Source organism: Streptomyces sp. CA-249302, assembly GCF_050936785.1.
Classification (GTDB): domain Bacteria; phylum Actinomycetota; class Actinomycetes; order Streptomycetales; family Streptomycetaceae; genus Streptomyces.
The window spans coordinates 4,496,886-4,554,556 of record NZ_JBNJMG010000001.1 but is presented as its reverse complement, the minus strand read 5'-3'; the positions used below and the strand labels follow the sequence as shown (position 1 = coordinate 4,554,556).

At 69.9% G+C, this 57,671-nt stretch carries 39 protein-coding genes, 3 pseudogenes and 1 riboswitch (2 of these 43 cut by a window edge); of the genes and pseudogenes, 31 read left to right on the top strand and 11 right to left on the bottom strand.

Features of this window, described 5'->3' with window-relative positions; translation table 11 throughout:
* A protein-coding gene (locus tag ACQEWB_RS20270) for a sensor histidine kinase (RefSeq protein WP_432832933.1) crosses the window boundary here: on the top strand, positions 1-886 show its 3' portion. Its footprint begins 431 nt before the window's first position; only the last 886 of its 1,317 coding nucleotides appear in the window; its start codon lies off the left edge, out of view; it ends in the stop codon at positions 884-886.
* A 60-nt stretch (positions 887-946) separates the two neighbouring features.
* Here the strand turns inward: ACQEWB_RS20270 and ACQEWB_RS20265 are convergent, their stop codons facing one another.
* Complete coding sequence (locus tag ACQEWB_RS20265; protein ID WP_432843905.1) at positions 947-1,480, bottom strand: SUKH-3 domain-containing protein; 534 nt, start codon at positions 1,478-1,480, stop codon at positions 947-949.
* 82 nt (positions 1,481-1,562) lie between these two features.
* A complete protein-coding gene (locus ACQEWB_RS20260) occupies positions 1,563-2,099 on the bottom strand; it encodes a YwqJ-related putative deaminase (protein ID WP_432832931.1) in 537 nt (178 codons plus the stop codon).
* Positions 2,100-2,501: 402 nt separating this feature from the next.
* On the opposite strand from ACQEWB_RS20260, the gene ACQEWB_RS20255 reads away from it, so the two are divergent.
* From ACQEWB_RS20255 to ACQEWB_RS20245, 3 genes are all read left to right on the top strand, one after another.
* Complete coding sequence (locus ACQEWB_RS20255; protein WP_432832929.1) at positions 2,502-3,515, top strand: SMI1/KNR4 family protein; 1,014 nt, start codon at positions 2,502-2,504, stop codon at positions 3,513-3,515.
* 1,273 nt (positions 3,516-4,788) lie between these two features.
* On the top strand, positions 4,789-7,038 hold the full coding sequence (locus tag ACQEWB_RS20250) for an SUKH-4 family immunity protein (protein WP_432832927.1): 2,250 nt from the start codon (positions 4,789-4,791) through the stop codon (positions 7,036-7,038).
* Between the two features lie 280 nt (positions 7,039-7,318).
* Positions 7,319-8,206: a cellulose-binding protein gene (locus ACQEWB_RS20245; RefSeq protein ID WP_432832925.1), complete on the top strand. Its 888-nt coding sequence runs from the start codon at positions 7,319-7,321 to the stop codon at positions 8,204-8,206.
* A 226-nt stretch (positions 8,207-8,432) separates the two neighbouring features.
* On the opposite strand, the gene ACQEWB_RS20240 is transcribed toward ACQEWB_RS20245, so the two are convergent.
* The 3 genes from ACQEWB_RS20240 to ACQEWB_RS20230 form a co-directional block, all read right to left on the bottom strand.
* Entirely contained in the window at positions 8,433-10,046 is a 1,614-nt protein-coding gene (locus ACQEWB_RS20240; protein ID WP_432832923.1) for a cation acetate symporter, read from the bottom strand.
* The gene (locus ACQEWB_RS20235; protein WP_432832920.1) at positions 10,043-10,501 is read right to left on the bottom strand and encodes a DUF485 domain-containing protein; all 459 of its coding nucleotides are present in this window, start codon (positions 10,499-10,501) and stop codon (positions 10,043-10,045) included. Before ACQEWB_RS20235 ends, ACQEWB_RS20240 begins: the two co-directional genes overlap by 4 nt.
* Before the next feature lie 207 nt (positions 10,502-10,708).
* Positions 10,709-12,214: an MFS transporter gene (locus ACQEWB_RS20230; protein ID WP_432832918.1), complete on the bottom strand. Its 1,506-nt coding sequence runs from the start codon at positions 12,212-12,214 to the stop codon at positions 10,709-10,711.
* Between the two features lie 380 nt (positions 12,215-12,594).
* Here ACQEWB_RS20230 and ACQEWB_RS20225 point away from each other — a divergent pair, with 380 nt between their 5' ends.
* From ACQEWB_RS20225 to ACQEWB_RS20210, 4 genes and pseudogenes are all read left to right on the top strand, one after another.
* Positions 12,595-13,383: an ABC transporter ATP-binding protein gene (locus ACQEWB_RS20225; RefSeq protein ID WP_432832916.1), complete on the top strand. Its 789-nt coding sequence runs from the start codon at positions 12,595-12,597 to the stop codon at positions 13,381-13,383.
* Positions 13,380-15,959: an ABC transporter permease gene (locus tag ACQEWB_RS20220; RefSeq protein WP_432832914.1), complete on the top strand. Its 2,580-nt coding sequence runs from the start codon at positions 13,380-13,382 to the stop codon at positions 15,957-15,959. Before ACQEWB_RS20225 ends, ACQEWB_RS20220 begins: the two co-directional genes overlap by 4 nt.
* Positions 15,960-16,204: 245 nt before the next feature.
* Positions 16,205-19,758: pseudogene (gene mfd, locus ACQEWB_RS20215) on the top strand (transcription-repair coupling factor).
* Between the two features lie 64 nt (positions 19,759-19,822).
* Positions 19,823-20,596, top strand: coding sequence for a BPL-N domain-containing protein (locus ACQEWB_RS20210; RefSeq protein ID WP_432832911.1), 774 nt, complete (start codon positions 19,823-19,825; stop codon positions 20,594-20,596).
* Between the two features lie 95 nt (positions 20,597-20,691).
* Here ACQEWB_RS20210 and ACQEWB_RS20205 read toward each other — a convergent pair whose 3' ends face one another.
* The gene (locus tag ACQEWB_RS20205; RefSeq protein WP_242765738.1) at positions 20,692-20,877 is read right to left on the bottom strand and encodes an antitoxin; all 186 of its coding nucleotides are present in this window, start codon (positions 20,875-20,877) and stop codon (positions 20,692-20,694) included.
* 189 nt (positions 20,878-21,066) lie between these two features.
* On the opposite strand from ACQEWB_RS20205, the pseudogene ACQEWB_RS20200 reads away from it, so the two are divergent.
* From ACQEWB_RS20200 to ACQEWB_RS20175, 6 genes and pseudogenes are all read left to right on the top strand, one after another.
* Positions 21,067-21,782, top strand: a pseudogene (locus ACQEWB_RS20200) (HNH endonuclease family protein).
* A 14-nt stretch (positions 21,783-21,796) separates the two neighbouring features.
* Positions 21,797-22,540 carry an N-acetyltransferase family protein gene (locus tag ACQEWB_RS20195; protein WP_432832909.1) on the top strand — a complete coding sequence of 248 codons (744 nt, stop codon included), beginning with the start codon at positions 21,797-21,799 and terminating at the stop codon, positions 22,538-22,540.
* A gap of 244 nt (positions 22,541-22,784) precedes the next feature.
* A complete protein-coding gene (locus ACQEWB_RS20190; protein ID WP_432832907.1) occupies positions 22,785-33,818 on the top strand; it encodes a LamG-like jellyroll fold domain-containing protein in 11,034 nt (3,677 codons plus the stop codon).
* Between the two features lies 1 nt (position 33,819).
* The gene (locus ACQEWB_RS20185; RefSeq protein WP_432832905.1) at positions 33,820-34,449 is read left to right on the top strand and encodes a DUF416 family protein; all 630 of its coding nucleotides are present in this window, start codon (positions 33,820-33,822) and stop codon (positions 34,447-34,449) included.
* A 29-nt stretch (positions 34,450-34,478) separates the two neighbouring features.
* The gene (locus tag ACQEWB_RS20180) at positions 34,479-34,910 is read left to right on the top strand and encodes a hypothetical protein (RefSeq protein ID WP_432832903.1); all 432 of its coding nucleotides are present in this window, start codon (positions 34,479-34,481) and stop codon (positions 34,908-34,910) included.
* A gap of 247 nt (positions 34,911-35,157) precedes the next feature.
* Positions 35,158-36,273, top strand: coding sequence for a hypothetical protein (locus ACQEWB_RS20175; protein WP_432832901.1), 1,116 nt, complete (start codon positions 35,158-35,160; stop codon positions 36,271-36,273).
* A gap of 360 nt (positions 36,274-36,633) precedes the next feature.
* On the opposite strand, the gene ACQEWB_RS20170 is transcribed toward ACQEWB_RS20175, so the two are convergent.
* Positions 36,634-36,834: a DUF397 domain-containing protein gene (locus ACQEWB_RS20170; RefSeq protein WP_432832899.1), complete on the bottom strand. Its 201-nt coding sequence runs from the start codon at positions 36,832-36,834 to the stop codon at positions 36,634-36,636.
* Between the two features lie 8 nt (positions 36,835-36,842).
* Positions 36,843-37,694, bottom strand: coding sequence for a helix-turn-helix domain-containing protein (locus tag ACQEWB_RS20165; RefSeq protein ID WP_432832897.1), 852 nt, complete (start codon positions 37,692-37,694; stop codon positions 36,843-36,845).
* 232 nt (positions 37,695-37,926) lie between these two features.
* On the opposite strand from ACQEWB_RS20165, the gene ACQEWB_RS20160 reads away from it, so the two are divergent.
* Positions 37,927-38,367 carry an ATP-binding protein gene (locus ACQEWB_RS20160; RefSeq protein WP_432832895.1) on the top strand — a complete coding sequence of 147 codons (441 nt, stop codon included), beginning with the start codon at positions 37,927-37,929 and terminating at the stop codon, positions 38,365-38,367.
* 49 nt (positions 38,368-38,416) lie between these two features.
* On the opposite strand, the gene ACQEWB_RS20155 is transcribed toward ACQEWB_RS20160, so the two are convergent.
* Positions 38,417-38,845 carry a hypothetical protein gene (locus tag ACQEWB_RS20155; RefSeq protein WP_432832893.1) on the bottom strand — a complete coding sequence of 143 codons (429 nt, stop codon included), beginning with the start codon at positions 38,843-38,845 and terminating at the stop codon, positions 38,417-38,419.
* Between the two features lie 598 nt (positions 38,846-39,443).
* Between ACQEWB_RS20155 and ACQEWB_RS20150 the strand changes: the two genes are divergently transcribed.
* The gene (locus ACQEWB_RS20150) at positions 39,444-39,623 is read left to right on the top strand and encodes a hypothetical protein (RefSeq protein ID WP_432832891.1); all 180 of its coding nucleotides are present in this window, start codon (positions 39,444-39,446) and stop codon (positions 39,621-39,623) included.
* Between the two features lies 1 nt (position 39,624).
* On the opposite strand, the gene ACQEWB_RS20145 is transcribed toward ACQEWB_RS20150, so the two are convergent.
* The gene (locus ACQEWB_RS20145; RefSeq protein WP_432832889.1) at positions 39,625-39,993 is read right to left on the bottom strand and encodes a hypothetical protein; all 369 of its coding nucleotides are present in this window, start codon (positions 39,991-39,993) and stop codon (positions 39,625-39,627) included.
* A 386-nt stretch (positions 39,994-40,379) separates the two neighbouring features.
* Between ACQEWB_RS20145 and ACQEWB_RS20140 the strand changes: the two genes are divergently transcribed.
* The 15 genes and pseudogenes from ACQEWB_RS20140 (at position 40,380) to ACQEWB_RS20070 (ending at position 57,245) form a co-directional block, all read left to right on the top strand.
* Positions 40,380-41,204: a glycoside hydrolase domain-containing protein gene (locus ACQEWB_RS20140; protein WP_432832887.1), complete on the top strand. Its 825-nt coding sequence runs from the start codon at positions 40,380-40,382 to the stop codon at positions 41,202-41,204.
* Positions 41,205-41,281: 77 nt separating this feature from the next.
* Positions 41,282-41,770, top strand: coding sequence for a hypothetical protein (locus ACQEWB_RS20135; protein WP_432832885.1), 489 nt, complete (start codon positions 41,282-41,284; stop codon positions 41,768-41,770).
* A 6-nt stretch (positions 41,771-41,776) separates the two neighbouring features.
* Entirely contained in the window at positions 41,777-42,406 is a 630-nt protein-coding gene (locus ACQEWB_RS20130; protein WP_432832883.1) for a hypothetical protein, read from the top strand.
* Between the two features lie 157 nt (positions 42,407-42,563).
* A pseudogene (locus tag ACQEWB_RS20125) lies at positions 42,564-43,207 on the top strand (SurA N-terminal domain-containing protein).
* Between the two features lie 106 nt (positions 43,208-43,313).
* Positions 43,314-44,321 (top strand): nucleoside triphosphate pyrophosphohydrolase, encoded by a 1,008-nt coding sequence (locus ACQEWB_RS20120; RefSeq protein ID WP_432832881.1) that lies wholly within the window; start codon positions 43,314-43,316, stop codon positions 44,319-44,321.
* 42 nt (positions 44,322-44,363) lie between these two features.
* Entirely contained in the window at positions 44,364-46,652 is a 2,289-nt protein-coding gene (locus ACQEWB_RS20115; protein ID WP_432832879.1) for a tetratricopeptide repeat protein, read from the top strand.
* Entirely contained in the window at positions 46,649-47,944 is a 1,296-nt protein-coding gene (locus tag ACQEWB_RS20110) for a cytochrome P450 family protein (protein ID WP_432832877.1), read from the top strand. The genes ACQEWB_RS20115 and ACQEWB_RS20110 overlap by 4 nt, the downstream gene beginning before the upstream one ends.
* A 153-nt stretch (positions 47,945-48,097) precedes the next feature.
* Positions 48,098-49,045 carry a transglycosylase family protein gene (locus tag ACQEWB_RS20105; RefSeq protein WP_432832875.1) on the top strand — a complete coding sequence of 316 codons (948 nt, stop codon included), beginning with the start codon at positions 48,098-48,100 and terminating at the stop codon, positions 49,043-49,045.
* A 218-nt stretch (positions 49,046-49,263) separates the two neighbouring features.
* Positions 49,264-49,429: riboswitch (cyclic di-AMP (ydaO/yuaA leader) on the top strand.
* Positions 49,430-49,432: 3 nt separating this feature from the next.
* The gene (locus ACQEWB_RS20100; protein WP_432832873.1) at positions 49,433-50,116 is read left to right on the top strand and encodes a transglycosylase family protein; all 684 of its coding nucleotides are present in this window, start codon (positions 49,433-49,435) and stop codon (positions 50,114-50,116) included.
* Positions 50,117-50,408: 292 nt separating this feature from the next.
* On the top strand, positions 50,409-51,695 hold the full coding sequence (gene eno, locus ACQEWB_RS20095; protein WP_432832871.1) for a phosphopyruvate hydratase: 1,287 nt from the start codon (positions 50,409-50,411) through the stop codon (positions 51,693-51,695).
* Between the two features lie 99 nt (positions 51,696-51,794).
* Positions 51,795-52,271: an FtsB family cell division protein gene (locus tag ACQEWB_RS20090; protein ID WP_432832869.1), complete on the top strand. Its 477-nt coding sequence runs from the start codon at positions 51,795-51,797 to the stop codon at positions 52,269-52,271.
* A 29-nt stretch (positions 52,272-52,300) separates the two neighbouring features.
* Entirely contained in the window at positions 52,301-52,828 is a 528-nt protein-coding gene (locus ACQEWB_RS20085) for a DUF501 domain-containing protein (RefSeq protein ID WP_432832867.1), read from the top strand.
* Between the two features lie 142 nt (positions 52,829-52,970).
* Positions 52,971-53,912 (top strand): exopolyphosphatase, encoded by a 942-nt coding sequence (locus ACQEWB_RS20080; protein WP_432832865.1) that lies wholly within the window; start codon positions 52,971-52,973, stop codon positions 53,910-53,912.
* A 443-nt stretch (positions 53,913-54,355) separates the two neighbouring features.
* The gene (locus tag ACQEWB_RS20075; protein WP_432832863.1) at positions 54,356-55,735 is read left to right on the top strand and encodes an NAD(P)/FAD-dependent oxidoreductase; all 1,380 of its coding nucleotides are present in this window, start codon (positions 54,356-54,358) and stop codon (positions 55,733-55,735) included.
* 205 nt (positions 55,736-55,940) lie between these two features.
* The gene (locus tag ACQEWB_RS20070) at positions 55,941-57,245 is read left to right on the top strand and encodes a class I SAM-dependent methyltransferase (protein ID WP_432832861.1); all 1,305 of its coding nucleotides are present in this window, start codon (positions 55,941-55,943) and stop codon (positions 57,243-57,245) included.
* A 63-nt stretch (positions 57,246-57,308) separates the two neighbouring features.
* Here ACQEWB_RS20070 and ACQEWB_RS20065 read toward each other — a convergent pair whose 3' ends face one another.
* Positions 57,309-57,671: the final stretch of an ABC transporter permease gene (locus tag ACQEWB_RS20065; protein ID WP_432832859.1), read on the bottom strand. The gene runs 2,166 nt beyond the window's last position; the window shows 363 of its 2,529 coding nt (coding positions 2,167-2,529); its start codon lies beyond the right edge, outside the window; its stop codon occupies positions 57,309-57,311.

Sequence of the window (57,671 nt, the reverse complement as noted above, 5' to 3'; positions counted from 1 at the left end):
GTTCGTGCCGTTCGCCGCGATCACGATCGCCATCGGGATGACGGCGCCGCCGCTGCTCCTGGGCCTGTACGTGGGCGCCCGGCGGCGGCTGATGGAGAGTCTGCGGGAGCGGGCGGACAGCCTCGAGCGGGAGTTGCAGCTGCTCGCCGAGCGCGCGGAGGAGCGCGCGGAGTGGGCGCGGGGTGAGGAACGGACACGGATCGCCCGGGAGATGCACGACGTCGTGGCGCATCGGGTGAGTCTGATGGTCGTGCATGCGGCTGCCTTGCAGGCGGTGGCTCGGAAGGATCCCGAGAAGGCCGTGAAGAACGCCGCGCTCGTGGGCGACATGGGGCGGCAGGCGCTGACCGAGCTGCGGGAGATGCTCGGGGTGCTGCGGAGTGGGGACGGCGGTGTACGGCGGCCGTCGGAGCAGGCCGCCGCTGTTCCGTTGGCGGCGGTCGGGGTCGCCGCGGCCGTGGCCGCCTCCAGGGCCGTCGACGAGGGCGAGGGCCCCTGCCTCTCCGAACTGGAGGAGCTGGTCGGGCAGTCGGCGGCGGCCGGGATGGTCGTGGATCTGTCCGTGGAGGGGGAGACGCGGCTGTATGCGGCGGAGATCGAGCAGACCGCGTATCGCGTCGTCCAGGAGGCGTTGACGAACGTCCACAAGCATGCGGCGGGCGCGAAGACGTATGTGCGGGTGGCGCACCGGGTGTCGGAGATCGCGATGCAGGTGGAGAACGAGCCGCCGCCGGAGGTCGCCTCGGCCTCGTCCGCGCGGTTGCCGTCGGGGGGCAACGGGCTGGTCGGGATGAAGGAGCGGGTCACCGGCCTGGGCGGAGTGTTCGTGTCGGGGCCGACGGACGCGGGGGGTTTCCGGGTGTCCGCGGTGATTCCGGCGGCGTAGGGGGCGTGACTCCGGGCGGGCTCACGGCCGTAACCCTGGGGCCTGTGGAGCCGTATCGGCTCAGCCCGCCGTCAGCCGTACCGGTTCGATGCCCGTGACGAGGCCGGAGAGGGCCTGGTCGATGTCGGGGCCGAGGTACCAGTCGCCGGTGTGGTCGAGGGCGTAGACGCGGCCCTCGGCGTCGATGGCGAGGAGGGACTGGGTGTCGGTCTCGGTGCCGAGGGGGCTGACCTCGGTGTCGAGGGCGCGACCGAGGTCGGCGAGGGTGCGGGCCAGGTGGAGGCCGTGCAGCGGGTCGAGGTGGACGGCGGTGGGGGCGACCTGGCGGCCGGGTCCGGTGGGGGTGACGTGGAGGCCGCCGAACTCGGCCCATGCCTCGACGGCGGCGGGGAAGACGGCGTGCCGGTGGCCGGCCGGTGAGGCGTGGTCGCGCAGGGCGTCGGCCCAGTACTCGGCCTGTTTTATGTCCCAGCGTCCGGGCTGCCAGCCGGCGGCGCGCAGCGCGGCGTCGACGGGCGCGGGGAAGCGGGACGGGGGTCCGCCCTGCCCGAGTGGCGCCGGGGGATGGGTGGAGGCGGTGCGGTCGGGGTGCATCTGCCCTTCGATCGTCGAGGTCATGGTCGGGCGCGGGGCCGTCCTGCCGGTCTGCCTTGGTGCTGTGGGGGTGGAGGCGGGGTCAGTCGTCCGCCGCGGGATCGACGACGCGTACGCCGAAGTGGGCGCTGAGCGCGCTGCACGCGCGGCAGGGGGCGGCGAAGCTGCCGTGCAGGGGGTCGCCGTCCTCGCGGATGCGGCGGGCGGTGAGCTTGGCCGTCTTGAGGGCCTTGCGGGCCTCGCCGTTGGTCATGGGCTTGCGGGCGGCGCGCCTGCTGCGGGCGTCGTCCGCGGCGGCTATCTGGCGGGAGATGAGGATCGTCTCGGCGCAGCGGCCGGTGAAGCGGTCGCGCTGGGCGCTGGTGAGGGTGTCCAGGAAGTCCTGGACGAGCGGGTGCAGCGGCGGGGGCTGGTCGCCGCGGGCGGCGGTGCCGGTGAGGGTGGCGCCGCGGACGGAGAGGGCGGCGGCGACGGTCGGGAGTATGCCGTCGCGGCGGTGGAGCAGGGCGGGCGCGTGCGGTCCCTCGGTGCTGCTCCAGCCGATGCGCGGGTCGCCGGACATACCGGTGTTGCGGGCGTCCGTGTGCGGTCCCGTCTGCGTCGCGTTCATGATCGTCATCCCCTCCCGAGCATCCCCCGGACGACACAGAGTGCCAAATCCCGTGGCGGGTGCGGAAGCTGGGGCGGTGCGACACGCCCGGGTTTGGGCGGGCTGTCACGAGGGGGTGACGGCTGGTCACGGAAGCGGAAGGGGTCATGACCGGCGCCGGTGACCGGTGTCGTCGTACCGCATAGGCTGTCGTTGCCGCGATTCGCGCGGGCGACGCACTGTCGTGCGCGCGAAGGCGCGTGGTGACACGCGCGGGCGTGCGTGGTGACACGCGCTGGTGCGCGTGGTGAACACGCGTGGGTGACGGTCGAGACGGAAGTCGAGACGGACTAGACAGTCGATACGGTGCGTAGCGGGCGGTGGGAGCCGGTCGTTGCGGGTCGTACCAGAGTGCCGCAGGGGGCAACCGCCATGACGACAGGTCGGCTCGGGCAGAAGGCCGCGCCGCCGAACGCGGCCTATGCCGGGCAGGTCGTGCACTTCCCGGATCCGGTGCGGGCGGCGCGTCACCCGAGAGGGGTACGTGTGGACGAGCACGGTTACCCCGACTTCTCGCCCTACGCGCGTGCGGCCGCGGAGATCGCGGAGCCGCCGGAGGGTTTCGGCGTCGACGAGTTGCGGCTGACGGACTACGTCTCGGCGAACGCGGCGCTGTCGGCGACCGGTCACGACCTGTGGGACACGGTGCCTTCGGTGGCGACGCCGCACGGCTGGACCTGGCACCACGTGGTGGGCTCGCGCCGGCTCGAACTGATCCCGGTCGACGTGAAGGCGCTGCTGCGGCACCACGGCGGGATCGCGACGGCGGGCGTCGACCAGAACAAGCGGGGCACGCGGCCGTTGCAGGAGACGCGGCCGGCGCACTTCGGGCTGCCGAAGTCGGGGGTCGCGGTGACGGAGGGCCAGGTGCAGGGGGTCGAGGAGGACCTCGGCTACCGGCTGCCGGGCGCCTACCGGACCTTCTTGAAGGCCGCGGGTGGAAGTGCGCCCGTGGGTACGGCGCTCGACGCCGAACTGGGCCTCCTCGTCGACCAGCCCTTCTTCACGGTCCGGGACGAGGCGGCGGTCAACGACCTCGTCTACGTCAACAAGTGCCTGCGCGACCATCTGACCAAGGACTACCTCGGTGTCGGTTTCGTCCAGGGCGGTCTGCTCGCGGTGAAGGTGAAGGGCGAGCGGCTCGGTTCGGTGTGGTTCTGCGCTTACGACGACGCGCGGGACGTGGACCCTTCGTGGGCGCCTGCGGAGCGGGTGGAACGGCTCCTGGTGCCGTGCGGTGAGGACTTCGACGCGTTTCTGTCCCGACTCGCGGGTTCTCCGCCGGAGTTGGAGACCGTGGCGAACCTGATGGTGGACGGCGGTTTCGCACACGCGGTTCCGGTGTCCTCGGCTTCGGCTTCTTCGGCGTCGTCGGTGGGGGAGTGAGCTGGACGATGGTGACTTTCGCGCAGGCGCAGGAGCGCGCCGAAGAGTGGATCAACGGTGAGGTGCCCTCTTACCAGCACCGCGAGGTGCGGGTACGGGAGTTCGAGCTCGGGTTCGTGGTGTGGGCGGAGGACCGCTCGGACGGGCCGCGTTCGGACGGCGGCGCGCAGCGGCTGGTGATCGCCCGGGACAGCGGCGAGGCCACGCTGTGGCCCTCGCTGCCGGTGGGCGAGGTGATCCGCCGCTACGAGGAGGAGTACGGCCGCCCGGACACCGACCCCGACCCGGCACCGGCGTCCGCGGCTCCGGTCCGGGTGGACCTGAACCAGACGTCCTTCCTGCTGACTCCTCCGGAGTGGTTGCAGGAGGCGGCGGACAAGTTGGGGATTACGGATCGGCGGGGTGGGGACGGGGGTGGCGGGGCCGGGGCTGGAGCTGGATCTGGAGCTGAGGGTGCCTCGGGTGTCGGATCCGCGTCTGGTGCCGGGGTCGGTGCTGGAGCGGGTGCGGGCGTTGGTGCCGGGGCTTGGTCCGGTGCTTCGGGGGGTGAGCTTCCTGAGACGCAGGCCGGGGTGCCGAGTGGGGGTGGTGCGGGTTCCGGTTCCTCGAACTCGGCCGCCGGGTCCGGTGGTTCGGCTGCTTCGATGCCGGGCGTGCCTGAAGGGGCGACGCCTTGGGCCGGGACCGACACCAACGCCGATGCCGGCGAGGACCGTTCCGTGCCGCTGCCGGCGACGGTGTTCGCGCCGCCGCTGAACGAGTCGGAGGACACGCCGCCGGACGCGCAGACCGAGTTGATGTCCGGGGGGAGCCAACTTCCGCGTACGGCGGTGGAGTCGGCGCTGGACGAGCCGGGGGCGCCGGGGGCACGTGGCGTGCCCGGGGCGCAGGGTGTCGGCGGGGCGCCGGGTGTGAGTGGTGTGGCGGGTGTGAGTGGTGCGCCGGGGGCGCAGGGTGCGGGTGGCGCGGTGGGTGGTGTGCTGGGGGCGCCTGTGGGATCAGGTGCGCCGGGTGGTGCGCCGCTGCCGCCTCCGCCGGGGCCTGGTGGGTCGGCGTACGGGTATCCGCAGGGCGTGGATGGTGTGCCGGGGGCGCCTGTCGGTGGCAGTGCGCCGCCGCCTCCGCCGGGGCCCGGTGGGTCGGCCTATGGGTATCCGCAGGGTGCGGGTGGTGCTGTGGGCCGGGTACGCCCCCTCCGGGCGGGGCCACGCCTCCGCCGCCTCCCCCTCCTCCGTACGCGCGTCAGCAGGAGCCGGGTGTCTCCGGGCCGGGTATGCCTCCGCCGCCTGTGCCGCCTGCGCCCTCATATGGGTATCCGCAGGGGCCGGGCGGGGTGCCGGGTGCGCCGCAGCCGCCGGCCGCTCCGGGGGCGCCGAGCGTGCCCGGTGCGCCGAACGCCGGTGACATCGCCGACGCCGCGACCAGCAAGGCCGGGCCTCCGCCGCGCCGGGGTGGGACGACGCCGCCTCCGCCGGGTGCGCCTGGGGCTCCGGGTGCGCGGGCCGGGGGTACGCCTCCGTCCGCGCCGCCTGCCGGGCCGGGGGCGGGCGGGTACGTTCCGACGCAGCTGGTGTCGGCGCTCGGTCCCGAGGGGCCGGAGGGCACCGGCGGGCTGCACGCCCCGGGCGCACCGCAGCCGCCCGGCGCGCCGAACCCCCCGGGCGCCCCCAACCCGCCCGGTGCGCCGAACGCCCCCGGCGGTACACCTCCCGACGTCCATCACGCCGCCACGATGTTCGCCGACCCCGGTCGGATGGGCCCGGGCGGGGGCGCACCTCAGCCTCCGGGCGCCCCTGGTATTCCGGGCGCGCCCGGCGCGCAGGGTGCCTCGGGCGCCCCTGGTGCGCAGAACGCGCCCGGCGCCCCCGGCATCCCGAGCGCCCCTGGCATGCCTGGCGCCCCGGGCGCATCCATGCCTCCGGGTCCCCCTGGCGTACCTGGCGCCCCCGGCGCACCGGGTATTCCGAGCGCCCCGGGTATGCCGGGGGCGCCCGGCGCGTCCCAACCTCCGGGCGCCCCGGGCGGATTGGGTGCGCCTGGCGGATTCCAGCCTCCAGGCGCTCCTGGCATGCCGGGTGCCCCCGGCACACCGCAGCCGCCTGGCGCCCCGGGTGCACTGGGCGCGCCTGGCGCCCCTCTTCCTCCAGGTGCCCCTGGCGCCCTCCAGCCTCCGGGTGCCCCCGGCATGCCAGGAGCCCCCGGTGCCCCCGGCGCACCCGGCGCTCCTGGCGCTCCTGGCGCCCCCCAAGGCGCCGTTCACCACGCCGAGACCGTGCTGGCCGCACCCCCGGTAGGACCCCCGGTCGGCGCCCCTGGCGCACCCCCGATGGGTCCCCCCGGCATGCCCTCGCCTCCACCGGCCCCCGGCGCACTCGGCACCCCGGGCGCCCTTGGCGTGACGCCGGGCGCCCCCCAGCCGCCGATGCCCCCGGCTCCCGGCGGGATGGCTCAGGCTCCCGGTGCCATGCCCCCACCCGTCGGCGCGATGCCGCCGTCCCCCGGCCCCACGCAGCAGCCGGCTTACGGTTACCCGCCGCCCCCGCAGGGGCAGCCCACCGTGGGGCCCGGTTATCAGGCCGTGCTGCGGTATCGGGCGCAGGACGGGTCCGAGCAGCAGCTGATCCGGCGTTCGGCGCCGGGGACGCCGCATCCGGAGTGGCAGATCTTCCATGAGCTGCGGGGCATGAACGTGCCGCCGGACCAGGTGCTGGAGCTGCACACCGAGTTGGAGTCGTGCGAGCTACCGGGTGCGTACTGTGCGCGGATGATCCGGGAGCAGTGGCCGCAGGCGCGGATCACGAGCATCGCGCCGTACGGTACGGATCACGCGAGCCGGCAGCAGGGGATGCAGCAACTGCTGGTGCACCAGGGCGAGTTGCACCAGGTCGCGGACGGGCCCGCGCGCCCGGCGCCGGTGCGGGCGCCGTTGCCGCCGGTGCAGGCCGCGCCGCCGATTCCGCCGGAGGCGATCGCGCAGGAGATGGCGGGCGCGTTCGGCCCGGGCGTCTTCCGGTTCGAGCAGGCGGCCGTGTCCCGGCAGGGCGTGCCGCCGGTCGTGGCGCAGTCGCTGGTGGTCGCGGGGCTGCCGCTGGACATGGGCCCGTTCTTCTGGGCGCAGTCCCAGCCGGGGCGGCCGGTGCCGACCCTTGCCGAACTGGCGCAGGAACGTGGCGTTCAGCCGTCCTCGGACGCGGGCTCCTATCTCGTCATGGGCAGCGACTTCGGCCGGGCGATCTGCGTGCAGTACGGCACGGCGAACATCGTCGCCGTGCCGGTGGAGGCCGGGCCCGGCGGGGCGTCGGTTCCGCCGCAGTTCGTGAACACGGGACTGCCCGAGTTCCAGCGCTGCCTCGCGCTGCTCGGCCGGATGTGGCGGCTCCGCTTCGGCCTGAACCAGGAACAGGCGGGCCGCTGGACCGTCGACTTCCAGGCCCAGCTGGCCTCCCTCGACCCGGCGGCGCTCGGCTCGCCGGAGAGCTGGTGGTCGGTGCTGCTGGAGCAGATGTGGGACGGGTTGCTGTGACGCCGTCCCGTTGACACCCCACCTAGTTACCTCGGGCCGGGCCCGGTCACTGCGACCGGGCCCGGCCTTGTTTCGTTTGGCCACGGCCACGGCCACGGCCACGGCAGTGAGCCGGAAGCCGCCCGGACCATCCCCGCGATCACGTTCCCAAGTCGTTCCGCCGTCAACGCCGACCGTGACCCCTGCGCGGAGTGTCGCGTTATGAACACTTACGCCTCATACGTCAACATGTGGCGCGAAATCATCATTTCGTGTTCGTTCGGCGGAGAGGGGTTCCAGGATGAGCGGCACAGCGGTCTCGCCCCACGGCTTCGGGGCCGTACGGGGGCGCGGTTACCGGCCCGAACAGGTCGACGTCTTCGCCGCCGGGCTCTCCCGTGACCGGGACGCGGCGTGGGAGCGGGCCGCGCGGCTCACCGTGCTCGCCCGGGAGATGGAGGAGGAGGCCGCGCGGTTGCGCGAGACGGTCGCGGGGCTCGCGCCGCAGTCGTACGAGACCCTCGGGGGGCGTGCGCGCCATCTCTTCGCGCTGGTTCAGGAGGAGGCGGCGGCCGTGCGGGAGGGCGCGCGGGAGGAGGCGCAGCGACTCGTGGAGGCGGCGCAGGCGCGGGCGGACGGCGTGCGCGGTGCCGCACAGGCGCACGCCGACACCGTGCGCGCCGAAGCCGACGAACGCGCCCGCCAGCGGCTGCTCGCCGCGAGTGCCGAGGCCGACGAGATGCGTATCGGGGCCCGGCGGGACGTGAAGGAGGGGCGCGGGGAGGCGCTCTCCGCGCTGCGGGAGGTACGGCAGCGGACCTCCGGGATGCTCGCCGAGCAGGCCAAGGAGTTTGCCGAGCGGTGGGCCGAGGCGGAGCGGGCGGACGCCGAGCGGGTGGCTCTGGTGGATGCGCGGGAGGCTGAGCGGGTGGCTCGGGCCGAGGCGGCGTTGTCCGAGGCCAAGCGGGCGTTCGGGGAGTCGGAGGAGTCCGCTCGGCGGTGTCAGGAGGAGGCGCGGGGGCGGGCCGAGGAGATTGTTGTCGGCGCGCGGGCGCGGGCGGAGGGGATCGCCCGGGAGACGGAGCGGGTGCTTCGGGAGCATGGGGAGCGGTGGGACGACGTACAGGCTCAGATGGATTACGTACGGAGCAGCCTTACGGCGTTGACGGGGTCGGCGTCCGGGGAGTGACGCGGGGAGTGCGGCGGGGCTGGGGGCGCCCGGCGCCGACTGCGCGCCCCTGACTGCGGCCGGGCGCGGGCGGGCGCGGGCGGGCGCGGGCGGGCGGGCGACTGCCACATGCCCGGTCACCCACGCCCCCGGTCACCCACGCCCCCGGTCACCCACGCCCCCGGTCACCCACCCACCCGGTCGTCCACACCCCGTCACCCACCCACCCGGTCACCCACACACCCCGTCACCCGCCCCTCCGCACCGCCCCCGCCAGAATCCACCCCTCCACCGCCTCGTACTGATGCCGCTGTTCCTCCGACACCCGCCGTCCCGAAACCACCGTCCCCAGCCACCCGAACAGGAAGCCCAGCGGGATCGACACCAGGCCTGTCGTCGTGAACGGGAACCAGTTGAAGTCGGCTTCGGGGAAGGCCGCGGTCGGGGAGCCGGAGATCAGGTTCGTTCCCGGCATCAGGAGGAGGACCGTTACGGTGCCGCCGATCAGGGTGCAGAGCAGGCCCGTTCGGGTGTAGCGGCGCCAGAAGAGGCTGTAGATGAGGGCGGGGGCTATGGCTGACGCGCCCAGGCAGAAGGACAGGGTCACCAGGGGTTGCAGGCTGCGGTGTTGGACCAGCGTGGCCAGGAGGATCGCGGGGGCTCCCACCGCCAGGGCCGAGACCCGGGCCAGCGTCATCTCCCGCCGCGCCGACATCTCCCGTGCGCGCGCCGCGAACACGTCGTGGGCCAGGGAGTTGGCGCAGGCGAGGATCATGCCCGCGACCGAGGCGAGCAGGGTGAGGAAGATCGCCGTGGTCACCGTGGTGAAGAGGAAGGTTTCTCCGGCCGAGATGTCGGGGCCGAACGCAGCCCGCGAGCCCAGCAGGTACGCCGTGTTGCCCTGCGGGTCCGCCTGGGCGATCACCGCGCGGCCGATCAGGGCCGTCGCGCCGAAGCCGACGACCGTCATGATGACGACGAAGACGCCGACCGAGGACACCGCCCAGGACATCGACCGGCGGACCTGGCGGGCGCTGGACGCGGTGTACATGCGCATGGTGACGTGCGGGAGGCAGGCGCCGCCGATGACGACCGTCAGTTCCGAAGCGATCATGTCCAGGCGGGGGTTGGGGCTGCCCGCGAACTCCACGCCCGAGTGGAGGAAGGCGGAGCCGACCCCGCTCTGCGCGGCGGCCGCGTGGAAGAGCGCGCCCGGGTCCCAGTCGAAGCGACGCAGGATCAGTGCGGCGACCACCGCGCCCGACCCGAGCAGCATCACCATCTTCAGGATCTGGATGAGGGCCGTGCCCTTCATGCCGCCGATCGCCGCGTAACTGATCATCAGCGCGCCGAGGCCGATGATGCAGCCGGTTTTGAGGGAGTCGCCGGAGAAGCCCAGGATGAACGCCAACAGCTGTCCCGTACCGGCCAGTTGGACCAGCATCAGCGGCAGCAGCGCGGCGATGGTGACCGCGCACGCCGTCATCCGCACCCCGCGCCCCGGCATCCGCCGCGCGAGCGCGTCGCCCATGGTGAACCGGCCCGCGTTCCGCAGGGGTTCGGCCAGCAGGAACATCAGCAGCATCAGGGAGAGGGTCGTGCTCAGGGCGAGCACGATCCCGTCGTAACCGCAGAGCGCGATGATGCCGCCCGTGCCCAGCACGCTCGCCGCCGAGATGTAGTCGCCGGCGATCGCGAGGCCGTTGCGCATCGCGGAGAGGGAGCCGTAGCCCGTGTAGAACTCGTCGAGGTCGTCGCGGTCCGGGCCGGTCATCACGCACAGCAGCAGCGTGATCGTGGCGATCGCGGAGAAGGCGACGAGGGACATGGCCTGCGCGTTGCCGCTGAAGCCGTTCGTCATCGGGTCGCCTCCCGCTTGGCGTCGAGCTCGGACTCGCGGCGGATGCGGTCGGCGATCGGGTCGACGTAACGGCGCGCGGTGTGCTCGTACAGGACGATCGCCAGCCAGGTCACCGGGATCTGGAGGACGGCGAGCAGCAGGCCGATGGGCAGGCCGTCGGCGACCGTGCTCGTCATGAACCCCGGCGCGAAGGCCGACAGGAGGAGGAAGAGGGTGAAGTAGCCGAGCGCGGTGAGTGATGCGGTGCGCCGCTGCCAGCGGTAGGCGCCGCGCAGGATCCGCAGGTCGCTGTGGTGGCCGAGCGGTGGGCGCGGTGGCCGGCGGCGGGGGGCCGGTTCGGGCGGGTCGAGGGGAGGCTGCCACGGGTACGTCATGTCGTACGCGGGCGCCGGGGTCTGCTGCGGGTACTGCTGTGGAGATCGGTACGGGTACGACGGGGACGAGTCGTAGGACATCCCGGTACTCCTTGCGTGGCTCGGGTCCTGGCGGGGACCGCAGGGAGGTGGGGGGCGTGCGGAGCCACGCACGTTACTCGTCGGTCACCAGGTGCGCGAGCTTTTCACCAAACTGGTCGGTCGGTATGCGCTTACTTCGCTGACCTGGGGTGTTACCCCCGTTAACTCAGACTTTTGACCGCCTACTTGAGGCGTGGGAAGCGCCCGTCACTCCTCCGTGAGCACCGGGAACCTGCGCGGCGCCAGTACCAGCAGCACCAGGAACGCCAGCGCCGCCGCGCACGCCGCGCCCAGGTACACCGCGTGTACCGCGTCCGCGATCGCCCGCCGCGTCGCCTCCGGGACGGCCCCCGTGTCCAGCCCCCGCGTCACCGAGTCCAGGTCGCTCGCGCCGCCCAGACGGGAGGCCAGCACCCCGTTGGCGACCGCGCCGAAGACCGACGCCCCGATCGTCTGGCCGGCCTGGCGGCAGAACAGCACCGACGCCGTCGTCGTGCCGCGCTCCGCCCAGCCCACCGACGACTGCACCCCGATGAGCAGCGGGAGTTGGAACAGTCCCAGCACCGCGCCCAGCGCCAGCATCAGCAGCATCGGCTGCCACCAGGATCCGGGATACGGCAGGAACGGGAACGCCAGCAGGACCAGCGCGCCCGCCCCGATGCCGATCAGCGCGGTGTCGCGGAAGCCGATGCGCCGGTACACGTGCTGGCTGAGCGCCGCCGAGGACGACCAGGTCAGCGTCCACACGCACAGCACCAGACCGGCGGCCGCGGGGCCGAGCCCGAGCACCGACTGCGCGTACGTCGGCAGGAACACCGACGGCGCCACCATCAGCAGCCCCAGCGCGCCGAGCGCCAGGTTGACGGCCGCGATCGTCCGGCGGCGCCACACCCAGCCCGGGATGATCGGATCGGCCGCCCGGCGCTCCATCCACACCACGAGCGCCACCAGCGCGAGCCCGTTGGTGAACAGCGCGCACGACGGCGCGGACAACCACGGCCACGCCACCCCGCCCTGCACGAGCGCCGTCAGCAGCACGCCCCCGCACGCGAAGATCGCCAGCGCGCCCGCCCAGTCCACGCGCGAGGGCGTGCGCGGCGCGCGCTCCGGCTCGTGCAGATGACGCACTATCAGCCAGAGCGCCGCCGCGCCGATCGGCAGGTTGACGAGGAAGATCCACCGCCAGTCGGCATACCCGGCCAGCACCCCGCCGAGCCCCGGCCCGGCCACCGCCGACACCGCCCACACCGTGGACAACTTGGCCTGGATCTTGGGCCGTTCCTTGAGCGGATAGAGGTCGGCGGCCAGCGTCTGCACCGTCCCCTGCAGCGCCCCGCCGCCCAGACCCTGCACGATCCGGAACGCGATCAGCGCCCCCATGTTCCATGCGGCGGCGCACAGCAGCGAGCCCGCCAGGAAGACGACGGCGCCCGCGACGAGCACCGGCTTGCGACCGAAGGTGTCGGACAGCTTGCCGTACACCGGGAGCGTCACGGTCACCGCGAGCAGGTAGCCGGAGAACAGCCAGGAGAAGACGGAGAAGCCGCCGAGGTCGCCGACGATCTGCGGTACGGCGGTGGAGACGATGGTGGCGTCCAGCGCGGCCAGCGCCATCGCGAGCATGAGGGCGGCGACGACGGCACCGCGCCTGCGGGTGCCCTGCGTGCGCCCGTCGGCGACCGACGCCTGTATCTCCGTATCCCCCTGGTCCACAGGATTCCTTCCCCTTGCATCTATCTGCCGCCGAACACTCTCCCACTTGACCCTCACGTCGCGGCAGGGTGAAAGCTGACTGGACCGATGGGTGGACAGAACCCCTAGATCGGCTCCACCCGGCGGTGGAGGGCCCCTAGGGGTTCCTCCGTACCAAGGCCCGGGGCGGGTTCGTACCGCCGGAGGAGGAGACGGGCAGGGGGCCGTCCTTAACCTGGCTTTACGCCGCCGGGGGGTGGTTCACCGAACCGGCGGGGGTGGGGTTTTCCCCCGTAGAAGAGGGTGCCGAGCACCAGCGCGCCGGACCCCTTCGCGGCACCAGACTCAATCGACGTACCAATTCGAGCGACTCACTTATTGACCGACATAGGAGAAATGCCATGACATCGGCCGTGACCATTCCCAGGCACGGGGGCACTGGAGGGCGTACGGCCGTTGCCGCGCGGGCGCGGCAGGTCGTCAAGGCGTACGGGTCCGGTGAAACCCGCGTCGTCGCCCTCGACCACGTCGACGTGGACATCGCCCGCGGACAGTTCACCGCGATCATGGGCCCCTCGGGGTCCGGCAAGTCCACCCTGATGCACTGCCTCGCCGGCCTCGACAACGTGAGCAGCGGGCAGATCTACCTGGACGAGACCGAGATCACCGGCCTGAAGGACAAGAAGCTCACGCAACTGCGCCGGGACCGGATCGGGTTCATCTTCCAGGCCTTCAACCTGCTGCCGACGCTGAACGCGATAGAGAACATCACGCTGCCCATGGACATCGCCGGCCGTAAGCCGGACAAGCAGTGGCTGGCGCGGGTCGTCGACACCGTCGGACTGAGCGACCGGCTCAAGCACCGGCCGACCCAGCTCTCCGGCGGCCAGCAGCAGCGCGTCGCGGTGGCCCGCGCCCTGGCCGCCCGCCCCGAGATCATCTTCGGCGACGAGCCGACCGGAAACCTCGACTCCCGTGCGGGAGCAGAGGTGTTGGGCTTCTTGCGCAGGTCGGTCGACGAGCTCGGCCAGACCATCGTCATGGTCACCCACGACCCGGTCGCCGCCTCGTACGCGGACCGCGTCCTGTACCTCGCGGACGGCCGGATCGTCGACGAGATGCACAAGCCGACCGCGGACGCCGTCCTGGACCGCATGAAGGACTTCGACGCCCGGGGGCGTACGTCATGACCGTCCTGAAGACCTCGATGCGCAACTTCTTCGCGCACAAGGGGCGCATGGCGCTCTCGGCGATAGCCGTGCTCCTGTCGGTGGCGTTCGTCTGCGGGACGCTCGTCTTCACCGACACCATGAACACCACCTTCGACAAGCTGTTCGCGGCCACCTCCTCGGATGTCACGGTCAGCGCCAAGAGCGCCACGGACACCGGCGAGACCACCTCCGACAACGGCAAGCCGCCGGTCATGCCGGCCTCCGTGGTCGCCAAGGTCCGCGCGGCCCAGGGCGTGAAGTCGGCGGAGGGGACCGTCTTCTCGACCTCCGTGACCGTCGTCGACGCCAAGAAGGACAGCCTCTCCCCGTCCAGCGGCGCCCCGACCATCGTCGGCAGCTGGAACGGCAACGACGCCCGCACCATGAAGATCACCTCCGGTACGGCGCCCAGGGGTCCCGACCAGGTGATGGTGGACGCCGACACCGTCGACAAGCACCACCTCAAGCTCGGTGACGAGCTCGCGGTGATCAGCGCGGTCGGCACGCACAAGGCACGGATCTCCGGCATCGCCGACTTCCAGGTCACCAACCCCGGCGCGGCGATCTTCTACCTCGACACGAAGACGGCCCAGCAGACGCTGGTCGGCGAGACCGGCGTGTTCACCAACGTCAACGTCACGGCCGCCTCCGGCGTGACCGACCCCCAGCTGAAGAAGAACGTCATCGCCTCCACCGGCGGCGCCTACAAGGTGCAGACGGCCAAGGAGACCGCCGACGCCAACCAGAAGGACGTCGAGTCCTTCATGAGCGTCATGAAGTACGCGATGCTCGGCTTCGCCGGGATCGCCTTCCTGGTCGGCATCTTCCTGATCATCAACACCTTCTCGATGCTGGTCGCCCAGCGGACGAGGGAGATCGGGCTCATGCGGGCCATCGGTTCCTCCCGCAAGCAGGTCAACCGGTCGGTGCTGGTCGAGGCGCTGCTGCTCGGTGTCTTCGGCTCGGTGCTCGGTGTGGGTGCCGGGGTCGGCCTCGCGGTCGGCCTGATGAAGCTCATGAGCTCCATGGGCATGCACCTCTCCACCGCCGACCTGACCGTCGCCTGGACCACCCCGGTCGTCGGGCTCCTCCTCGGTGTCGTCGTCACCGTCCTCGCCGCCTACCTGCCCGCCCGCCGGGCCGGCAAGGTCTCCCCGATGGCCGCGCTGTCGGCCGTCGGCGCCCCGGCCGACGCGAAGGCGGGCCGCATCCGGGCCCTGATCGGCGTGGTGCTGACCGGCGCCGGCGGCTACTGCCTCTACCTGGCCGCGAACGTCAGCAAGGCCGCCGACGGTTCGCTCTGGCTGGGCCTGGGCGTCGTCCTCTCCCTCATCGGGTTCGTCGTCATCGGCCCGCTGCTCGCGGCCGGTGTGGTGCGCGTCCTGGGCGCCGTACTGCTGCGGATGTTCGGCCCGGTCGGCCGCATGGCCGAGCGCAACGCACTGCGCAACCCGCGCCGCACCGGCGCCACGGGCGCCGCCCTGATGATCGGCCTCGCGCTGGTCGCCTGCCTCTCGGTGGTCGGCTCCTCCATGGTCGCCTCGGCGACGGACCAGCTCGACAAGACCGTCGGCACGGACTTCATCATCCAGTCCGACGGCGGGCAGATGATCACCCCGCAGGCCGTGCAGGCCGTGAAGTCGACGCCGGGCATGTCCCGGGTCACCGAGTACAAGACGACCGAGGCCGACTACACGACCCCTGACGGCAGGACGCTCAAGGACACCGACATCACGGCGGCCGACCCGACGTACGCGAAGGACCTCCGCGTCAAGACCGTCGCCGGTGACCTCAAGGACGCCTACCTGCCCGACTCGATGTCGGTGCACGAGAAGTTCGCCAAGGCGCACGACGTCCACCTGGGCTCGAAGATCAGGATCGCGTTCAAGGACGGCGCCACCGCGAACCTCACGGTCCGGGCCATCACCAGCAACGACGGCCTGATCGACGCCGGCTCGAAGTACATCTCCATCGCCACGCTCGCGAAGTACGTGCCGGCCGACAGGATGCCCCTCGACCAGCTGGTCTTCGCCACGGCGAAGGACGGGCAGCAGGCGGCCGCGTACAAGTCGCTCAAGTCCGCGCTGCACGACTACCCGCAGTACAAGGTGCGCGACCAGACCGACTACAAGCAGGCGTTGAAGGACCAGATCGGCCAACTGCTGAACATGATCTACGGCCTGCTGGGACTGGCGATCGTGGTCGCGATCCTGGGTGTGGTCAACACCCTGGCCCTCTCGGTGGTCGAGCGGACCCGCGAGATCGGCCTGATGCGGGCCATCGGCCTCTCCCGCCGCCAGCTGCGCCGCATGATCCGCATGGAGTCGGTCGTCATCGCCCTCTTCGGCGCCCTGCTGGGCCTCGGCCTGGGCATGGGCTGGGGCGCGACCGCCCAGAAGCTGCTCGCCCTGGAGGGCCTGAAGGTCCTGGAGATCCCGTGGGGCACGATCACCGCGGTGTTCGTCGGGTCGGCGTTCGTGGGGTTGTTCGCGGCACTGATCCCGGCGTTCCGGGCGGGGCGGATGAACGTGCTGAACGCGATCGCCACCGAGTAGGGACGGGGGACACGGGGGGTAAGGCCACCGCACACGGGGGTTGCGGGGGAGGCCCGGCGCCGGGGAGTCTTGGGGGACTCGTCGGCGCCGGGCCGTTTTCGGCCGTTCGGCGTTTCACCCCGTGACCGGCGTTGTCCACAGCCCCCGGCACCCGCGCGAGCGTCGTCGTACGCTGGAGGTACCCCCGGTCCGCTGCGCGCACCGGGCGCTTCGTGTTGCCCCGCCCCCGACGAAAGCCGCCCAGAATGAGCCTGCACGGTCTGCTCGACGCCGTCGTCAAGGACACCGCCCTCGCGGAAGCCGTCACGGCGGCCACGGACGGCCACCGTATGCACGTCGACCTGGTCGGCCCACCCGCGGCCCGCCCCTTCGCGGTCGCCGCGCTGGCCCGGGAGTCCGCCCGCACGGTCCTGGCGGTGACGGCGACGGGACGCGAGGCCGAGGACCTGGCCGCGGCCCTCAGGTCGCTGCTCCCGCCGGACGGCGTCGTCGAGTACCCCTCCTGGGAGACGCTCCCGCACGAGCGCCTCAGCCCCCGCAGCGACACCGTGGGCCGCCGCCTCGCCGTCCTGCGCCGCCTGGCCCACCCCACCCCCGACGACCCCGAGACCGGCCCGGTCTCCGTCGTCGTAGCCCCCGTGCGCTCCGTCCTGCAACCCCAGGTCAAGGGCCTCGGCGACCTGGAGCCGGTCGCACTCAGGACCGGCCGGACCGCCGACCTGAACAAGATCGTCGACGCGCTCGCTGCGGCGGCGTACGCGCGCGTGGAGCTCGTCGAGAAGCGCGGCGAGTTCGCCGTACGAGGTGGCATCCTCGACGTCTTCCCGCCCACCGAGGAACACCCCCTGCGGGTCGAGTTCTGGGGTGACGACGTGGAGGAGATCCGCTACTTCAAGGTCGCCGACCAGCGCTCCCTCGAAGTCGCCGAGCACGGCCTGTGGGCGCCCCCCTGCCGTGAACTCCTGTTGACGGAAGACGTCCGCACGCGTGCGCGTGCCCTCGCCGAACAGCACCCCGAGCTCGGCGAGCTGCTCGGCAAGATCGCCGAGGGGATCGCCGTGGAGGGCATGGAGTCCCTCGCCCCGGTGCTCGTCGACGACATGGAGCTGCTGCTCGACGTACTGCCGAAGGGCGCCATGGCCGTCGTATGCGATCCGGAGCGGGTACGCACGCGTGCCGCGGATCTCGTGGCGACCTCGCAGGAGTTCCTCCAGGCCTCCTGGGCGGCCACGGCGGGCGGCGGCGAGGCCCCGATCGACGTCGGCGCGGCCTCCCTGTGGTCCATCGCGGACGTCCGGGACCGGGCCCGCGAGCTGGACATGATGTGGTGGTCCGTGTCCCCCTTCGCCGCCGACGAGACGTTTGCATTTGCCGCTGACGCGGCGGGGGACGCGGACACCCTCAAGTTCGGCATGCACGCCCCCGAGACCTACCGCGGCGACACCGCCAAGGCCCTCGCCGACACCAAGGGCTGGCTCGCCGACGGCTGGCGCACGGTGTTCGTCACCGAGGGCCACGGCCCCGCCGCCCGCACGGTCGAGGTACTCGGCGGCGAGGGCATCGCGGCCCGCCTGGACGCGGAACTCGGCGAGATCTCCCCGTCCGTCGTGCACGTGGCGTGCGGCTCGATCGACTACGGCTTCGTCGATACGACGCTGAAGCTGGCCGTGCTCACCGAGACCGACCTCTCCGGGCAGAAGGCGGCCGGCAAGGACGGCGCCCGGATGCCGGCCCGGCGCCGCAAGACCATCGACCCGCTCACCCTGGAGACGGGCGACTACATCGTCCACGAGCAGCACGGCGTGGGCCGGTACATCGAGATGGTCCAGCGGACCGTGCAGGGCGCGACGCGCGAGTACCTGGTCGTCGAGTACGCCCCCGCCAAGCGCGGCCAGCCCGGCGACCGCCTCTACATCCCCACCGACCAGCTGGAGCAGATCACCAAGTACGTCGGCGGCGAGGCCCCGACGCTCCACCGCCTCGGCGGCGCGGACTGGACGAAGACCAAGGCGCGCGCCAAGAAGGCCGTCAAGGAGATCGCGGCCGACCTGATCAAGCTGTACAGCGCGCGGATGGCGGCCCCGGGGCACGCGTTCGGCTCGGACACGCCCTGGCAGCGCGAGCTGGAGGACGCCTTCCCGTACGCCGAGACCCCCGACCAGCTGACCACCATCGCCGAGGTCAAGGAGGACATGGAGAAGACCGTCCCCATGGACCGCCTGGTCTGCGGCGACGTCGGCTACGGCAAGACGGAGATCGCGGTCCGCGCCGCCTTCAAGGCGGTCCAGGACGGCAAGCAGGTCGCCGTCCTCGTCCCGACGACCCTGCTGGTGCAGCAGCACTTCGGTACCTTCTCCGAGCGCTACTCCCAATTCCCGGTCAACGTAAGGGCGTTGTCCCGCTTCCAGACCGACACCGAGGCGAAGGCGGTCCTGGAGGGCCTGCGCGAGGGCTCGGTGGACGTCGTCATCGGCACCCACCGCCTCTTCTCCTCCGAGACCAAGTTCAAGGACCTGGGCCTGGTCATCGTCGACGAGGAGCAGCGCTTCGGCGTCGAGCACAAGGAACAGCTGAAGAAGCTGCGCGCGAATGTGGACGTGTTGACCATGTCCGCGACCCCGATCCCCAGGACGCTGGAGATGGCGGTGACGGGCATCCGCGAGATGTCGACCATCACCACGCCCCCGAGGAACGCCACCCGGTGCTGACCTTCGTCGGCCCGTACGAGGAGAAGCAGATCGGCGCGGCCATCCGCCGTGAACTCCTGCGCGAGGGCCAGGTCTTCTACATCCACAACCGCGTCGAGTCCATCGACCGCGCCGCCTCCCGCCTGCGCGAGATCGTCCCCGAGGCACGCATCGCGACCGCCCACGGCCAGATGTCGGAGTCGACCCTCGAACAGGTCGTCGTCGACTTCTGGGAGAAGAAGTACGACGTCCTCGTCTCGACCACGATCGTCGAGTCCGGCATCGACATCTCCAACGCCAACACCCTGATCGTGGAGCGCGGCGACAACTTCGGCCTCTCCCAGCTCCACCAGCTGCGCGGCCGCGTCGGCCGTGGCCGCGAGCGCGGTTACGCCTACTTCCTCTACCCGCCCGAGAAACCGCTGACCGAGACAGCCCACGAGCGCCTCGCCACCATCGCCCAGCACACCGAGATGGGCGCGGGCATGTACGTCGCGATGAAGGACCTGGAGATCCGCGGCGCGGGCAACCTGCTCGGCGGCGAACAGTCCGGGCACATCGCGGGCGTCGGCTTCGACCTGTACGTCCGCATGGTCGGCGAGGCGGTCGCCGACTACCGCGCCTCCCTGGAGGGCGGTGTCGAGGAGGAGCCGCCCCTGGAGGTCAAGATCGAGCTCCCGGTCGACGCGCACGTCCCGCACGACTACGCCCCCGGCGAGCGCCTGCGCCTCCAGGCCTACCGGGCCATCGCCTCCGCCAACACGGAGGAGGACGTCAAGGCCGTACGCGAGGAACTCGTCGACCGCTACGGCAAGTTGCCCGAACCGGTCGAGAACCTGCTCCTCGTGGCGGGCCTGCGGATGCTCGCCCGCGCCTGCGGCGTCGGCGAGATCGTCCTCCAGGGCAACAACATCCGCTTCGCACCGGTGGAGTTGAGGGAGTCCCAGGAACTCCGGCTCAAGCGCCTGTACCCGGGTACGGTCATCAAGCCGGCGGTCCACCAGATCCTGGTACCGCGCCCGAAGACCGCGAAGGTCGGCGGCAAGCCGCTGGTCGGCCGTGAACTGCTGGGCTGGGTCGGGGAGTTCCTGGCGTCGATCCTGGGGTCGTAGCCGGTCGTAGCCGCGGCGGCGCTCGTGTCACCTGCCCGAGCATCAGGAAGGAACGGGTCTGCACATGGACCGGCGGCGACTGATCAGCCGGGCGATTCCCGCCGCGGCCGCGACCCTGCTGGCCGCCGGCTGCTCGCGGGCGGCCGGCGCCCGGGACGCCGACGAGCCGCTGTCGGCCTTGGTCTACCGGGGCCCGGAGTCCTGCGACGGATGCGCCGAGACCGCGGCCGCCCTCCTGAAGCGGGCCCCGCGCCGGTTCACGGTGCGGTACGTGGGCCCCGACGAGGACGTACCCCTGACCGCCGACGGCCTGGCAGCCGCCGACCTGTACGTCCAGCCCGGCGGGAACGACGACCTGGACGAGGCCTGGGCAGGGCTGAAGGGTGCCGCGGGCCCGATCCGCGACTGGACCCGGGACGGCGGCCGTTACCTGGGGATCTGCATGGGCGGCTATCTGGCCGGGAGGAACCCGGGCTTCGACCTGCTGCCCGGCGACACCGACCAGTACATCACCTCTCCCGGCGCGTCGGTCCACGACCAGCGGGACACGGTCGTGGCGGTGACCTGGCGGGCCGAACGGCGGCACATGTACTTCCAGGACGGGCCGGTCTTCCGGCTGAACCACGGCGCCGAGGCAGCCGTTCTCGCCAGGTACGACAACGGTGCCCCGGCCGCGGTGGTCGCGCCGTTCGGCAGGGGCCGGGTCGGAGTGGTCGGCCCCCACCCCGAGGCCGACGCGTCCTGGTACTCGTACAACGGGCTGAGGAATCCCGACGGCATACGTTTCGATCTCGGCCACGACCTGCTGGAGCAGACCGTCGGCGGTCGTCGGACATGAAGCCGTCAGTGGTCTTCGGACATGAAGCCGTCCGCGGGAGACGGAATCCCGCGGACGGCTGCAAGCTTTCGACGTGATTGAGGGCGTCCCGGGTTCTAGGGCTGTTCGGGCCGGTCGCGGTCCATGCCGAGCTGGTCCTCGATCTTCTGCTGAGCCTGGTCGACCTGTCCCTCGTACTTGTTGCCCGTCCTCTCGTTGACCTTCTTCTCCGCCATGTCGGACATGTCCTTGGCCTTGTCCTGCATCTGGCGGTTGCTCTTGAACCTGTCGAAGATGCCCATCCAGAGCTCCTTCCGGAGTGACTCAGCAACGACGATACGACCGATATGGGTGGAATGCCCACCTGAGTCGATCGGTGGCCCGGACCTCGTGAGTGCCCCCGTGCGCCCTGCGGCTACGGTGTGCGCGGCGTCGTACAGGGAAGACGCACCCTGCGGGGGCGGACCGGGAAGCATGGGGAGGGACGCATCGTGGTGCGTCTGAGGGGCGGGGCCGCGGCTGCCGTCGTGTTGGTGTTCGCCGTGGCCGGGTGCAAGGCGGAGACGAAGACCGGGTCCGGTGGGCCGGAGGAGACCGGGGGCGGAGGGGCGGCGCTCACGGCCGCCGAGGCGCTCACCGTGAAGGGGCGGGCGCCGAAGACGGGGTACGCGCGGGACCGGTTCGGCACCGCATGGGCCGACACCGACTCCAACTCCTGCGACACCCGTGACGACATACTGAAACGGGACCTGGAGGACGTGAAGTTCACCGGCGGCACGTGCAAGGTGTCGTACGGCGTGCTCGAGTCGGACCCCTACTCCGGCAAGCAGGTCACGTACAAGCGCGGGCGCAGTCTGGTCGACATCGACCATGTCGTCGCGCTCTCCGACGCCTGGCAGAAGGGCGCCAAGTACTGGGACGCGAGCAAGCGGATAGCGCTGGCCAACGATCCGCTCAATCTCATAGCGGTCGACGCGAGCACGAACCGTTCCAAGGGCGACGGCGACACCGCCACCTGGGTGCCGCCGAACAAGGCCTTCCGCTGCACGTACGTCGCCCACCAGGTCGCCGTGAAGAAGAAGTACCAACTGTGGGTGACGGCCGCCGAGAAGACGGCCATGGAGAAGGTGCTCAGGACCTGCCCGGGGAGAAGCTGCCCAGCGGCGGGAACCCGACGTCCGCACCGGCCCGGTTCCACGCCGACTGACTACCGTGGCTCCCATGGAGCTGAAGGTCTCGAGTCTCGCCGCCCGCCCGGAGATGCTCGGGGCGGTGCTCGACATGCCCGACACCTGGGCGACGTTCACCACCGAGGATCCCGTCGGCGACTCCCACTACGGGCGCATCCCCACCGAGCTCCCGGAGTACGTCCTCTTCGCCGAGAACGAGCACGGCGAGATCCTCGCCCACGCCTACAGCGTGCCCTTCCGGCTGCACACCGAAGGGCGCGGCGAACTGCCGGACCGCGGCTGGGACCAGGTCCTCGTCTGGGCCTTCGCCGACCTGCGCCGCGGTGTGCGCCCCGACACCGTCAGCGCGATCTCGATCGTGGTCCACCCGGACGCCCAGGGCCTCGGCCTCTCCGGCCGCATGCTGGCGGCGATGCGGGACAACGCCCGCGCCCACGGCTTCACCGAGGTCGTCGCCCCGGTCCGCCCGAGCGCCAAGCACCTCGAACCGCACACCCCGATCGAGGAGTACGCCCATCGGGTACGGGAGGACGGCCTCCCGTACGACCCGTGGCTGCGCGTCCACGCCCGCGCCGGCGCCACCGTCGTACGCGTCGCCCCGGCCTCCATGACCGTCGCCGCCTCCCTGGCGGAGTGGCGCGGCTGGACCGGGCTGCCCTTCGACGCACAGGGCGACATCGAGGTGCCGGGCGCACTGGTGCCGGTACGGTGCGAACCGGAACGGGGTTACGCCGTCTACGTCGAGCCCAATGTGTGGATGCGGCACCGCCTCTGACCCTTTGATGCGCTCCCGTCAAGGAAATCGCAAAGATTCCCGAAAGGAGCAAAGGGGCTCCCGAAGCGAATCGGGCAGGTTCAGCAAGGAATGGTCAAGCTCGACTCAAGATCGCTCCTTTGCTCTATTCACTCTTTGTTTACAACGGGCAAGATCTCTCCGTTTTCTGTGGCCACTCTGTCAGTACGCCAACTGACGCTGTGGCCTGCCCTGTTGTGCCCATCCGAGTGTTGGAGTCCCCGCCGTGCGCATTCGGCCCCTCAGCCGTGTCCGCTCCATCCGCCGCCCACGGCGCGCCCGCCGCGGTGTCGCGGTGCTCGTGCTGACCGCGCTCGCCTTCATGTGGACGACGCAGACTGCGGCGGCCACCGGCGCCGAACTGCACGCCGTGGACGTCTCGTTGCCGAGCCTGTCCTCGCTCACGGCCTGGTTGCAGGACCCGCACTGGGGCCGGCTGCCCGGGGAGAAGTCGGGCACCGCCGCCGGGAAGCGGCACCACGTCTCCGCCGCGGCCACCGAGGCGCACCGGGGCGCGGGCCGTAAGCCGGGCAAGGGCAAGGGCGAACTCGCCACGTACAAGGCGCACCGGGCGACCGTGAAGCGCGGAAAGAGCGCCGGTGGCGGCGTCTTCAACGCCAAGACCAGCAAGCGGGACGCGGCCAAGTCCTCCCGCACCGACACCGTGTACGACAACGCCGACGGGTCGACCACCAGACGGGTCTACCCGACGACCGTCAACTACCAGGTCGGCAAGGGCAGATGGGCGCCCATCGACGTGGACGTGCGGGCCGGTCCTGACGGGCGCTGGTACGAGAAGGCGAACTCCGTCGGCGTCGACTTCGCCGCGCAGGCCGACGACTCCGACCTCGTCTCCCTGGCCCCCGACGAAAAGCACTCCGTCGCCTACGGGTTGAAGGGCGCCGAGTCCGTCAAGGGCACCGCCGACGGCTCGCGCGTCACCTACCCGGGCGTCCTCACCGACACCGACCTCCAGGTGGCCCCGACCGCCACCGGCGTCAAGGAAGCCGTCGTCCTGCACTCCGCGGGCGCCGCGAACTCCTGGACCTTCCCGCTCCACCTCAAGGGCCTCACCCCCGTCCAGCACAAGGACGGCTCGATCGTCCTGCGTGACGCCGCCGGCAAGACCGTCGAGCGCGTCCCTTCGTCGTACGCCTACGACTCGAAGGTCGACCCGCGCTCCGGTGACCCGGCCACCACCCACGACGTGACCACCACCCTCGTGCGGCAGGGGAGCGGTTACGCGCTGAAGATCACCCTCGACGAGACCTGGTTGCAGGACGCGCACCGCGTCTTCCCGGTCACCGTCGACCCGACCGTCACGGACGGCTGGACGACCACCTACGCCGAGTCCGGCGCGGCCGGCGACCACTCCTACGAGCAGACGATCAAGGTCGGTTCGTACGACTCGGGCACGCACTCCGCCGCGGGCTACATCAACCACTGGGACACCGCCTGGGACGCGAGCGGCGCGACCGTCACCTCGGCCACCCTGCACCTGTTCGACACCTGGGCCTCCACCTGCACCGCCGAGCGCTTCGACGTCGCCCTGGTGACGAAGGCCTGGACGCCGGAGGGCGTCACCTCCTACCCCGGCCCGACCTACGGCTCCTCCATCGGCAACGCGACCCCGACGGTGTCGACCGCCTGCGCGAACACCGCCGCGGACCGGACCGTCGGCGACTGGGTGAGCGTGACGCTGTCGACGTCGGCGATCCAGGGCTGGTTCAGCGGGACGACCGCCGACTACGGCCTCGCGGTGTACGCGTCGACGACCGACGCCCTGCACTGGAAGCAGTTCGGCTCCTTCAACGACCCCTCGCTCGGCCCGTACATCACGGTCACCTACACCGGGAACACCGCCCCGCAGCTCTACGAGCAGTTCCCGGCGGACAACGCGGTCGTCGGCACCACCACCCCCGAGCTCACCGCCTGGGCGGGCGGCGCCAACTCGACCAGCGGCAGCAGCAACCAGTACCAGTTCAAGGTCTACGACGCGAACAGCACGCTGGTCGCCGACTCGGGCCTGGTCTCCACCGGCGACTGGACCGTGCCGTCCGGGAAGCTCGCCTGGGGCAAGAACTACACCTGGCAAGTACAGGCGTACGACTCCACGACCGGGCTCTACTCACCGGCGGATCCGTATGAGTTGTCCGTCCAGGTGCCCCAACCCGTCATCACCTCGGGGCTCTCACAGAACAGCAGCGACCACGGTTTCGACGCGTCCATAGGCAACTACACGACCTCCGACACGGACGCCTCGATCTCGACCGTCGGCCCGTCCCTGGACGTCGAGCGGGACTACAACTCCCGTGACCCGCGCTGGACCGGGGCCTTCGGCGCCGGCTGGTCGTCCATCCTCGACTCGCGCGCTACCGAGCAGTACAACAGCGCCGGGACGGTCACCGGTGTCAACGTCACCTATCCGGACGGCTCCCAGGTCGGCTACGGCAAGAACAGCGACGGCACCTTCGCGCCGGGCACCGGCCGCTGGGCCACGTTCACCACGGTCACCGGCGGCTACAGCCTGACCGACAAGGACGACACGGTCTACGCCTTCACCACCTCGCTGGGCTCGGGCGGCTACGGCCTGACGACCGTCACGGACGCCAACGGACGCTCCATCAACCTCACCTGGACCAGCGGTCACGTCACCAAGATGAAGTCCGCCGTCTCCGGGCGCTCCCTGAACTTCGCCTGGTCCACCCCGAGCGGCGCCCTCGCCGCGCACGTCGCCACCGTCACCACGGACGCGGTGACCAACGGCGACACGACGACCGTACTGACCTGGAACTACGGTTACACGGGCGACCAGTTGACGACCGTGTGCGCGCCGCTGTCGACGACGAAGTGCACGACGTACGGCTACACGACCGGCTCGCAGTACCAGAACGCCTCCCTCGACCTCGACCCGAGCGCCGCCTGGCCGCTCACCGAGAGCTCCGGCACCACCGCCAAGGACGCGGTGCTCGCCAACGAGGGCACCAAGAACGCCACGTACGAGAACGTGACGCTCGGCGCGGCCGGCCCGCTCACCGGGTCCTCCTCCACCGCGGCCTCCTTCAACGGCACCACCTCGGACGTCGCCCTGCCGAAGAACACCGGCAACGACACCGACTCGGGCGCCCTGTCCCTGTGGTTCAAGACCTCGGCCGGGCCGGGCGTGCTCTACTCCTACGCCTCCCAGCCGATCGGCTCCGGACAGGCGGCCGGCTTCTACACGCCGTCGATCTACGTCGGCACCGACGGCAAGCTGAACGCCGAGTTCTGGTACAGCGGCGGCGTCAACCCGATCGTGTCCTCGGCGTCCGTCGCCGACGGCAAGTGGCACCACGTGGTGCTCAGCGCCGCGGGCAACTCGCAGACGCTGTTCCTCGACAACACCAAGGTCGGCTCGCGCTCCGGCACCGTCTCCATCAAGAGCGCGGTGGCCTTCGGCAAGAACCAGGTCTTCAACTACCTCGGCACCGGCTTCCTCGGCGGCAGCTGGCCCGACGAGCCGCACAGCAGCTCCAGCGACGCGACCGGGTACGCGACGTACTTCACCGGCTCGATCGCCGATGTCGCCTGGTACGGGCGGCCGTTGGTCGCCGCCGACGTCAACTCCCTCTACCAGTACGGCACCCACTCGGCGAGCCTGCTCACCTCGGTCAAGCGGCCGTCCGGCAAGACCTTCGCCGCGATGACGTACGACGCCGCGTCCACGACGCTGACCCAGCTCACCGACGAGAACGGCGGCGTCTGGAAGCTGGCCGCGCCCACGGTCGCCGGTTCCAGCCAGACCTACCGGGGCGCGGTGCTCGGCGGCGGTCCCGCCGGCTACTACCGGCTCGGCGAGGCCTCGGGCGCGACCACGGCCGTCAACGAGGTGCACGGCGGCGACGGCACCTACAGCGGGGTGACGCTCGGGTCGACGGGCCCGTTCAGCGACGCCAAGGCCGCGACCTTCGACGGCAGCGCCTCCTACGTCGAGCTGCCGAAGTCGGTGCAGTTCGGCACCAGTGACCGCAGCCTCGAACTCTGGTTCAAGACCGCCTCCCAGGGCGTCATCGTCGGCGCCCAGTCGGCGACGATATCCGGCGCGAGCGCCGCGTCCGGCACCTGGGCGCCGCTGCTGTACGTCGGCAGCGACAACAAGCTGCACGGCCACTTCTACTCGGGCAGCGGCTCGGGCTCCACGGCGTTCGGCTCGACCGGCACGGTCACCGACAGCGCCTGGCACCACGTGGCCATCACGGCCTCCGGCGCCACCCAGACCATGTACCTGGACGGCGTCCAGCAGTCCAGCTACTCCGGCACCCCGGCCGACCAGACCTACAACCACCTCTACCTGTGCGCCGGTTTCGCCAAGAGCTGGCTCGACTCCCCGGGCGACGTAAGCCACTTCACCGGCTCCATCGCCGACGCGGCCTTCTACCACACGGCGTTGACCGCCGCCGACGTCGCCGCGCACGTCGAGGCCGGCAAGAACTCCACGGGGCTGCTCCCGGTCGAGACGGTCAAGGTGACCTCGCCGACCACGTCCACGCTGACGTACACCTACGACGTCGACAACGGCAACCGGGCCCTGACCGAGACCGACGGCCTCGGCAACAAGACCAGCTTCGGCTACGACACGGCCGGCTTCGAGCACACGGTCACCGACCCCAACGGCGCGGTCACCACCACCGGCCACGACGTCCGCGGCAACATCGTCTCGTCGACGAACTGCCAGGACCAGGTCGCCAACAAGTGCAACACCGAGTACTACTCGTACTACCCGGACGACACCACCGCGCAGTTGACGACGGCCGACCCGCGCAACGACCAGCTGCTGACCGAGCGCGACGGCCGCTCGGCGTCCGCGACCGACAGCACCTACCTGACGTCGTACACCTACGACTCGGCGGGCAACCAGACCGTCGTCACCGGCCCGGCCGTCCCCGGCTTCCCCTCCGGCCGCGCCACGACCACCGTCTACAGCGACGGCACCAGCACCTACCCGTCGGCCGACGGCGGGGTCGTCCCCAAGGGCCTGCCGGTGAAGACGGTCAGCCCCGGCGGCGCGGTCAACACGGTCTCCTATTTCGCCAACGGCGACGTCGCGTCCACCACCGACGCCATCGGCCTCGTCACGTCGTACACCTACGACGGTGTGGGCCAGGTCCTGACCCAGAAGGTCGTCTCCGACACCTACCCGAACGGGCTCACGACCACCTACGCGTACGACAAGAACGGCCAGGTCACCAGCGAGAGCGACCCGCAGATCACCGACCGGGTGCAGGGCGCCACGCACGCGGCCGTCTCCAGCACGGTCTACGACGACGACGGTGACGTCCTCTCCCAGACCGTCTCCGACGCGAGCGGCGGCGACACCTCGCGCACCGAGACGCAGACCTACGACTCCTACGACCGGCTGCTGACCGAGTCCGACGCCAACGTCGCGGCGGGCACCTCGTACGGCAACACGACGACGTACACCTACGACACCTCCGGCAACAAGACCAAGGAGGTGACGAGCGCCGGCAACGAGACCGACTACACCTACGACGACAACGGCAACCTGCTCACGCAGGGCCTGATGTACACGGGCGACCCGGTCAACCCGCAGACCGCGGCCTCGCTCGTGGAGTCCTCCCGCGCCTACGACCCGGCCGGGCGGCTGGCGTCGATCACCGACGCGATGGGCAACAAGACGGCGTACACCTACACCGACGACGGTCTCACCGCGACGGTGAAGCGGACCAGTTCGGACGGTTCCAGCACCTACACCCTGGAGTCGGACACCTACGACGCCGCCGGCAACCTGCTGTCCCAGACGACCGACAACGGCGAGAACGTCACCAACTACACGGTCGACGCCTCCGACCGGACGACCTCGACGACCGTCGACCCGACGGGTGTCGACCGCGTGTCGACGGTTTCGTACACCCCGGACGACCAGGTCGCCTCCGAGAACGACCATGACGCGACCGGTTACGACCGCACCACCACCGACACGTACGACGACATGGGCAACCTGCTCAGCGAGACGCTGTACGGCGACGCCTCGGGTCACCCGGCCGGCTGGTGGAAGCTGAACCAGACCAGCGGCCGCAGTGTCACCGACGCCTCCGGCACCGGCAACACGGCCACCGCGGGGTCCGGGGTCACCTGGTCGGACGACGCCGCCCAGTTCAGCGGCGACACGTCCGGCAAGGGCGACATCATCGCCACCAACAGCCCGGTCCTGGACACCAGCGCCTCCTACACCGTCTCGGCGTGGGTGAAGCTGTCCGACACCTCCACCTTCCGGACCTTCGTCTCGCAGGGCGGCACCAACCGCTCCTCCTTCTACCTCCAGTACGCCTCCAGCCAGGGCGTCTTCCGCCTCATCTCACCGAGCGAGGACTCCTCCGGCACCCCGACGGCGTACTACAACGCCTACGCCTCCAGCGCCCCCGCGCTGAACACCTGGACCCATCTGGTCGGTGTCTTCGACCAGTCGACGGGCACCATGAGCCTGTACGTCAACGGCTCCCTCGCGGACACCGCGAGCAACACCACGCCGTGGACCGGCTCCGGCCCGCTGTCCATCGGCGGCGCGCAGACCGCCTCCGGCACCGTCAGCAACGCCGTCAACGGCGCGGTCAGCAACGTCCAGACCTACCAGCGGGCGCTGTCGTCGAGCGAGGTCAACTCCCTGTACGGCAAGGGACGTTCGGGCGGCACGGTCGGCTCCTCCGACCAGCAGACCACCAAGTACACGTACGACAAGCGGGGTCTGCCCACCTCCGAGACGGACCCGGAGCAGCACACCACCAACTACGACTACGACGAGGCCGGCAACCTCGCCGCCACCACCGCGCCCGCGGTCCAGGCGGAGGCCGACGGCATCGCGGCGAACGCGCAGACCGTCCGCCCGGTCACCTACAGCGGCTTCAACACCTTCGGCGAGGCGGTCGCCGAGAAGGACCCGAACGGCCTGGTCACCACCACGGCCTACGACGCCGACGGCAACAAGGTCAGCGAGACCCTGCCGTCGTACACCCCGTCGGGCGCCTCGAACCCCAACGCGGGCACGGCCGTCTGGACGTACGACAGCGAGGGCAACCAGACCGGCGAGACCACGCCGGGCGGCAAGACCACCTCCTATCTCTACGACCAGATGGGCGACCTGGCCCAGACGACCGCCCCCGACGGCACGAAGATCCACGCCACCTACGACGCCAACGGCGAACAGCGCACGGCGACGGACGGCACGGGCGCGCAGACCCAGGCCACGTACGACTACCTGGGCCGCCAGGTCACTTCGACCACGCTGGAGCGCTACCCGTCGACGCGCACGCTGACGACGAACTACTCGTACGGCGTGACGACCGGCAACCCGTACGGCGCGCACGTGGCGTCGGTGACCAGCCCCGGCGGCGTGACGTCGTCGTACGCCTACAACCGGGCGGGTGACGTCACCTCGGTGACCGACGGCGCGGGCAACTCCACCGCCTACGCCTACGACTTCGAGGACAACAACACCAAGACGACGCTGGCGGACGGCAGTTACACGGCCACCGACTACAACGTCAACGACGACCCGACGGCGACCCGCAGCTACGACTCCAGCGGCACGCTGCTGTACGGCACTTCGCAGCAGTACGACGGCAACGGCAACCTGGTCGCCGCCACCGACGCCAACCAGCACACCACCCGCTGGACGTACGACGCGGCGGGCACCATCACCCAGCAGGTCGAGCCGGTGGACGCGACGACCTCGATCACCACGTCCTTCGGCTACGACCAGGCGGGCAACCGCACCCGCTTCACGGACGGCCGAGGCAACAACTGGCGCTACAGCTACACCCCGTGGGGCCAGCAGGAGAAGGTGATCGAGCCGACGACGTCCCAGTACACCTCGGCCGCCGACTCCACGACGACCTTCGCCTACGACGCGGACGGCAACGTCACCTCGGCCACCGCGCCCGGCGGGGTCACGACGTCGATGACGTACGACGACAACGACCAGCTGAAGACGATGTCGGGTTCGGGTGCGGAGGCCGCGACGGCCAAGCACACGTTCTCCTACGACGCCGACGGCCGGGTCACCTCGGCGGCCACGGACACGGCGGGCACGTCGGGTGCGATCGACTACCAGGCGTCGACGAGCGACTCGTTCACGTACGACGACCGCGGCGACGTCCTGTCGGCCTCCGGTTCGGCGGGCTCGTCGAGCTTCACCTACAACGACGACGGCTCGATGCTTTCGCGGACCGACGCGGCGGGCACGCAGTCGTACGGCTACGACACGGCGGGCCGGCTGTCCTCCTTGGACGACGCGGCGAGCGGCACCCATCTGACGTACACCTACGACCAGTTGAACAACGTCAAGACCATCAAGTACGGCAGCACCGGCCAGACCCGCACCTTCGGCTACAACAGCGCGCACGAGCTGAGCAGCGACGTCCTGGTGCAGGGCGCGTCGACACTGGCGAGCTTCAGCTACGGCTACGACAACAACGGCAACCTGACGTCGAAGACGACGGCGGGCGTGACGGGCGCGTCCGCGAACACGTACACCTACGACTGGTCGGACCGCCTCACCTCCTGGAACAACGGCACGGCCACGACGGCGTACCAGTACGACGCCTCGGGCAACCGGGTGCGGGTCGGCTCGGACGTGTACACGTACGACGCACGGGACCAGCTGACCTCGGACGGCACCAACTCGTACACGTACTCGGCGCGCGGCACGATGACGCAGGAGTCGTCGACGGCGGGTGGCACGGCGGCCTTCAAGACGGACGCGTTCGGCGACCAGATCGTGGCCGGCACGCAGTCGTACGTACTGGACGCGCTGGGCCGGAACATCACGGACACGGACACGAGCGGGTCCACGACCCGGACCTTCGCCTACTCGGGCGCGGACAACACGATCGCGACGGACGGCGACGCGTCGTACACGTACGACCCGTCGGGCGGCCTGGTCGGGGTGAAGGGTTCGGGTTCGTCGACCGGAGCCCTGGCTCTGACGGACCTGCACGACGACGTGGTCGGCACCTTCACTTCCGGAGCGACCTCGCTGTCCGGCTCGGCGACGTACGACCCACTCGGCAAGGTGACGGCTGTCGCGTCACTGATCGGCCATCTCGGCTTCCAGTCCGGCTGGACGGAGCCAGGCACGGGCGACGTGGGCACGGCGTCACGCTGGTACAACCCGAACACGGGCGAGTTCCTGAACAAGGACAGCGTCTCGCCGAACCCGATGCCGGACTCGGCGGCGGCGAACCCGTTCGCCTACGTCGACGACAACCCGCTGGTGGGCACGGACGAGTCGGGTCACTGCTCCTGGTGGACCGGTTCGTGCGAGGTCAAGGCCGCCAAGCACGTGGCGAAGAAGGTCAAGCACGTCGCGAAGGCCGTCTACCACGCGGCCAAGCACGTGGCCCGCAAGGTCGTCCACGCGGTCAAGCACGCGGCCCACAAGGTCGTGCACCAGGTGCGGGACGTGTACCGGGCGACGGTGCGGGTGACGCGGCGGGTGTACCACTACACGGTCCGGCATGTGAAACGCGTGTATCACGCGGCGGTTCATGCGGTTCATACGGCGTATCACAAGGTGTCGAAGGCCGTGCACCGCGTGGTCCACGCGGTGAAGAAGGCGGCGCACAAGGTCGCCCACGCCGTGAAGAAGGCGGCGAAGGCGGTCGCCCATGCGACCCGCACCGCGTACCACGCCACGGTGAAGGCGGTGAAGAGCACCGCGAAGTTCGTGAAGAACCACGCGGCGGCGATCACGTCGATCGTGGTCTCGACGGCGGTCTTCGCGGGCTGCGAGGCGGCGACGTGGGGTGTCGGCACGATCGGCTGCGCGGCGCTTGCGGGTGCGGCGGGGTCGTTGGTGGAGCAGGGCTTCAAGTGCGCCCAGAACGGCGGCGGTGACTGCAGCGTCGGAGCCTTCGCGGGCTCGGCGGTCGAGGGCGCGGTCACCGGTGCGGTGGGCGGCGCTCTTGGCTCCCTGGGCGGCAAGCTCCTTGCGAAGGCGGCGCCGAAGGCCATGGAGGTCGTCGGCGGGCTGTTCGGGAAGGCGGCGGAGGCCGGGGAGGCCGGGGCTGCGGATGCCACGGACGAGGCGGCGGCTACGGCGGAGTCGGAGGCGGCGGGGTCGAGGTCGCAGTCCCATTCGTCGGAGGACGAGGGCGGGAGTTGCCCGATCCCGCACAGCTTCACCGGCGCGACTAGGGTTCTGCTGGCCGACGGTTCGACGAAGGCGATCGACCAGGTGAAGGTGGGCGACACGATCGCCAACTCGGTGCCGGGCGTGGCAGGTACGCAGGCGCACAAGGTCACCGCGGTGATCGTGACGCACACGGACCACGACTTCGTGGACCTGACGATCAAGGCGACAGCCGACTCCGCCGCGAAACAGGGTGTGAAGGCGGGAGCGAGGTCCCTCGCCAAGAAGGTCGCCCGCAAAACGGCGTTCGGCCTGGCCGCGTCGGCGGCGGTGCTGGGGGCGCTGGCAGCGAGTCATGGCCACGGCACTGCTCAGGAGCCGGCGACCAGGACGGTCGCGGCGGTCTCGTCGGCGACGTCCGGGAAGAGTGCCACGGCGGCTGCCGGGACCACGTCCGTGTCCGATGCGCGGGGCGCGCACCTGACGACGACCTTCCACCACCCGTTCTACGACGAGACCCAGGCGGCGTTCGTCGACGCGAAGGACCTGAAGGCCGGCGACGTCCTCCAGACCCCGACGGGAACGGCCGAGGTCACCGGTGTCCGGCTGTACCACGCGAACACCACGACGTACGACCTGACCATCGGGAGCCTGCACACCTACTATGTGGAGGCCGGGGACACACTGGTCCTCGTCCACAACACTGACCTCCGAGAGTGCAAGCTCCCGCTCTCTCAGGTCGGAGGGATCAATCAAGAGGGCGTAAGCGACCTGCCGAGGCTGGCGGACCGCACTCGGGTAATCCACTCGTTGCTGCACCCTCGAGCCCAGGGCGGTCAGACCACAGCGGTGATGGGCACGGAGGAAGGCACCGACGTTGTGGCTGGTGGTGTACGTGACATTAGGCCCAGCCAACGAGCGGCCATTGACCCCGAAAAGGACCTGGAAGCCCGGATGACGAACCAGCATGCCGAGGTTACTGCTGTGACCCGGGCACGGCAGAGTGGCCTGACACCTCAGTCGTTGACGACGAGTTGGGACATTTGTCCCGCCTGCGCGAACTACCTTGAGGAAGAGGGATTCGCACTCGTCGGGCCCAGAGCTGCTGTGGCACGCGCGTTTGAAGGAGGGTGACATGCTGCCCGAGTTGGCATTCGACGAGGCGGCGTTGGTGGCGGCTCTTGAGGGGCTGACCGAGCAGCAGGCTGTGCTCTTCGCGGCCACTTGCATGGAGTACCTGCTGCCAGGTGCGACTCGCTACGCGAGGGAAATCGACCCTGAGTTTCAGGCTGAGATTGTGGATCTGGCCGACCAGGTTTGGCGATGTGTGTCCACTCCTGGTCTTCTAAATCCCGAGTTCGGCCACCTCGCTCAGAAGGCGGCTGAAATCGAGTCGCGAGCGCAAGAGGACTGGAACCCGTGGTCGGATATCGCAGAGAACTTCGCAACGTCCTGCGCCGTGATCCTTGATCATCTACAGTCCCCTGAAGACTGGGCGCAGTTGACGCAAGTAGCAATGCAGAGCTACGAAGCAGTGGATTCAGTGGTCTCGGTTTTGATGGATCTACAGGTTGTGGACAGTTCGGCGCGGCATGCGATTTTGACGTCGGGGATCGTGCAGACGGAACTGGCCCGGCAGCGGTATGTCCTGGAGGTCCTTCGAACCTCGCCTCGGACGATCGACGACCTGGCGCTGTGGCTCAGGTCGACCGCGCTGCGTATTGATTATGTAGTAAACCTCGATTCCCTCGAGGAGCACGGCTAATAGTTCGGTTGTAGATATGGTGGCGAGATATGATTCCTCCGATTGGTGAAGAAGTCGTCATCTCTTGTGAGTCGGCAAGCGCTCGAGTGGTCGAGGCGGATTCACGGCAGGTCACTCTCGAATGGCCGTGGGGGGTGATCGACAACTCCTCGAATTTTCGATGGGATGGAAAATTCTCCTTGCCGTACGGCGATTCGAATCCTGAATGGGTCCCGTATCAGCTTGAGCCGGATTTTTCTGAACTCCACCCGGGGGACATCTGTACAGTTTCCATCCCGCCAACGCGGCTTTATGTAGGGCATTACGAAAAGTATGACCCTCCGCGCAACCTCGGCTGGGCTCCCGCGCCCACTGCGGGAATCTACGTGGTCCCACCAGAGAACATGGATGTGGAGGATGCGGGATGCATGCTCTATCTGGGCGGTGCCGAACCCATTAGCGTGGAGCCGGTCGAAGACTGAGGCTGGTTTTTTACGGGCGGTCTCCGAAGGTTGCCCCCGGTTGTATGACGTTCGGGTCCCAGTCCGGAGACGTCGATCGTCAGTGACCTCTTCGGAAAGTAATGAGATGACTTTGGCGCTCATTTCATTCCCAGTAGACTGATTGGTGAGGCCGGATTTAAGATCTCGGTTGTGGTTTCTGTAAATTTCGGCGACTAGCTTGCGTAGATGAGCAAAGCGATTGCCAACCATGCTAAGAGTTATGTCTGTGGAGGCGCACAAGGTCACCGCGGTGATCGTGACGCACACGGACCACGACTTTGTGGACCTGGCCATCAAGGCGATGGCCGACTCTAGTGCGAAGGTGTACGAGGTAAGGATGACTCGAACAACGCCTTCGCGACCCGTTGACATCGAGGCAGTCTTCCCGGAGCTTCGACTGCACGTTGCCAAGGCGACGCGACTTCACCCCCGTCCCGGCAGCCCTGCCCCGACTGACAGTTCGGTGGGCGGTCCGCTGCTGTGGCCGGCGGACGAACCTTGGCTGGTCTGCGCGGCAAGTCATCGCAAGTCGCGCGGTGAATTGCTGGAGAATGTCAGGCAACGTCGGCGCGTCCTTGAAGCGGCCTGGACGCGACTCGGTTCCGATGGCCGACCGATCGGCCCCACCGACGAAGAGCGTGATGAGTTGAACGCGCTCAACAAGAGAGGGAACTACGCCCCCGAACTGGGCGACGATGAACAAATTCCCATGCTTCCGGTGCTCCAGATTTTTCAGCGAGACATCCCTGGTCTGAATTTTCCAGACGGGAGTGACCTGTTGCAGATTCTCTGGTGCCCATTCGATGCTCACGGGGCTGAGAAAGAGATTGATGTCCGCCTGGTCTGGCGGAATTCTGCAAGCATTCATGAGCCACTCCCGGTGGCGCCGCAGCTCAAGGTTGTGGGGCGTGCGGGATATGTTCCTGAACCTTGCCTCGTGGATCCAGAGGAAATCCTTGAGTACCAGGCCTTCGAACTCCTTCCGGAAGATCTTCAGGAGTCGCTGGAAGAATGGGAGGACTGGGAAGATGAGGATGCGCCGCACTATCAGTACGATCTGTCGGTTGCGCCCGGTTGGAAGGCCGGTGGGTTCGCTTCCTGGCACTTGACGGGTCCTCGGGAAATGCTGTGCGACTGTGGCGCCCCCATGCGCCTGTTGGTCACCGTCGACAGCAAGGAATGGGACAACGGCTCCTTGAGCTGGAGGCCGGTCGAAGATGCCGGGAACTCGGCTTACGGTTTGAGTAAACCGACACAGGTAGTCGTTGGAAGGGCAGGGTCATTGCGTTTTTTCGTATGCACCTTGGATGCCTCGCATCCCCACAAGACCAGCGAACAGTGAGCCCTCGACGTACCACGGACCATTTGTCTGCCGTAGCGCTCGGCATACGCCGTGCTCCTCGTCGGTTGCGCGAATCGTCATGCCAAATGACTCCGTGTATCCATCGAGGGCTTCGTCGACATCGGCGAACCTATCAATCCGAATGTAACGTCCCGTATCTCTGCCGGAGGTGATGCGTCCAGCGATGCCGTAGTAGCGCGTGGCGCCTGCATGTTCTGCGATGATTTGCGAGCGGTCTTGCTTCGCGGTGGCCCGCAGTTCACTTGGGGAGTTCGCGAAAGATAGTTCAACCGGTACCTGGCGGCCGAATAGCTCAATCACGCCCTTGGTCTTTGCCGTGGAGTGCTGATCTCCGTGAGTTCAGTGCAGGTGCCCTGTGTCCACCTTGACCGTTTCGACGAACGTGGCGAAGGCCCCCGAGGGGAAGATGAGGGTCCCGTAGTCGGGGTCCTTGGAGTCGCGTATCGCTACGAGGGTGTGGTTGTTCGCGATTTCCACGCACGCGTTGCCGTCGCCGCTGCCGGAGTAGGAGGACTTCCGCCAGTTGTCGAAGGTGTTCACCGGATGCCTCACAGTTCCTTGGTCAGTCCCTGGATGAGGTCACGCGACCGTGCGGGGTCGAGCGACGCTCCCTCAACTCTATGGAAGAGCGTTCGAAAGACGCCGAGCTGGGCTTCGGAGTCGATGAAGAGGGAGCCGTGCGGGCCGTCGCGTACCACGGTGTCCAGCCGGGGGACCGGACCGCCGGCGTAGACCATGGCGGCGGTGACGTCGGCGAAGTCGTCCAAGTCGAAGGGGATTACCCGTACGGTGACGTGGTCCGCTTCGGACAGTTCCAGGATGCGGGCCAGCTGGGCTCGTGAAGCGGCTCGGCCGCCGACCCTGATCCGCAGTGCCGCCTCATGCACCAGCACCTCGTACGGGACCGGTTCCGGCCGCTCCAGGATGGCGCGCCGGCGCATGCGGTGGCGTACGCGCAACTCAAGTTCTTCCTGGGGGAGTTCGGGGACGCGACGAGAGAAGAGGGCCCGTGCGTAGTCCTCGGTCTGGAGGAGACCCGGCACGTGCAGGAAGTCCACGTCCCAGCGATAGGCCGCGTGGTGCTCCAGCTCGGAGAGGTCCAGGAACGCGGTGGGCAGTAGTCCCCGGTACTCCTCCCACCAGCCGCGTGTCCGATCGGCGGCCATCGCGGCCAGGGCATCCACGAACTCGCCGTCCGTGCAGGCGTAGTGGGCGGCGAGACGCCGTAGTCGCTGATCGCTCACGCCCGCGATGCCGGACTCGATCTGGCTGATGACGGGAGCGGTGACCCCGAGCAGCCCTGCCGCCTGTCGGGCGGAGAGGCCGGCCGCTTCGCGGAGCCTGCGCAGCTCGACCGCCAGCCGCAGCTGACGTGCCGTCGGCTCGCTCCTCAAGGCCATCTGCCGCCCCTCCCAACATGCCCACGCAAGTGGCTCGTTCGGGCGTCACATTACGCGATCGGCTTGCGCTGTTTAAACAATTAGCCCTACCGTCGGTGATGCGACGCACACCCTGCGGCACTCCGGGACCCCGGAAGCGCACCGCTCCGCCCTGCCAGGGCGGCCGCGGCACTGCCACCGCCCGCCGACACCCGCCGCCCTCCGAGCCCCCACCCCGAACCGGAGCCGACGCATGCCCGAAACCCAGCATCAAGCCGACACCGACACCGTCATTCAGGAGCCCTGGGAGTACACCCTCTACATCCCGAACGACCCCCGCGCCGTCACCGTCTGCCGCCGCACCCTCCGCCTGATCCTCACCATGCACGGCCTGATCACCCTCGTCGACGTCGCCGAACTCCCCGCCACCGAGCTGGTCTCCAACGCCGTACGCCATACGAAGGGACCCGTCGCCCTGCGCGTGCACTGGTCACCCGGTGTGCTGCGGATCGGCGCCTGGGATCCCGATCCGCAGCCACCTGAGCCACCGAAGACCTGGGACCAGGTCGCCGAGTCGGAACACGGCCGAGGCCTGGCCCTGGTGAAGGCCTGCGCCGATCAGTGGGGTTGGCAGCCGTTGGCCCGGCATGGCCGTCGCGGCAAGTACGTGTGGTGCGAGTTCGCCGCTGCCTGAAGTGGACGACCTGACTCGGCCGACGCCTCAGCGCCTCAACGCGTCACCCTCAACCCCGCCACAAACCGCGGCCCGTCCCCCGATGCTGCACCGGAAACGTCACCTTCAGCGCCTGCTCCTGCCCCTCCACCGCCAGCCGCGTGACGAACTGCAGCCCCAGGAACGCCTTCCTCGAACCGCCCGCCGAGACATACGGACGCGGCAGGTTCAGCAGCAACTTGCCCGGTCTGCCACCCTGGTTGCCGTCGAAGAACAGGACTCTCTGGTCGGTCAGGACTATGTACATGGGCCGAGGAGTGACCGTGGCCATCACCGTGCCCGCGCTCAGTACGCCCACGACGGCCGCCGTCAGGGCCTGTTTGCGGACGGAGACCGAGCCGACCCCGGCCAGCGAGGTGAATTCGATCTGCTCGCCCTGGAGTAGCAATGGGGCCGCTGCTTCGAGGAGTTGGCGGCTGCGGCGGGCGTTCAGGGACATGGAGAGTTCTCCCGGAGAGAAGTACGGAAAGAGGCGGACCGTATAGCGATCCAGTGAACGGGAGTTGGACGGAAAGTCCGTCGACGGTCAAGCCCGGCTATCCCGCATCCCATCTCTGACCTGTGCTTTCCCCGCCGAGCTCACTGTCACAGCCCTCGCTTGGTATCCGCCGCATGCCACCACCCCACGCCGGGCCCGGGCCTTACCCCGACCCCGACCCCGATTTCGAACTCGCCTCCGCCTACCTGGAGGTCACCTGGCTGCGGCAGCAGGTGAGCATCGCCCTGTACGACGTGTTCGCGCTCACCCTGCTCGGTGCGCGGCTGGTCCAGGTCGGCTGGGAGATACGGACCTCGGCGCGGGCCAAGGACGTGAGCAGGGAGCAGGGAGCAGTTCAAGGCGTTCCACACGCACCTGAAGGACGCGGAGCAACTACTCATCCGAGCCACGATGCGGCCGTACCGCCGCACGCGCGCGTGCAGTTGCCGCCGCGGCAGCGGGTACCGCGCGCGGAGGCCCCTGTTGCGGCGGGGAACCCCGAGGCCACGGCCCCGCGCAGGCCGCACGGCGCACCGGCGGGCAGACCGCCGGGCTGGTCGTGCTCGGTGTCTTCGGCGGGCTGTTCGCCTTCCTCGCGCTCGCGGTCACGATCTTCGGCGGTGGCGATCCCGGGACCGGCACCGGCGAATGGATCGCCCTCGCGGGCTTCCTCTGGGCCGTCACCGGGCTGCTGGCCTGGCCCGCCGTACGGATTGTGCGGCGCACCCGGAGGATGTGACCTACCGCAGATACGGATTCCCCTGCGGCGCCGGCGGCACCGGCGCGACCCCGTATCCGGCCTGCTTCGGAGTCGGGTTGTCGAAATACCCGAACAGCAGCAAGCCTGCCGTCAGCAGCATGGTCAGTACGATCACCAGGCCGAGGAACGGGTCGCCGGCCCCGTCGCCGCGCACTGCCGCCCACGGCAGGGTCACGCACTCGTAGAACACGAGGGTGGCGAAGGCGCCCCAGTCCGAACCCCGGCCGCGGCGGATCGCCGCGTACAGGAAGGGCACCCAGATCAGCAGGCCGCACGAACCCAAGGCGAGGACCGCCCAGCCGATCCGCTGCCACCAACCGGCTTCCAGCCGTTTCGGAAGTCTTTCCATGCCGAACAACCCCCCAAGGTCGAGGCAAGGCTAGGGCAATGACCGTCGCCCGGGGGTTAGTGAGGAAAGGTCCGTTACTTCTTCAGCGCGGTGACGATCCGGGTCCGCGTTCCCCGGTGCGGAAGTCTTTGCCGTGCCCTGAGGGAATCTTGTGATGATCCATAGAACCCGTTTCCCGAGCCCAAGGACTCCATCGGTTACGTTGCGATCCGCTCATGGTGTCCGACTTCCGTGTGCGCAGGGACAGTTCCACGCAGGAGTCGTACGGCCGCCGCCGTACCGCCTCACCGTGCCGGACTCGCGCCGCTCCAGGACACCCGCAGAAACTTTTCGTCGGACGTGTACGCGTCGTCGTACAGGTCCGCTTGTCATGAACAGGGGTGGGGATGGCCGACCATCGGCAGTCGAAGAAGCGCAGGTACATCTCGTGGGGCGTGGCCGGTGCCGTCGTCGTCGCGGGTGGCGGGATCGCCGCGACGACCTCGATGGCGGCCACCACCTGGCCCGCGCAGAAGACCTACACGGGCCGCGCCTTCGACACCTGCGCCGCGCCCTCCCTCGCCGCGATGAAGGCCTGGCACACCGGTTTCTACGGCGCCGCCGCCGTCTACATCGGCGGTAAGAACCGCGGCTGCAGCCAGCCCAACCTCACCGCGTCCTGGGTCAAGTCCGTCAGCACGGTCGGCTGGAAGCTCATCCCGCTCTACGTCGGTTCCCAGCCGTCCTGCGGCTCCGGCGGCTCGGTGAAGATCAGCGCCTCCACCGCCGCCTCCGTCGGCAAGAGCGAGGCGGACGACGCGGTGGCCAAGGCCTCGGCGCTCGGCATGAAGGCCGGCAGCCCGATCTTCCTCGACATGGAGGCGTACGACACCACGAACACCTCCTGCAACAACGCCGTGCTGACCTACGTCCGCGCCTTCGACAAGGAACTGCACGCCAAGACGTACCGCACCGGCTACTACGGCTTCACCAGCTCCAGCGCCAAGGCGATCGCCACCGCGACCAACAAGACGGACCTGCCGGGCAACCTCTGGTACGCGCTGTGGGATAAGACCAACACGACCACCTCGGACTGGCCGTGGGGCAGCACCCAGTTCACCGACCACAGCCGTGGCCACCAGTACATGGTCAACAGCAAGGAGTCCCGCGGCGGTTACACGATCACCGTGGACCGCGACGCGTGGGACGGACCGGTCGCGATCACCGGCTGAGGACCACCGGCTGAGGACCACCGGTTGAAGACGATCCGAAGGCCTACGACTGAAGGGCGAGGGCGAGGGCTATGAGGATGCCGAGGCTGCTTGAGCGGGTGCTGAAGCTGCCCGCCGCGCCGGCGCTGCGACTGCCCGCCGTGCGCGCGGGGTTCGCCGCGCTGCCGGTGGTCAGCCTCGGCCTGCTCTGCCCCGTACCGTCCCTCGTCCTCGCCCTGCGGCGCCGCACCCGCGCCGACTGGCTGGCCTTCGGCGGCTTCAGCGCGGTCCTGGTGGCCTGGCTCACCGAACTCGCGCTCACGCCGGACGACACGCACGGCGCGCTGTTCGCGGTGGACCTGCTGCTGATCACGCTGTCGATGGCGGGCGCCGCGGCGCACGCGTGGACGGTGTGGCCCCGGCGCGCGGACGGGAGTGCGGACGGGAGCGCGCGCCGGTGGATCGGCAAGCGCGCCGGCGCACCGGCGCTCGCGGGGGCGCGGGAGCGGACGGGATACACGGGATACGTGGGACACGCGGATGTCGACCAGGTGGTCGACCCGGTGGCCGAGCGCGTGGAGGAGTAGCACTACATGGTCAAGCAGGTCCGTCAGGTCACGCGGACACGGCCGGTCCGGGCCGAAGGGACGTCGCGGCTCGCCGCCGTGGGGCGCGCGGCGGTGGCCGGGCTGCGTTCGCTCGGCGGGCGCACCCTCGCCATGATCGGTACGGCGGTCGGTGTCGCCCTCGCGGTGATCGTGACCGGGTTCCTCCTCTACAACCACGGCAGCAGCCGCCCACCTATCCCCGCGACCCGGGCCCGCCACTACACCGAGACCGACGCGTGCCTGCTCACCGACCGCAACGGCATCAACGCCAAGGCCGCCGCGGCCGTCTGGCAGGGCATGCAGGACGCCTCCCTCACGACGCACGCGCGCGTGAGCTACTCCTCGGTGACCGGAGAACAGAGCACCGCCAACGCCCGCCCCTTCCTCAACGCCATGCTCCAGGGCTCCTGCGAGGTCGTCCTCGCGGTGGGCGGCCCCGAGGTGAAGGCGGCGCAGGAGGCGACCCGACGGTACGCGAAGCTGGGGTTCGTGCTCGTGGGCAGCGGAAGCAAAGGCAAGACCGACGCCGGCAATGTGGCCTGGGTTCCCGTGGACGACGGACTGCGCTCCGGTGTCGCCACCGCGGTGAAGCAGGCCGTCGGCGCGCGGGGCTGAGGGCCTCCGTCCTCGGGCCGGACCACGCGGGGGCGTGGCGGTGCCCGAAGCCCCGATGAATCGTTGGTCGAATGGGTTGGCCCCAGCCGTCCCACTGCCTACCATCGATCACCGCAAGACTTTGTGCACCGTCGCACAATCTCCTCGGGAGGCTTCCTTGCACCGCCGCCGTCGCACCGCGCTCCTGCTCACCGCCGCGATCGCCGCGGCCCCCTTCTCACCGCCTGTGGAAGCGACGCGCATCCCGGCGCGGCCGCCGTCGTCGGCGGCCAGCGGATCAGCGTGGCGCAGCTGGAGAACCGGGTGAACGAGGTGCGCACGGCACAGCGTGCGGCCGTGGCGAACGAGGCGCAGTACAAGCAGGCCGTCGCCCAGACCGGCAGCCTCACCCGCGACACGCTGCACGGCATGGTCCTGGACCGGGTGCTGCACCGGGCCGCCCAGGACGCGGGCGTCGCCGTCACCACCAAGGAGATCCAGCAGATGCGCACCGGCCTGGAACAGCAGGTCGGCGGCTCCAAGGCGCTGGAAACCGCCTGGCTCCAGCAGTACGGCGTCGCCCCGCAGCGCCTGGACGACAACCTCCGCCTCCAGCTGGAGGCCCAGAAACTCGCCCAGACCCTCGGCACCGACACCAGCAAGCCGGCCTTCTGGAGCGCCCTCTCCGCGGCCTCCAAGGAACTGAAGGTCGACCTCAACCCGCGCTACGGCGCCTGGGACGTCCAGAAGAGCAGCCGCGTGGACGCGAGGACGCCGTGGGTACGTGAGGTGACGGCGCAGGCTTCGCAGGGGACGGCCTAGACGACGCAGGTGGAGGAGCGGTACGGCGGCCCGTGGTGGCCGTACCCTTTCCGGTGCCCTGTGGATAACTCGGGGGGCTGTCGGCGCGGTGGGTTACTTTCGGATCGTGAACGCAACCAGCTTCGACGCCGCCCCTGACCAGGACCCCGATGCGGCCGCCGCCCCCGGCCGCATCGTCCTGCTCACCACCAGCCACCGCGTAGCCCCCGGCCTGCTGTCCTGGCCCGCCTGGCAGGCGCTGCACGCGGCCGACCGGGTGCTGTGCGCGGACGGCACGCATCCGCAGCTGCCGTATCTGCGGGAGGCGGGCATACGGGTCGACGAGACGTCCCCGACGGCGGAGGAGCTGGTGTCCGCCTGCACGGCCGGCCGCACGGTCGTGGTCGTGGCGTCCGGCGAGGGCGAGCCGACCCTCACCGACGGCCTGGCCCGCCTGGCCGGCTCCGGACGCGTCTCGATGCCCGAGCTGGAACTCCTCCCCGCCTCCTACGACCTCCCCGGCGCCCGCCTCCTCGACCTCGTCCAGGTCATGGACCGCATCCGCGCCGAGTGCCCCTGGTCCTCCCAGCAGACCCACAAGGGCCTGGCGAAGTACGGCATCGAGGAGGCGTACGAACTGGTCGAGGCGATCGAGGAGGGCGACCGCGACGAGCTCCGCGAGGAACTCGGCGACGTCCTGCTCCAGGTCGTCTTCCACGCCCGTATCGCGGAGGAGGACCCGGACGCCCCCTTCTCCATCGACGACGTGGCGGGCGGCATCGTCACCAAGCTCATCCACCGCCACCCACACGTCTTCGGCGACGAGACCGCGACGACCCCGGAGGAGGTCAAGGAGCACTGGCTGCGCACGAAGGCCATAGAGAAGCAGCGCGAGTCGGTGACGGACGGCATACCCCTCGGCCAGCCGGGCCTGGCCCTCGCCTCGAAGCTGTCATCGCGCGTACGCACGGCGGGACTTGAGGTACCGCTCCCTCAAGGAGAGGGCCTCGGCTACGAGTTGCTCGCGCTGGCGGTGCGGGCGGAGGCGGAAGGGGTGGATCCGGAGGCAGCGCTGCGGGTCGCTGCGCGGGCTTATCGGGATGCGGTACGGGCTGCTGAGGGGCTGTCTGCTTAGTACCGTTGGGGCAACGGGTGGGTGCGAGGTGTGGGGGCCGGTGTGGCAGCGGAGTTCGGGGAGCTGGCAGAGGCACTGACGCAGGCGATTCGGGTGCCGGCCGCGGCCAGCGGGATCGAGCAGGTGTTTTCCCGGGTCTGGGCCAGTGGGTTCTCGACCATGCGCCCGACCCGGCAGGCCGCGGCCGTGCATTGGCGCGCGACGTTGGAGGAGCTGAGCCGTGACTACCCGTTGGCCATCTCCGAACTTCAGGAGATCGCGTTCGAGTACGGCCCCAAGCCCGCACCGAGAAACCCGGCCCCCTCCGTCACCGCCACCGGCCCCCGTTCCGTCGCCGTCGGCGGCAGCATCGGCGTAGCCATCACCGGTGACAACAGCACCTACGCCGCCGGCGACCACGTCGACTTCCGTGACAGCACCTTCCACGACCGGGTGGTCGGGGTGCAGCACAACCACTACGGGACCGTTCCCGCGCCGGCGGAGTGGCGGCCCGTGGAGCAGGTGGAGCCGCTGGAGTTCGGGGTGCGGCCGACCCGGCACGTGCCGGGGCTGTCCGACGTGCCGCCGTACGTGTCGCGTGACTGCGACGACGTCTTACGCGCCGTGCTCGTCCCCAAGGGCCTGGTGCTGATCCTGGGGGAGTCGTGCGTCGGCAAGTCGTACACGGCGTGGCAGGGGGTGCGGTCGCTGGTGGGGCACCGGCTGTACGTGCCGGATCCGGGGGAAGACCTGCGTCCCGTGCTCACCGCGTTGAAAGGGCGCCCCGGGAAGTACGTCGTCTGGCTGGACGAACTGACGGACCATCTGGGCGACGGAGGCCTCGACCCCCGGTTGCTCGGGCGGCTCACCAGCCTCGGCGCCGTCGTACTCGGCACGATGAGCCCCGACGAGTACTACCGCCGTCGAAGAGGGACGGCGCCCGGCGAGCGGGTCGTCGCCGATGCCCGCACGGTGGAGCTGGGCCGGGACTGGAGTGCGGCCGAACTGGACCGGCTGGCCCGGCTCGAGGACCCGCGTGCGTACCCGGCGTACATGTGGAGCGGTGCGGAGGGCGTGGCCTCGTACTTTGCCGTCGGACACCACCTGTTCGACGAGTGGCGCCGCGTCGGGACCCAACTGGAGCATCCGCGTGGGCAGTTGCTGGTCCGGGCGGCGGTCGACATCGCCCGGTGCGGGGTCGGGGGCGTGTCCGCCGAGTTGCTCGGGAAAGTGCAGGAGCACTACCGGGCAGAGGAACGCGAGTCGTTCGAGGACGCCTTCGCCTGGGCGACGACCCCGATGTTCGGGGTCTCGGGACTGCTGGTGCCGGGCGACGAGGGAGACACCTGGCGCGCGTACGGGGCGCTGGTCGCGGAGGCGGTGGGGTCGGGCGACCTGGAGCCGGTGCCGGACGGGGTGTGGTGGACGCTGCTCGACGCGTTCCGTGGGCAGGGTTCCGCGCCCGACTTCCGCACAGTCCTCGACGCGGCCCGCACGGCGATGCAGCCCCGGATCGAGGCGGGTGACCTGGACGTGGTGCTCGGCCTCGCCCGGCGCGCCGAGGGAGAGGAGCGCGAGGCGTGGTTGAGGATGGCGGCGAAGTCGGGGCACCTGCCGTCGCAGGTCGAACTGGCGCGGATCATGGAGGACCGCGGCGACGAGGACCGCGCGCTGCGGTACCTGGAACTGGCGGCCACGGCGGGCAGCACCGAAGCCGCCGCCCGGCTCGGCAGCCTGCTGCGGCGGCGGGCGGAGCGCTGGCTGCGCACGGCGGCCGAGGCGGGGGACTGGACGGCGGCGCACGAGCTGGCCGACATGCTCGCCGGGACCGGACGTGAGGGTGAGGCGATCCGCTGGCTGCGCAGGGCCGCGATCGCCGGCCATCGGGAGGTCGCGGGGAGTCTGGGCACCCTCCTCAGCCGGTGGTGGGCGGAGGAGGCGAAGGGCCACGACTGGCTCCGTTACGCGGTCGCATGGGGAGACGCGCGTGCGGCGAGCGAACTGGGGGCGCAGCTTTCCTGGCGGACCGACTGCGACATGGCCGAGGTGGAGCGGCTCTACCGGCAGGCGGTCGACGGCGGGGACGCGGACGCGACCCGCAACCTGGGTATCTGGTGGGAGGGACAGGGCCGCTCCGACGAGGCCATGGCGTTGTATCAGCAGGCTCTGGGGCAGGGTGTCACGGACACCGAGGACCTCATCGCGGAACTGCTGAGAAAGCAGGGCAGGACCGCGGAGGCCGAGGAATGGTTCCGCAGGGCCGCCGAAGCCAACCCGCCCGACCTCCTCGAAAGCCTCCCGAAGCCACCCGGCCACCCCGCCACCGATCCGCCGGATACCGTCGACGAGTGACCAACCAGCCCACCCCCGCCACCCCCACCCCCGAACTCTTCACCTGGGAATTCGCCACAGACCCCTACCCCGCATACGCCTGGCTCCGCGACCACGCCCCCGTCCACCGCACCACCCTCCCCAGCGGAGTGGAAGCCTGGCTGGTCACCCGGTACGCCGACGCCAAGCAGACCCTCGCCGACCCCCGCCTCTCCAAGAACCCCGCCCACCACGACGAGCCCGCCCACGCCAAGGGGAAGACGGGTATCCCGGGGGAGCGGAAGGCCGAGTTGATGACGCATCTCCTCAACATCGACCCCCCGGACCACACCCGCCTCCGCCGACTCGTCAGCAAGGCCTTCACCCCCCGCCGCGTCGCCGAGTTCACGCCCCGCGTCCAGCAGCTCACCGACCACCTCATCGACCAGTTCGCGGCGAAGGGCCAAGCCGACCTCATCCACGACTTCGCCTTCCCCCTCCCCATCTACGCCATCTGCGATCTGCTCGGCGTCCCCCGAGAGGACCAGGACGACTTCCGGGACTGGGCCGGGATGATGATCCGGCACGGCGGCGGACCGCGCGGCGGCGTCGCGCGGTCCGTGAAGAAGATGCGCGGCTATCTCGCCGAACTCATCCACCGCAAACGCGAGGCACTGCCCGCCGAACCCGCCCCCGGTGAAGACCTCATCTCCGGTCTCATCCGCGCCTCCGACCACGGCGAGCACCTCACCGAGAACGAGGCCGCCGCCATGGCCTTCATCCTCCTGTTCGCCGGTTTCGAGACCACCGTCAATCTCATTGGCAACGGCACCTACGCCCTCCTCACCCACCCCGACCAGCGCCACCGCCTCCAGTCCTCCCTCGCCGCCGGCGAACTCGGCCTGCTGGAGACGGGAGTCGAGGAGCTTCTCCGGTACGACGGTCCCGTCGAGCTCGCCACCTGGCGGTTCGCCACCGAGCCGCTCAGCATCGGCGGCCAGGACATCGCGACCGGCGATCCGGTGCTCGTCGTACTCGCCGCGGCTGATCGGGATCCCGAGCGCTTCGCCGATCCCGACACCCTCGACCTCTCCCGCCGCGACAACCAGCACCTGGGATACGGACACGGCATCCACTACTGTCTGGGCGCCCCGCTGGCCCGACTCGAGGGGCAGACCGCGCTCGCCACCCTCCTCACCCGGCTCCCGGATCTGCAACTTGCCGCCGACCCGGCGGAGTTGAGGTGGCGCGGGGGGCTCATCATGCGTGGACTGCGTACGCTGCCGGTCGAGTTCAGCCCTGTTGAGCCACTACAGCCATCCGGCCAAACGTGACACGCACTCAAGTCTGTGATCTTCACGTGATCTACGCGGCATTAACTTGTGACAAGTGATCGTCAGTCGATAGGTTCTCGGACCATGGCGGCGCCAAGGTTTGGCCCAAGCTTCACGCGCCGCGGTCACTGCTGTCTCGCGAAAGGCCTCCGCATGCTCTCCGGGAACGGTCGTCACCGTCGCCCCCGCCAGGCTCCGGCTCTCCTCGTCGCGGCCGGCGTGACCGGCTCCGCCATCGCGATCCCGTTGTTCGCCGCGAGCGGCGCCAGCGCCGCCGACGGGAACACCTGGGACAAGGTGGCCCAGTGCGAGACCGGCGGCTCGTGGAGCGAGAACAACGGTGACGGGTTCTACGGCGGACTGAAGCTGACCCAGGAGCACTGGGAGCAGTACGGCGGCCTCGACTACGCCCCGAGCGCGGATCTGGCCAGCCGGAACCAGCAGATCGCCGTCGCCGAGAAGCTGCTCGACGACCAGGGCGTGGGCGCGTTCCACACCTGCGGGCTGACCACCGGGCTGACCAAGGACTCCGGCTCGGCCGACGTGGACACCGGTGTCGCGGACGACTCGTCCGGTTCGTCCGGGAGTTCCGACTCGTCCGGCGGTTCCGACTCCACGGGCCTGTCCAACTCGTCCGGCGACTCGGCCTCGGACTCCTCGTCCTCGTCCTCGGGTGACGGATCCGACAGTTCGGCCTCCCCGAGCGCCTCTGCCGACGGGGCGGACGGCGCGGACAACTCCGCCAAATCCGACAGTTCGGCGTCGCCCTCCGCCTCACAGGAGGCCGACAGTTCGTCCACAGATCGGGCGAAGGGTGACGAGTCGGACAACTCCGAGCAGGCCGTCGGCTCTTGGAGCCTCGTCGACACCGGCGCGATCGGCGGCGGCCGCCACCGCGGTGCCGCCGCCGAGGAGGACGCGGACACGGGTCGTACGAACGACACGTACACCGTCCACGCCGGCGACACCCTCGCCTCGATCGCCGACTCCCTTGGCCTGGACGGCGGGTGGCGCGCCCTCTATGCCGCGAACAAGCAGGCCATCGGCACCGACCCGAACCGCATCGGCGCCGGTCAGACCCTGGAACTCCCCGTCGAATAGGTGTCGAATCGGCGTCGAACAGGGCGAAAAACGACGGGAGTTCGCGTCATGTTTCGCCACTGAATGTCCGGTTTGGTGAAAGTGTGGGATGAGTCTCAGAAGCCCTGATCGTCTTTGAAATTCCGCGGAGTCCCTGTCTACGGTCGTCACCGCTCGGCAACCCGAGCCCCGTCTGTCGCAACGCCGAGTCCTGCCAGCGGCCGTACGGGAACAGTCGTCGCTTAGCAGCGCCGTAGGCAGGAGCGGGGGACCCAAGGTAAGTGCCCCACCGGGCAGTTGACGGTGGCGGCTTGGGGTGAAGTCGCGTGCCGGGAGGCACGTGGCAGGGCAACTCAACCGGCCCGAACCCGACAGCTCACCTCGCAGGCGTCGGTGAGGGGATCAACCATGCTGTTTTCCGGCAAGGGCAAGCATCGTCGTCCGTCCAAGGCCACCCGCGTCGCCGCGCTCGCCGGCGTCACCGGTGTCGCCATCGCCGCCCCGCTGATGGCCGCCGGCAACGCCTCCGCCGCCACCGCCTCCGAGTGGGACGCCGTCGCCCAGTGCGAGTCCGGCGGCAACTGGTCCATCAACACCGGCAACGGCTACTACGGCGGCCTTCAGTTCTCCGCCTCCACCTGGGCCGCGTACGGCGGCACCGCCTACGCCTCGCAGGCCAACCAGGCCTCCAAGGCGCAGCAGATCGCCGTCGCCGAGAAGGTCCTCGCATCCCAGGGCAAGGGTGCCTGGCCGGTCTGCGGTACGGGCCTGTCCAGCGCCGCCTACAACGGCAGCAGCGCGTCGAGCTCCTCCTCCAGCAGCACGAGCACCCGCTCCTCCGAGTCGCAGACCGCCTCCCGCTCCTCCGAGCGCACGACGGTGAAGAAGTCGACGAAGACCGTCACCACCCCGACCGGCAAGAAGGTCAAGAAGGGCGACGGCGAGTACAAGGTCGTCAAGGGCGACACCCTCAGCTCGATCGCCGAGAAGCACAAGGTCAAGGGCGGCTGGCAGAAGCTGTTCAAGCTGAACAAGGACATCGTCGAGGACGCGAACCTGATCTACCCGGGTCAGCAGCTGCACCTGAAGTAAGTCCTAGCTGAACCACAGGGCCCACACAGCCGTGTCCACCAATATGGAGGACACGTGAGGGTCTCCCCCGTCCCCCACGGGCTCCCCGTCTCGGTGCGTGTTCCCCCGTACGCACCGGGGCGGGGCTTTTTGTGCGCTCTTTCGCGCAGGTTTTTGTTCCGTTCGGAAACAATTTACTCTCGGTTCTGCCCAAGGGGCGGTCGGCGACGTGGCCGATCGGCCGGAGCCGGTTAGGCTCGTCTCGCAGAGCCGCTGCGGCAGTGCCGTAGCCGCGTCAGATCCCAAGAAGGAGATGCTCGTGCCGTCCATCGACGTCGTCGTAGCCCGGGAAATCCTGGACTCCCGAGGCAACCCCACGGTCGAGGTCGAGGTCGGCCTCGACGACGGCAGCACGGGTCGTGCCGCCGTCCCGTCCGGCGCCTCCACGGGTGCCTTCGAGGCCATCGAGCTCCGCGACGGTGACCCCAACCGCTACCAGGGCAAGGGTGTCGAGAAGGCCGTCCTCGCCGTCATCGAGCAGATCGGCCCGGAGCTCGTCGGCTACGACGCCACCGAGCAGCGCCTGATCGACCAGGCGATGTTCGACCTGGACGCCACCGACAACAAGGGCTCCCTCGGCGCCAACGCCATCCTCGGCGTCTCCCTCGCCGTCGCCCACGCCGCCTCCGAGGCCAGCGACCTGCCGCTCTTCCGCTACCTCGGCGGCCCGAACGCGCACCTGCTGCCCGTCCCGATGATGAACATCCTGAACGGCGGCTCGCACGCCGACTCCAACGTGGACATCCAGGAGTTCATGATCGCCCCGATCGGCGCGGAGTCCTTCTCCGAGGCGCTGCGCTGGGGCACCGAGGTCTACCACACCCTCAAGAAGGTGCTGAAGGGCCGCGGCCTGTCCACCGGCCTCGGCGACGAGGGCGGCTTCGCCCCGAACCTGGACTCCAACCGCGCCGCCCTCGACCTCATCCTCGAGGCCATCAAGGAAGCCGGTTACGCCCCGGGCGAGCAGATCGCCCTCGCGCTCGACGTCGCCGCCTCCGAGTTCTACAAGGACGGCAAGTACCTCTTCGAGGGCAAGGAGCGCTCCGCCGCCGAGATGACGGAGTACTACGAGGAGCTCGTCGCGGCCTACCCGCTCGTCTCCATCGAGGACCCGCTGTTCGAGGACGACTGGGCGGGCTGGAAGGTCCTCACCGACAAGCTGGGCGACAAGGTCCAGATCGTCGGCGACGACCTCTTCGTCACCAATCCGGAGCGCCTGGCCCGCGGCATCGACGACGGCGCCGCCAACGCCCTGCTGGTCAAGGTGAACCAGATCGGCTCGCTCACCGAGACCCTGGACGCCGTCGAGCTCGCCCAGCGCAGCGGCTTCAAGTGCATGATGTCGCACCGCTCCGGCGAGACCGAGGACGTCACCATCGCCGACCTCGCCGTCGCCACCAACTGCGGCCAGATCAAGACCGGCGCCCCGGCCCGCTCCGAGCGCGTCGCCAAGTACAACCAGCTGCTGCGCATCGAGGAGATCCTCGACGACGCGGCGGTCTACGCCGGCCGCTCCGCCTTCCCCCGCTTCAAGGGCTGACCCGTTAAGGGTTAAGGCTGCGCCAGTCGTACGTACGTCCCCGTACCGGTCCCGTACCGTGTGCGGGGACGTACGCGCGTATGAACGGGAGGCGGGGACATGGCCGTGAAGGACCGGGACCGGTTCTCCACCGCGACCAGGCTCAAGCTGCTCGGCGAGCAGACCGCGGCCCGGGTCTACCGCTCCCAGACCAAGCGGCAGGCCCGCCGCTCCCGGCTCACCGGCCGCGCGGCCCTGCTGGCGCTCGTCCTGTGCACCCTGGTGGTCGCGCTCGCCTATCCCATAAGGCAGTACGTCTCCCAGCGCGCCGAGATCTCCGACCTGGAGCGGCAGAAGCAGCAGGAGCAGGAGAAGGTCGAGCAGCTGCGCGACCTCAAGGCCCGCTGGCAGGACGACTCCTACGCCGAGCAGCAGATCCGGCAGCGGCTGCACTACGTGCTGCCGGGCGAGACGGGTTACGTCGTCATCGACCCGGACGCGGCCAAGCAGTCCCGCGCCGAACTGGGCGCCGCCGACCGGCCCTGGTACACGAACGTCTGGGACGGGGTCGACAAGTCCGACGCCTCCGACCAGTGACCCGAGACTAGAGAGACAGTCCCCGAAGTATGCAAACGCCTCCGCCGACCACCCCGCGCACCGAGCCCACCGACGCGGACGTCGAGGCCTTCCAGCAGCAGCTCGGGCGTCCGCCGCGCGGGCTGCGCGCCATCGCCCACCGATGCCCCTGCGGTCAGCCGGACGTCGTGGAGACCGCGCCCCGGCTGCCCGACGGCACGCCCTTCCCGACGACGTACTACCTGACGTGCCCGCGCGCCGCGTCGGCGATCGGCACGCTGGAGGCGAACGGCGTCATGAAGGAGATGACGGAGCGGCTCCAGACCGACCCGGAGCTGGCGAAGGCGTACCGGGCCGCGCACGAGGACTACATCGCCCGCCGTGACGCCATCGAGGTCCTGGAGGGCTTCCCGAGCGCCGGCGGCATGCCGGACCGGGTGAAGTGCCTGCACGTCCTGGTGGGCCATTCGCTGGCCGCCGGGCCGGGCGTCAACCCGCTGGGCGACGAGGCGATCGCGATGCTGCCGGAGTGGTGGCTGAAGGGGCCGTGTGTCGTGCCGGGCGCCGCTGAGGAGTGAGCGTCGGTGCAGCAGGCCCTGGGGGCTGCCGCCCCCGGACCCCCGCTTCGGCCCCGAAAGGGCCTCGTCCTCAAACGCCGGACGGGCTGATATCGCTCGACCGGCATCGAGAAGTTCCCGCGACCACAGAAGGGCCTCAACCATGACCCGTGTCGCCGCCGTCGACTGCGGTACGAACTCCATCCGGCTCCTCGTCGCGGACTGTGACCCCGCGACCGGTGAACTGGTCGACCTGGACCGCCGTATGACCATCGTGCGGCTCGGGCAGGGGGTCGACCGGACCGGGCGGCTCGCGCCCGAGGCGCTGGAGCGGACCTTCGCCGCCTGCCGGGAGTACGCCGCGATCATCAAGGAGCACGGCGCCGAGCGGCTGCGCTTCGTGGCCACCTCCGCCTCCCGGGACGCCGAGAACCGCGACGAGTTCGTGCGGGGCGTCCTCGACATCCTCGGGGTCGAGCCCGAGGTCATCTCGGGGGACCAGGAGGCGGAGTTCTCCTTCACCGGGGCGACGAAGGAGCTGACGGGCAGCGATCATCTCGACAAGCCGTACCTGGTCGTCGACATCGGCGGCGGGTCCACGGAGTTCGTGGTGGGAGAGGAACACGTGCGGGCCGCCCGGTCCGTGGACGTCGGCTGTGTGCGGATGACCGAGCGGCACCTCGTGCGGGACGGCGCCGTCACCGACCCGCCCACCGCGGAGCAGATCGCGGCCATGCGGGCCGACATCGAACGGGCCCTGGACCTCGCCGAGGAGACGGTCCCGCTGCGCGAGGCGCGCACGCTGGTGGGCCTCGCGGGCTCGGTGACGACCGTGTCGGCGATCGCCCAGGAGCTGCCCGAGTACGACTCCGAGCGCATCCACCACTCCCGCGTCCCGTACGACCGCGTCCGCGAGATCACCGACTGGCTGCTGCACTCCACCCACGCCGAGCGCGCGGCCGTCCCCTCCATGCACCCCGGCCGCGTCGACGTCATCGCCGCGGGCGCCCTCGTACTCCTGTCGATCATGGAGCGGATCGGCGCCGAGGAGGTCGTCGTCAGCGAGCACGACATCCTCGACGGCATCGCCTGGTCGGTGGCGTAGGTCTCCTTGTTACCGATCGGTAGCTCTCTGCTGAGCAGGTCGGATAGCGTATGAGCGCGCCCGGAGGGGCCTTCCGGGCCGCTCCGCGACGCGCCGTCGGAAAAGTTCGTGAAGTTCTTCACAAGGATTTCCGTCCCGCGGGAGAAGGAAAAGGGCCCGGTTGGCCCTTACGGGGGCCCAACAGCCCCTTGAACGTGTTCAGAAGGGGTGAGAAGGGGCGCCTCGGGAAGGGCTCGCGCGAGGGTGTTTCGGACCGCTCACGGCGCGCCCTGCGACCCAGAGAGGCAGCTCACGCGGCATTGACAACGGCCCCCGCCGACCCGGGGGTTCCACTGCCCACCATGACCTGCGTCACGCGGGTCGCGGAGGATAACACACCCCCTCCAAGAGCTTGTGAAGGGGCGCACGAGCGACCCCCCTGAGCCGGGTGGATACTCGATGGCATGAGCACCACGGAGCGTCCCAGGATCCTCGTAGTAGGCGGTGGGTACGTAGGCCTGTACGCAGCTCGGCGCATCCTCAAGAAGATGCGCTACGGCGAGGCGACCGTCACGGTCGTCGACCCCCGGTCGTACATGACCTACCAGCCCTTCCTCCCCGAAACCGCCGCCGGCAACATCTCCCCGCGCCATGTCGTCGTCCCGCTGCGACGCGTGCTGCCCAAGGCGGAGGTCCTCACCGGCCGGGTCACCACCATCGACCAGGACCGCAAGGTCGCCTCGATCGCCCCGCTGGTCGGCGAGGCGTACGAGCTGCCCTTCGACTACCTGGTGATCGCGCTCGGCGCGGTCTCCCGCACCTTCCCGATCCCCGGCCTCGCCGAGCAGGGCATCGGCATGAAGGGCATCGAGGAGGCCATCGGCCTGCGCAACCACGTGCTGGAGCAGCTCGACAAGGCCGACTCCACGACCGACGAGGAGATCCGCCGCAAGGCGCTCACCTTCGTCTTCGTCGGCGGTGGCTTCGCCGGCGCCGAGACCATCGGTGAGGTCGAGGACCTGGCCCGCGACGCGGCCAAGTACTACACCAACGTCTCCCGCGAGGACATGCGCTTCATCCTCGTCGACGCGGCCGACAAGATCCTGCCCGAGGTCGGCCCCAAGCTGGGCGCCTACGGCAAGGAGCACCTGGAGAGCCGGGGCGTGGAGATCTACCTCTCCACCTCGATGGATTCGTGTGTCGACGGGCATGTCGTGCTGAAGAACGGCCTCGAGGTCGACTCCAACACGATCGTCTGGACCGCCGGCGTGAAGCCCAACCCGGCCCTGGCCCGCTACGGCCTCCCGCTCGGCCCCCGCGGTCACGTCGACTGCGCCCCGACCCTCCAGGTCCAGGGCACCGACTACATCTGGGCCGCCGGCGACAACGCCCAGGTCCCGGACCTCGTCGGCCGCAAGGCGGGCAACGAGAACGCCTGGTGCCCGCCGAACGCCCAGCACGCGCTGCGCCAGGCCAAGGTCCTCGGGGACAACGTGATCTCCGGTATGCGGGGCTTCCCGCAGAAGGACTACAGCCACGGCAACAAGGGCGCCGTCGCGGGTCTCGGCCTGCACAAGGGCGTCGCGATGATCGTCATGGGCAAGATGAAGATCAAGCTCAAGGGTCGTCTCGCCTGGTACATGCACCGCGGCTACCACGGTCTGGCCATGCCGACCTGGAACCGCAAGGTCCGCGTCTTCGCCGACTGGACCCTCGGCATGTTCCTCAAGCGCGAGGTCGTCTCCCTCGGCGCGATGGAGCACCCGCGCGAGGAGTTCTACGAGGCCGCGAAGCCGGTGCCCGCGGCGCCGAAGCCGGAGAAGTCCGAGGCCAAGGCCTCCTGACCGACTCCGGTCGCCGAACGAACCGAAGGGCCCTCCGCCATCCGTGGTGCGGGGGGCCCTTCGGCGTACCCGGAGCACCGCACTCATATAGATGGCCCATGCACCTTTTGCATACTCGTAATGCCTCCGGGGACTGCGCAGGTGTCCCGGCGGTGTTTACGTGGTGACTGGACGTTCCGGGATCGTTGTCACGGAGGTGTGCGCCATGGCCGACGCCGCGTTGCGGCTGAAGAGCCTCGTCGAACAGTTGCTGGGGGCGCCGCTGCCGGTGCGTATCCGGGCGTGGGACGGGTCGAGTGCGGGGCCGCCGGGCGCGCCCGCGCTGGTCGTGCGCAACCGGCGGGCCGTGCGCCGGCTGCTGTGGAAACCGGGCGAGCTGGGGCTCGCCCGGGCCTGGGTCGCCGGGGACCTGGAGATCGAGGGGGATCTGTACACCGCCCTCGACCTGATCTCGACACTGGTGTGGGAGCGCGGGGAGGACGCGCGGAGCCTCGTACAGATGCTGCGGGACCCGAAGGTGCGGTCGGCCGTTCGGGGGCTGGTGAAGATGGCCGGGGTGCCGCTGCCGCCCGCGCCGCCGCGCGAGGAGGTGCGCAGGAGCCGTACCCATCTGCACACCAGGCGGAGCGACAGGCGGGCCATCAGCCATCACTACGACGTCGGGAACGACTTCTACGAGATCGTCCTCGGGCCTTCGATGGTGTATTCGTGCGCGTACTGGGGGGCCGTCGAGAACGCGGACACGCTGGAGAGCGCCCAGCGCGACAAGCTCGAACTCGTCTGCCGGAAGCTGGGGTTGACGGCCGGTCAGCGATTGCTGGACGTGGGGTGCGGGTGGGGGGCCATGGCCATCCACGCCGCGCGGGAGCACGGCGTGAGCGTCGTCGGGGTCACCCTGTCGCAGGAGCAGGCGGCTTACGCCCGTAAGCGCGTCGCCGACGAAGGGCTGACCGACCGGGTCGAGATCCGGGTGCAGGACTACCGGGACGTCGCCGACGGGCCGTACGACGCCGTCTCCTCCATCGGGATGGCCGAACATGTCGGCAGCGAACGGTACTTGGAGTACGCCGAGGATCTGTACCGGCTGCTGAAGCCCGGTGGGCGGCTGCTCAACCACCAGATCGCGCGGCGGCCGCAGCGCGACGAATCGGCGTACGACCTCGACGGGTTCATCGACGCGTATGTCTTTCCCGACGGGGAGCTCGCGCCCCTCGGCACCACCGTGACCCAGCTCGAACGTGCCGGGTTCGAGGTGCGGGACGTCGAGTCGATCCGGGAGCACTACGCGCTCACCCTGCGCCGCTGGGTGGCCAATCTGGAGGCCGACTGGCGGCGCGGGCAGGCCCTCGCCGGGCCCGGGCGGGCGCGTGTCTGGCGGCTCTACATGGCCGCCTGCGCCGTCGCCTTCGAGCGCAACCGCATCGGCGTCAACCAGGTGCTGGCGGTGCGGAGTCCGGAGGGCGGGGAGTCCGGGATGCCTTTGCGGGCGCGGACTTGGGGGACTGCCTGAGGGGCGGATGTACGAAGGGGTCCCGTCCGGTCGTTTCCGGACGGGACCCCGACTGCCGTACCGCTACTCCGACTTGATGGCCGCCAGCATGTTCAGGCGAGCCGCCCGGCGGGCCGGCCAGAGGGCGGCGAGGACGCCGACCGTCGCGGCCAGGAGGAGGAAGACCGCCATCCTGGTCCAGGGGAGGACCAGTTCGTACGTCGCCATCTTCGTGCCGAGCAGCTCGCCCGCCGCCCAGCCGAAGAAGACGCCCAGGCCGATGCCGAGCACTCCGCCGAACAGGGAGATCACCAGGGACTCCAGGCGGACCATGCGCTTGACGGACTTGCGGTCCAGGCCGATCGCGCGGAGCATGCCGATCTCCTGCGAGCGTTCGAAGACCGACATCGCGAGGGTGTTGATCACGCCGAGGACGGCCACGATCAC

Excerpts from the sequence above, each read along its gene's own strand:
- ACQEWB_RS20265 (WP_432843905.1), bottom strand. The coding sequence starts at position 1,480 with ATGCACCCCGACCGCACCGCCTCCACCCATCCCCCGGCGCCACTCGGG.
- ACQEWB_RS20260 (WP_432832931.1), bottom strand. The coding sequence starts at position 2,099 with ATGACGATCATGAACGCGACGCAGACGGGACCGCACACGGACGCCCGC.
- ACQEWB_RS20255 (WP_432832929.1), top strand. The coding sequence starts at position 2,502 with ATGACGACAGGTCGGCTCGGGCAGAAGGCCGCGCCGCCGAACGCGGCC.
- ACQEWB_RS20250 (WP_432832927.1), top strand. The coding sequence starts at position 4,789 with ATGCCTCCGCCGCCTGTGCCGCCTGCGCCCTCATATGGGTATCCGCAG.
- ACQEWB_RS20245 (WP_432832925.1), top strand. The coding sequence starts at position 7,319 with ATGAGCGGCACAGCGGTCTCGCCCCACGGCTTCGGGGCCGTACGGGGG.
- ACQEWB_RS20240 (WP_432832923.1), bottom strand. The coding sequence starts at position 10,046 with ATGACGAACGGCTTCAGCGGCAACGCGCAGGCCATGTCCCTCGTCGCC.
- ACQEWB_RS20235 (WP_432832920.1), bottom strand. The coding sequence starts at position 10,501 with ATGTCCTACGACTCGTCCCCGTCGTACCCGTACCGATCTCCACAGCAG.
- ACQEWB_RS20225 (WP_432832916.1), top strand. The coding sequence starts at position 12,595 with ATGACATCGGCCGTGACCATTCCCAGGCACGGGGGCACTGGAGGGCGT.
- ACQEWB_RS20220 (WP_432832914.1), top strand. The coding sequence starts at position 13,380 with ATGACCGTCCTGAAGACCTCGATGCGCAACTTCTTCGCGCACAAGGGG.
- ACQEWB_RS20210 (WP_432832911.1), top strand. The coding sequence starts at position 19,823 with ATGGACCGGCGGCGACTGATCAGCCGGGCGATTCCCGCCGCGGCCGCG.
- ACQEWB_RS20205 (WP_242765738.1), bottom strand. The coding sequence starts at position 20,877 with ATGGGCATCTTCGACAGGTTCAAGAGCAACCGCCAGATGCAGGACAAG.
- ACQEWB_RS20195 (WP_432832909.1), top strand. The coding sequence starts at position 21,797 with ATGGAGCTGAAGGTCTCGAGTCTCGCCGCCCGCCCGGAGATGCTCGGG.
- ACQEWB_RS20185 (WP_432832905.1), top strand. The coding sequence starts at position 33,820 with ATGCTGCCCGAGTTGGCATTCGACGAGGCGGCGTTGGTGGCGGCTCTT.
- ACQEWB_RS20180 (WP_432832903.1), top strand. The coding sequence starts at position 34,479 with ATGATTCCTCCGATTGGTGAAGAAGTCGTCATCTCTTGTGAGTCGGCA.
- ACQEWB_RS20165 (WP_432832897.1), bottom strand. The coding sequence starts at position 37,694 with ATGGCCTTGAGGAGCGAGCCGACGGCACGTCAGCTGCGGCTGGCGGTC.
- ACQEWB_RS20160 (WP_432832895.1), top strand. The coding sequence starts at position 37,927 with ATGCCCGAAACCCAGCATCAAGCCGACACCGACACCGTCATTCAGGAG.
- ACQEWB_RS20155 (WP_432832893.1), bottom strand. The coding sequence starts at position 38,845 with ATGTCCCTGAACGCCCGCCGCAGCCGCCAACTCCTCGAAGCAGCGGCC.
- ACQEWB_RS20145 (WP_432832889.1), bottom strand. The coding sequence starts at position 39,993 with ATGGAAAGACTTCCGAAACGGCTGGAAGCCGGTTGGTGGCAGCGGATC.
- ACQEWB_RS20140 (WP_432832887.1), top strand. The coding sequence starts at position 40,380 with ATGGCCGACCATCGGCAGTCGAAGAAGCGCAGGTACATCTCGTGGGGC.
- ACQEWB_RS20135 (WP_432832885.1), top strand. The coding sequence starts at position 41,282 with ATGCCGAGGCTGCTTGAGCGGGTGCTGAAGCTGCCCGCCGCGCCGGCG.
- ACQEWB_RS20130 (WP_432832883.1), top strand. The coding sequence starts at position 41,777 with ATGGTCAAGCAGGTCCGTCAGGTCACGCGGACACGGCCGGTCCGGGCC.
- ACQEWB_RS20105 (WP_432832875.1), top strand. The coding sequence starts at position 48,098 with ATGCTCTCCGGGAACGGTCGTCACCGTCGCCCCCGCCAGGCTCCGGCT.
- ACQEWB_RS20100 (WP_432832873.1), top strand. The coding sequence starts at position 49,433 with ATGCTGTTTTCCGGCAAGGGCAAGCATCGTCGTCCGTCCAAGGCCACC.
- eno (WP_432832871.1), top strand. The coding sequence starts at position 50,409 with ATGCTCGTGCCGTCCATCGACGTCGTCGTAGCCCGGGAAATCCTGGAC.
- ACQEWB_RS20090 (WP_432832869.1), top strand. The coding sequence starts at position 51,795 with ATGGCCGTGAAGGACCGGGACCGGTTCTCCACCGCGACCAGGCTCAAG.
- ACQEWB_RS20085 (WP_432832867.1), top strand. The coding sequence starts at position 52,301 with ATGCAAACGCCTCCGCCGACCACCCCGCGCACCGAGCCCACCGACGCG.
- ACQEWB_RS20080 (WP_432832865.1), top strand. The coding sequence starts at position 52,971 with ATGACCCGTGTCGCCGCCGTCGACTGCGGTACGAACTCCATCCGGCTC.
- ACQEWB_RS20075 (WP_432832863.1), top strand. The coding sequence starts at position 54,356 with ATGAGCACCACGGAGCGTCCCAGGATCCTCGTAGTAGGCGGTGGGTAC.
- ACQEWB_RS20070 (WP_432832861.1), top strand. The coding sequence starts at position 55,941 with ATGGCCGACGCCGCGTTGCGGCTGAAGAGCCTCGTCGAACAGTTGCTG.